A 57052-nucleotide genomic window follows, 5' to 3' on the forward strand; every position below is an offset into this window, starting at 1 on the left:
CTACGCCACGGCGATGTCGATCGTGCTCGGGGTCCTCGTCTTCGTCGTCACCGTCGTCCAGTTCCGCCTGAACCGGCGCAACAGCTTCAGCATCGAGTGAGGGCCTGACATGAGCCGCAGAAACTCCATGGGCGTCGCCGCCCAGAACCGCCTCGTCAACGGGCTCGTCCTCGCGGTGCTCGTCCTCGGCGCCGTCGTGATGATCGCGCCCCTGCTGTGGATGTTCACGACCGCGATCAAGACGAAGGTCGAGGTGTTCGCGCTGCCGCCCGTGCTGTGGCCCGAGGTGCCGCAGTGGGACACGTTCACGCGCATGTGGTCCGAGGCCCCGATCCTGTCGGGGTTCCGGAACAGCATCGTCGTGGCCGGCACCGTCACGGTCGTCGGGTCGATCACGTCCTCGCTCGCGGCGTTCGCGCTCGCGAAGCTCCGGCTGCCGTTCAAGAACGCGATCTTCCTCGGGCTGCTCTCCGGCCTGATGATCCCGTTCCCGACGATCATGATCCCGCAGTTCGTGATGTTCGCGAAGATCGGCTGGGTCGACACCCTGCTGCCGCTGATCGTCCCGCTCCTGTTCGGGAACATCATCATGATCTTCTTCCTGCGGCAGTACCTCGAGTCCGTCCCGGACTCCGTCGTCGAGGCCGCGAAGATCGACGGCGCGAGCTACCTGCAGATCTTCCGCGTGATGATCCTGCCGATGATCCGGCCCGCGATCGCCGCCCAGTTCATCCTCTGGTTCATGGCGATCTGGAACGACTACCTCGCGCCGATCCTGTACCTGAACACCGAGTCGAAGCAGACCCTGCAGGTCGTCATCGCGAACCTCAACGTCGAGTTCGCGACGCAGCGCGACTACCCGCTCATCATGGGCGCGTCGTTCGTGGCCCTGCTGCCGATCCTCGTCGTGTTCCTGGTCTTCCAGCGGCAGATCATCGAGTCCGTCGCACTCACCGGCACGAAGGGCTGAGCATGACGACCCTCGACCCGGCCGACCCGAGCGGCTGGGGACCCCGGCACGCCCACGACCCGACCGCGGTCCGCGACGACGACGGCGTGTACTACCTGTTCTCGACCGACGCGTTCTCCGGCGGACCGCCCCGCGCCGGGGTCCAGGTGCGCCGCTCGACCGACCTCGCGACGTGGGAGTTCGCCGGCTACGCGCTCGAGGGCGTCCCGGCCGACGGCGCGGCGTGGTCGGGTGCGAGCGGGCTGTGGGCGCCCGACGTGGTGCGGGTGCCGGTCGCGGCGCGCGACGACGGGCGCGACGACGGGCGCGACGGGCGTGCGCCGACGACGACCGAGTGGCGCATGTACTGGTCGGCGTCGACGTTCGGCTCGCGGACCTCCGCGATCGGGCTCGCGGTGGCGTCGCACCCGCTCGGGCCGTGGGAGGACCGCGGGCTCGTCGTGACGAGCCGGCACGAGACGCCGGGGCCCAACGCGATCGACGCGAACGCCGTCGTCGACGACGACGGGAACCACTGGCTCGTGTACGGGTCGTTCTTCGGTGGCATCCACGTCCTCGCGCTGGACGCCCGCACCGGCCTGGCCGCCCGCCCCGGTGACGTGGGCACGTGCGTCGCGCGCCGGCCCGCGAGCGTCGAGGGTGCCGTCGAGGGGGCGTTCGTGGTCCCGCGGCCCGGCGGCGGCCACGCGCTGCTCGTGTCCTACGACTCGCTGTTCTCGACCTACCACGTGCGCGCGGCGGTCGGGGAGCACGTCACAGGCCCGTTCCACGACGTCGCGGGCCACGAGCTGACCGACACCGCGACCGACCCGGCGCTCGTCGGCACCACGGTCCTCGCGAGCCACCGGTTCGGCGGCGGGCGCACCTGGCTCGCCCCCGGGCACGGCGCGGTGCTGACCGACGGCCGCGACCAGCTCTACGTGCACCACGTCCGCGACGGCGACGACCCGACGCAGCACGAGGTGCAGGTGCGCCGGCTCGTCTGGACGCACGGGCGCTGGCCGGTGGTCTCGCCGCAGCCGTGGGCCGGCGTCCGCGAGGAGCGCGCACCCGGTGGTGGCCCCGTGGCACCCGACGGGCTCGGCGTGCTCGTCGGCCGCTGGGACGTCGTCACGTTCGACGGCGCGACCACCGGCGTGACCGCCTCGCGCGAGCTCACGGTCACGGCCGCGGACCTCGTGCACGTGCGCGACCACGGCGAGGGGCGGTTCACGTGGGTCCGCGGCGCGCAGTCGTTCGACGGCGTCGCGTTCGCGTCGTGGGACGCTGTGCGGGAGCGCACCGCGTGGTCGGTCACCGGGCTCGACAGCCGCGGCACGGCGAGCTTCGGCACCCGGCTGCCGGACGCGCCGGGGAGGGACGGGCGATGACCGAGGCAGCCGGCTGGGCCGGGCGCGTCATGGTGTTCCTGCGCGTCGCCGCGCACGTCGTGGCCGTGAACCTGCTCGTCGTGGTCGGCGCGCTGGCGGGGCTCGTCCTCGCGGGGCTGTTCCCCGCCCTCGCGTCCGGCGGGCAGCTGCTGGCCCGGGCCGTCGCGGGCGACCCCTCCGAGCACCTCGGGCGCGACTTCTGGTCGGCGTACCGCTCGGGCTTCCGCCGGCACGCGCTGCTCGGCGTCCCGTTCTGGGTCGTGGGAGCGCTGCTGGCCGTCGACCTCGCGGTGGTCCGGAGCGCCGAGGGGCCGGCCGCGGGCGCGATGCTCGCGGGGCTGACGCTCGTCGGCACGTGGTCGGCGGTCGCGCTCGCGCACCTGTTCCCGGTCACTCGCCGGTCCGCCGACGGGCCGCTCGCGACCTGGCGGTACGTCGCCCTCTCGCCGCTGCTCTCGCCGCTCACGGGCCTCGCGGTCCTCGTGACGCTCGCCGCGCTCGCCGTCGTGGCGACGCAGCTCACCGTCCTCGTGCCGCTCGCCGGGCTCAGCCTGCCGCTGCTGCTGTCCGGCTGGCTCGTCGACCACCGGCTCGACGCGCTCGACGCACTCGACGCCGACCCGGCCACGCCTGGGACCCGCTCGCTCGGCTGAGCCCGGCGCTCCCGGCCCGGGACCGACCGGCCCGAGACCCGTCCGAGACCGGCCAGCGACCGGCACGGGACCGGCCGGCGCCCGGCCCGGCCCGGGACGGGGACGGCACCGCCACGGCCCACGGACCACGGCCCGCGGGCGGTAGGGTCGCGGTCGGTCGACAGGAGGACCCCATGCGCGCCGGCATCCCCAGCCCCGATCTGACCTGGTCGTCGTTCTCGGTCGGACCCCTCACCATCCACACGTACGCGCTGTGCCTGCTCGCGGGCATCGCCGCCGCAGCGTGGCTCACGTCGCGGCGGCTCACGGCGCGCGGCGGCCACCCGGACGCGGTCCTCGACATCGCGATCTGGGCCGTCCCGTTCGGGATCCTCGGGGCCCGCATCTACCACGTGCTCACGCACTGGGGCGACTACTTCGGCGCCGGTCAGGACCCCGTGCGGGTGCTGTTCGTGTGGGAGGGCGGCATCGCGATCCTCGGGTCGCTCATCGGCGGGGCCGTCGGTGCGTGGATCGGCTGCCGCCGGGCCGGCATCCGGTTCTGGTCGTTCGCGGACGCGCTCGCCCCGGCGATGCTGCTCGCGCAGGCGATCGGGCGCCTCGGCAACTGGTTCAACCACGAGCTCTTCGGGCGTGCGACGACGCTGCCCTGGGGGCTGGAGATTCCGTCGTCGAACGGCGCCTACCCCGACGGCCTGCCCGACGGGACGCTGTTCCACCCCCTCTTCCTCTACGAGCTCCTCTGGAACCTGCTCGGCATCGCGGTCGTGCTCGTGCTCGAGAGGCGCTTCCGGCTGCGCTGGGGCCGGGCGTTCGGCCTCTACCTCGTCTGGTACGGCGCCGCGCGGGTCTGGCTCGAGACGCTCCGGATCGACCCCACGAGCATCACGCCGCTCGGCCTGCCCGCCAACGTCTGGGGCGCGCTCGTCGCCGTCGCACTCGGCGTGGCGATCATCGTCGTGCAGGGCCGGCGCCACCCCGAGCCCGAGACGTCGGTGCACGTGCCGGGCCGCGAGCCCGCCGCACCGCAGGACACCGCCGCACCGCAGGCCGTGCCCGCACTGCCGGACAGCGCCGCACCGCGGGGCACCTCCGACGGGCAGGGCACCTCCGACGGGCAGGGACCGGCCGACGGCGCACCCCCCGGGGTGGACGGCGCCCCGGCAGGGCCCGGCGACGCGCGCACCGGGGCCGACGAGGCCCGCTGACCGTGGGCGCGGTCGCGTGCGGTGCGCCTCAGGCGACGACCGACCGCCCGAGCACCGGGGTCACCGGTGTGGAGCCCGCGACCCCGAGCGTCGACTCGCGAGCGACGATCTCGTAGTCGGCGACGACCTGCTCGAACGGGCGGGAGCGCGGGGTGTCCGCGATCCGTGCGATGAGCAGGTCGACCGAGGTCCGGGCGATCTGCTCGCGTCCGGGCGCGACCGTCGAGAGGGTCGGCGACGAGTAGGCCGCGTCGTCGATGTCGTCGAAACCGATCACCGCGATCTGCTCGGGCACCGCGACGCGCCGGGCGTGCAGCGCGTGCAGGGCACCGAGCGCGAGCGCGTCGTTGAGCGCGAAGACCGCGTCGATCTCGACCCCCGAGTCGAGCAGGCGGTGCATGGCCTCCGCGCCCGTCGCGCGGTGCCAGAGGCCGGCCTCGCCCACGAGCGCCGGGTCGAGCGGGACCCCCGCGTCGGCCAGCGCCTCCTCGTACCCCTGGACGCGCAGCGCCGCGGAGCCCATCGACTCCCCCTCGTGCGCGCCGATCACGGCGATCCGGCGGCGGCCGAGGTCGAGGAGGTGCTGCGTCGCGGCGCGCGCCGCCTCGACGTTGTTCATCGTCACGTGGTCCGCGGGCCCGCCGAAGATGCGCTCGCCCAGGAGCACCATCGGGAAGTCGACCTCGAAGGACGCGCGGTCCTCCGGGCCGAGGCTCAGCGGCGAGAAGATCAGGCCGTCGGTGAGGTGGCGGCGCTGGCCCGAGAGCACCTCGAGCTCACGCTCGCGCACGGAGTTCGTCTGCTCGATGAGCACGGTGAGCCCGCGCGCGTCGGCGGCCTGGATCACGGAGTCGGCGAGCTCCGCGAAGTACGGCAGGCTCAGCTCGGGGACCGCGAGCCCGATCATCCCGGTGCGGCCCTGGCGCAGGTTCCGGGCCGAGATGTTGACCTGGTAGCCGAGCTCCTCGATCGCCTGCTCGACGCGCGCGCGCGTCGCCGGGCGGATGTACTGGTACCCGTTGACGACGTTCGAGACCGTCTTGATCGACACGCCCGCCCGTTCGGCGACGTCGTGCATCGTCGCCGTGCCGTTCCGCGTGCCACCCCGCTTCGACCCGTTCACGGCGCCCATCCTTGCACCGGTACCCACACCCGCATGGCGCCCTCGTCCCGGTTGGCCCAGCGGTGGTACGGCACCGCCCGCAGCCGCAGGGGCGCGAGCGGGGCGTCGGGGTCGCGCAGGTCGGCGTCGACGAGGCCGCCCCCACCGGCCGGGACCTCACCCACGCCCACCACGACGAGCATCCCCGCGGCGGCCGGCACGTGCACGCCGTCGGCCTCGATCGTCACGGGGGCCCCGATCGACGGGTCGGGCGGGCCGAGGTCGAGCCGTGTGCCGTGCGCGAGCCGCACGTCCTCGAGCGCGACGCCCGCGGGGAGGTCCGCCTGCTCGAGGCAGAAGACGACGGGTCCGCGGCGCAGCGCCACGCAGCCGCGCACCGCGTCGACACGGGGGTGCGCACGCACCGCCACAGGGGGCATCGCGAGGTCGAGCTCGATGCGGCGGGCACCGGGCGCAACACGCACGTAGCCCCCGGAGGCGTGCACGGCGGCGACGTCGACCGCGTGCTCGGCACCGTCGACCCGCAGCACCGCGCCACCCGGCAGCACCCACCCCGGGACGCGCAGCGCGAGCTCCCCGCCGAGCCCGCCGCCGAGGACGTCGACCGTCACCCTGCCGTCCCACGGGTAGCCGGTCGTGACCTGCAGCCGGGCGCCGTCGCCGTCGCCGTCGCCCTCGCCGTCGCCCTCGCCCTCGCCCTCGCCCGGCAGCGTGATCGTGCCCTCGGCGTAGAGGTGCAGCTGCACGCCACGCTCGTCGCGCGTCGCGACGTACGCGTGCAGCGACGCGACGAGACGCGCGAGGTTCGGCGGGCAGCACGCGCACGCGAACCACGGCAGCCGGGTCGACGCCGAGTACTCGCTCGACCCGTCGTGCCCCGTGCGGACCTGCAGCGGGTTGGAGTAGAAGAAGTGCCGGCCGTCGACCGACGTCGACGCCGCGACCGCGTTGTGCAGCGCGCGCTCCATCTCGTCGGCGTAGCGGCCCTCGCCCGTGAGCAGCAGCATGCGCCACGCCCACTGCACGCTGGCGATCGCGGCGCACGTCTCGGCGTACGCACGGTCGGGCGGCAGCTCGTACGCGTCCCCGAACGACTCGTCCTTGTGCCGGGCGCCGAGCCCGCCGGTGACGTACGCCTTGGTGTCCTGCGCGCTGTCCCAGAGCCGCACGAGCGCGCCGAGCAGCTCCTGGTCGCCGGTCTCCGCGACGAGGTCCGCGACCCCCGCGGCGAGGTACAGCTGGCGGACGGCGTGCCCGGTGGCCTCGGTGACAGCGCGCACCGGCGCGTGGTCCTGGTGGTACGCGGGCTCGAACGGTCCCGAGCCGAGCAGCCCGCTCCCCCGGGCGTCGACCATGCGCTGCGCCAGGTCGAGGTACGCGCGCTCGCCGGTGAGCCGGTAGAGCTCGACGAGCGCGGTCTCGACCTCGGGGTGCCCGCAGTACCCGTCGACGCCCCCCGGCCCGAACCGGCGCACGGCGTGGTCGGCGAAGCGGCGGGCGACGTCGAGCAGGTCGGTGCGCCCGGTCGTGCGCGTGCGGGCCACGGCCGCCTGGACGAGGTGCCCGAGCACGTAGAGCTCGTGCCCCCAGCGCAGGTCGGTCCAGCGCCGGTCGGTCCGGCGAGGGTCCCCGCCCGCCGGGGGCCCGGGGTGCGCGGCGCTGCCTGCCCGGGGCTCCTGGACGTGCGAGTCGAGGTAGCCGTCCTCGTCCTGCGCGGCGGCGAGCAGCTCGACGACGTCGCGCGTGAACCCTTCCCAGTCCTGCGCGTCGGGCCGGCGCCCGGCCTCCCACGCGATCGCCTCGAGCGACTTGTGCACGTCGGAGTCGGCGAAGCTGAAGCCGCGGTACGGGCCGTCGTGGCTCCCCACGACGCGCCGGAGGTTGTCGAGCGCACCGGACGTCTCGAGGTTCTCCACGAGGTGCGGAAGGGTCGCCGCGCGGTTCAGCGCCTGCCAGCGACCGAGCTCGCCCTCCTCGGACAGCCGGGTCGCGGCGAACGGGAGCGGCTGGAGCCGGACGTGGGGTGACGCGCCGGTCGCCGTGGGTCCGGCGGCGAGGCCCGGTCCGGCGCCGAGCGTGGGCCCGGCGGTCGGCGTCGGCCCCGCGCCCACGGCCGGCCCCGCGCCCGGCGCGGGCTCGACCGGGGGTGCTCCGGTCCTCGGGCGGCCCGGCGGGGCGGACGGCTGCGTCGCTGTCATGCGCGCCATGCTACAACGATGTAGAGCGGCATCGACGTGCAGGAACACGTCAGGCCCGGCGCGATGCCGGGCCTGACGGGGACTACAGCCGCCGCAGCGGCGACGTCACTTCTTGTTGCGGCGCTGGTGGCGCGTCTTGCGCAGAAGCTTGCGGTGCTTCTTCTTGGCCATCCGCTTGCGGCGCTTCTTGATGACGGAGCCCATGGGTCCTCACTTGCTTCCGGTGGGAGCGCATCGCGTCCCAGGTGGTCGTCCGATCGACGCGCGGCACGGTCGATGCTCATGAAGCCGAAACGCCCACGCACGGGAAAGTCCTCGCCTACCTTACGCGATCCGCGAGGCACGCGGCGACGAGCCCGCGTCCCGCGCCGGCCGACGGGCACCCGCAGCCTCCGCGCAGGGTCAGGACGTCAGGCGGTCCTGGTCGAGCGCCGCCGTGCGCAGGTAGTGGTCGAGCGCGTCCTGCGGGACCCGGAACGAGCGCCCGACGCGGACCGCCGGCATCTCGCCCGAGTGCAGGAGCCGGTACACGGTCATCTTCGACACGCGCATCACGTCGGCGACCTCCGCGACGGTCAGGAACCGCACGCGCGCTGGCTGGTCGCTCGACATCGCTCTTCTCGCTGTTCTCGTCGACGACGCGGGGACGTCGCCAGCACCGGCAGGGGACCGCCGACGGCCCGTGCGGGTCGCTGGCTCACCCTAGGCCGTCGTGCGCCCCGTGTGAAAGGGGAGGCGGGAGTGAAAAGTGGTGCCCGGGCTCAGTCGTGGTCGGGGTCGAGCCCGAGCAGCGGGAACACCGCCGTGCGGGTCGCCCGCACCGCCCGGTCCACGTCGTCCGACGGGTCGTAGCCCGCCGCCCACGGCCGGAACCGCGCGTCCTGGCCGTCCGTCATGCTGCCCGGGCCGCGCCTGCCGTACCGCGCCTCGACCTCGACCTGCCACGCCTCCGGGATGCGCGTCGTGGCCGGCACGGGGTGGTGCGACGCGATGCCGATGACGTTCGCCCACGCGCGCGGCACGACGTCGACCACCGCGTAGCCGCCGCCGCCGAGCGCGATCCACCGCCCGCCCGTGAGCTCGTGCGCCAGCTCGTGCAGCCGCTCGGCCGCGACCCGCTCCGCGTCGATGCTGACGTCGAGGTTCGTGATCGGGTCCTCGACGTGCGCGTCGCACCCGTGCTGGGTCACGAGGACCTCCGGCTCGAACGCGCGCACGACCGCGGGGACGATGCCGTCGATGGCCCGCAGCCAGCCGGCGTCGCTCGTGCGTGCGGGGAGCGCGACGTTGACGACGCTGCCCTGCGCGCCCGGCCCGCCGACCTCGCGCGGGTGCCCCGTGCCCGGGAACAGCGTGAAGCCGCTCTCGTGCACCGAGACGGTGAGCACCCGGGGGTCGTCCCAGAACACCTTCTGGACGCCGTCGCCGTGGTGCGCGTCGATGTCCACGTACGCGACCCGCTGGGCGCCCGCCGCGAGCAGCTGCCGGATCGCCACCGCGGCGTCGTTGTAGATGCAGAAGCCCGACGCCGCGCCCGGCATCGCGTGGTGCATGCCGCCGGTCAGGTTCACCGCGTGCAGCGCGCGACCCTCCCAGACCGCCAGCACCGCGTCGACGCTGCCCCCGACGATCCGCGCGGCGGCGTCGTGCATCCCGCGGAACACCGGGTCGTCGGTCGTGCCGAGGCCGCGCAGCGGGTCGCCCCGCCCGCCGTCCGACGCCGCGCGCACGGCGGTCACGTAGTCGTGCTCGTGGACGGTCTCCAGCACCTCGTCGCCCACCGGATCCGCCCCCACGACGCAGACGCCGGCGCCGTCACCGAGCAGCCCGAGCTCGTCCGCGAGCCGCATCGTGAGGTCCAGGCGCAGCGGGTTCATCGGGTGACCCTCCCCGAAGTCGTACGCCAGCAGCTCGGGGGACCACACGACCCGCACGTCCGCCATGCCCCCACGCTAGCCGTCCGGTGGCCGGGGGTCTCCCGGGCTCGACGCGCGCGGGCGGGCGACTGTCCGGATACTCGCAGCATGACGACGACCGAGACCGCCTCCCCCGGGCTGCGCCGGGCCGTGACGGGTCCGCTGCTGTTCCTCTTCATCCTGGGCGACGTCCTCGGCGCCGGGATCTACGCGCTCGTCGGGGAGATGGCCGGCACCGCGGGCGGCTTCGTGTGGCTCGCGTTCACGCTCGCGCTGGCCATGGCGCTGCTCACCGCGTTCTCCTACGCCGAGCTCGTGACCAAGTACCCGCGGGCGGGCGGCTCGGCGGTGTTCGCCGAGCGCGCGTACGGGAAGCCGTGGCTGTCGTTCCTCGTCGGGTTCGCGATGCTCGCGGCCGGCGTCGTCAGCGCGGCCGGGCTGTCGCTCGCGTTCGCCGGCGACTACCTCGCCGAGTTCCTCGACGTCCCGGCGGTGCCCGCCGCGATCGTCTTCCTGCTGCTCGTCGCGGCCCTCAACGCCCGCGGGATCAAGGAGTCGCTCGGGGCGAACGTCGTCATGACGGCGGTCGAGCTGAGCGGGCTGCTGCTCGTCGTGGTGCTCGGCGCGGTCCTGCTCGGGCGCGGCGAGGCGGACCTGAGCCGGATCACCGAAGCCCCCGAGGGCTCGGGCGCCGCCGCCGCGGTGCTGGGGAGCGCGCTCATCGCCTTCTACTCGTTCGTCGGCTTCGAGACCTCGGCCAACCTCGCCGAGGAGGTCCGCGACGTCTCGCGCGTGTACCCGAAGGCGCTGTTCGGCGCCCTGGCCACGGCGGGCGTCGTCTACGTGCTCGTCGGGCTCGTGGCACCCGCGGTCGTCGCCCCCGCCGAGCTCGCGGAGTCGAGCGGTCCGCTGCTCGAGGTCGTGCGCGCCGCGGGCGGCGTCCCCCCGACGCTGTTCGCCGTGATCGCGCTGGTCGCGGTCGCCAACGGGGCGCTGCTCACGATGATCATGGCGAGCCGCCTCGCGTTCGGGATGGCCGAGCAGGGCCTGCTGCCCTCGCCCCTCGCCCGGCTCCTGCCGGGGCGCCGGACCCCCGGCGTCGCGATCGTCGTGACGACCGTGGTCGCGATCCTGCTCGCGGTGACCGGCGAGCTCGTCGACCTCGCCTCGACCGTCGTGCTGCTCCTGCTCTTCGTGTTCCTCTCGACGAACGTCGCGGTCCTCGTGCTGCGCCGCGACGCGGTCGACCACCCGCACTTCCGCACACCCGTCGTCATCCCGGTGCTCGCGATCGTCTCGTGCCTCGTGCTGCTGACCCAGCAGGAGCTGCGGCACTGGCTGCTCGCGCTCGGGCTGCTCGCGGTCGGGCTGGTCCTGCACCTCGTGACCCGCGGGTCGTCGCACAGGTCCGCCTCCGCCGTGGAGCCGGCCGCGCGCCCCTGAGTCCCGCCCGGGGCCCGGCGTGCCTCATCGGGCACGCCGGAGTCGCGTCATGACGGCCGGGGACGCCTCTCTCCTCTGCTGACGGCACAGGGCGCAACGCCGCGTCCGGACCCGCCGTCACCGGGGGACGCCATGAACAGGCAGGAAACGGGGCCGACGACCTGGACGGGGCCTGCGCTCACGCCGCGGGAGCAGGCCGTGCTCGCCGAGCTGACCGAGGAGGTGACCGTCGAGGAGATCGCCGCGCGCCTGTGGGTGTCGCGCAACACCGTGAAGTCGCAGCTGCGCAGCGTCTACCGCAAGCTCGGCGTCTCGACGCGAGCGGAGGCGGTCGCCCGGGCACGGGACCTGCGGCTGCTCTGACGGCCTCCCGGCGTCAGCGCTCGCCGTCCCAGCCCTCGGGGTAGATGCTGCGGTCCTCCGCGCGGCGGTTGCGGCTCGGGAACCACCCGGCCGGGTACAGCTTGGGCAGGATCTTGGCGACCGCGAGCGCGCCGTACATGACGGTGTTGATCGTGACGAACGCCGCGAGGACCCGCAGCGGGCCCGACTGCAGCACCGATCCGCCCACGAGGTCCTGGGCGGCGACGACCGCCGACGCGTGCGCGAGCACCGTCAGGCCACCGTCACGTTCAGGGGCGCGGGCATGGGCGCGGGCGCGGGTGCGACGGTCGCGCTCACCCGCGGGTCGGGCACGGGCGCGCCGGCCGGGGCGGCGTGTTGGACGTGCTTCCAGCCCGCCTCGCGCCCGAGGGAGATGTCGAGGACGCCCTTGACGTAGACGAGGTCGAGGAACGCGTCGAACAGGAGCTCGGGGACCATGAGGACCGCGAGCAGCCGCGCCCGCCACCCGCCCTTCCAGACGGTCACGACGCGCTCGACGGCGAACAGCACGCCGAGGCCCATCCAGAACGGGAACCAGATCCAGCCGTCGCTCGAGAGCAGCATGAGCGCCATGAGCCCGAAGTAGCAGAACAGGGCGATGACGCCGTAGCCGATGCCGAGCTGCTGGGCCCAGTACCGGAACGTCTTGGGTGTCGTCCCGTACGCGCCGAGGTTCTCCAGCGCACCGCGCTGCCAGCGCAGCCGCTGCGCCCACAGGGTGCGCCACGACGGCATGACCTCGGTGACGACGGTGCACTGCTCGGGCGAGATCATGAGCGCACCGAGCGACTTGAGCGCGAGGGTGAGCTCGTTGTCCTCGGTGAGCGCCGCGGTGTCGTACACGTCGCCGCGCCGGCCGGGGAGCGCGCCGCCGCGGCTCTCCGCGACGGTGCGCAGCGCGAGCGGACGGAACAGCGACGCCGTCCCGGTCAGCACGAGGACGCGGCCGCGCCGCCGGCGCATCTCCCGGCCGTAGCGGATGTACTCGTTGCGCTGGAGCTGCCCGAGCATGCCGGAGCCCTCCTGGCCGTAGAACAGCCCGCCGACCGCGAGCAGCGCGCGGTCGCTCGTCAGGCGCGCGACGGCGACCTCGAGGAACCCGTCGTCGAGGCTCGTGTCGGCGTCCATGATCATGACGACGTCGTTGTCGCCCTGCCCGGGCAGCACCTGGCGCAGCGCCTGGTTGAGCGCCCCGGCCTTCTTCTTCGTGTTGCCGACCGACTCGATGACCTCGACGCCCGCGCGGCGCGCGATCTCGACCGTGCCGTCGGTGCAGTTGTCAGCGACGACGACGATCCGCTCGGGGCGGTGGGACTGCGTGAGGAGCGAGGCGATGGTCGCGGGCAGCGACGCCTCCTCGTTGTGCGCCGGGATCAGCACGGTGACGGTGACGGGCCCGGCCCACACGCCGCGCGTGCGCGCCATGACGAGCTTCGGCGCGAGGGGGTCGGTGCGGACGTCGGCGGAGCGGCGCGAGCGGTTCGCGATCCGCCGCTCGAGCAGCGCGACGCCGGCGGCGACGAGCACGGCGAACGCGACGGCGGCGACGAGCACGCGAACCGTCGGCACCTCGGTGGCGTAGACGACGCGCCAGAAGCCCAGGAGCGTCGCCTCGGCCGGGCGGTGGTCCTCGAGCGGGACCCCGGCGCCGACCGTGACCCAGAGCAGCGCGGCGGCGGACAGGGCGATCGTGAGGACGACGAGGCCGATGACGCGCTGGAGCCACGGGACGTCCGCGGGCGTGGCCGACGCGTCGTCGGGCCGGGCGGCCGGCGCGGGGAGGCCGTCGGGGAGGCGACCCGCCGTGACCGCTGCGACCGCCGCGCGGGCGTCGGGCCCGGTGCCGCAGTGGGCGCCGGGCGCGGGGTTGGCGTCGCCGCGGGGCGCGGGGCGCGCGTCGACCGCGGGGACGCGGAGGTCGACCCGGGGCGCGGCGTGCAGCACGTGCGCGCCGCGTGGCCGCGTCCGTGGTGCGTCGACCGGGTGGTCGACGACGCTCACGCCGCCCTGCTCGTCCATGATCACCGTCCGTCGCCGTGCCTGCCCCGCCCTGGGGCTGCTCCTCTCATCGGCAGGGGCACCGGTTATCTTGAACATTCAACCAAGTCATCGGGTGATGTGACTGCCGCCCCCGCCCGGCGGACGTCGTCGCGCGCGGCAATCACCGCCGGGCGTGCCAGAGTGGTGCCCGTCAGAGGTCCCGGCGTGCGCCAGAGACCGCGAGGTCGCGCCGCAGGTGCAGGAGGTGGGATGGCTCGGGGCCTCCCGGCAGCGTTCTGGTCCGGTCGCGAGATGGTCGACCGGCTGGCCCGTCAGTCCCCCGCGCGCCTCGCGATCGGCGTCTTCGCCTCCGTCGTCGCCGTCTTCGCGGGCCTGCTCTCGGCGCCGTGGGCCACCGCCTCGGGCGAGCGCGCGTCGTTCGTCGACGCGCTGTTCACCGCGACCTCGGCGGTGTGCGTGACCGGCCTCGTCGTCGTCCCGACCGGCACCTACTGGTCGACCGCGGGGCTCGTGACCATCCTCGTCGGCATCCAGATCGGCGCCCTCGGGGTCATGACGCTCGCGTCGATCCTCGGCCTCGCGGTGTCCCGCCGGATCGGGCTCACCCAGCGCCTGCTCGTGACCTCCGAGACGAAGACCACCCGCCTGGGCGAAGTCGGCTCGCTGCTCCGGACCGTCATCGTCACCTCGCTCGCGCTCGAGGGCGCGATCGCGGTGATCCTCGTGCCGCGGTTCCTCATGCTCGGCGAGAGCCTCGGGGACGCCATCTGGTACGGCGTCTTCTACGCGATCTCGGCGTTCAACAACGCGGGCTTCATCCCGACCGCCGAGGGCCTCGAGCCCTTCATCTCCGACTGGTGGGTGCTCCTGCCGATCATCGTCGGCGTCTTCGTCGGCTCCCTCGGCTTCCCCGTGCTGCTCAACATCGGCAGCCGCTGGCGGCGCCCGAGCACGTGGAACCTGCACTCCAAGCTGACGCTCACCACGAGCGCCGGCCTCGTCGTCGTCGGGTCCGTGCTCGTCGCGGCGTTCGAGTGGACCAACCCGGACACGTTCAAGCCGCTCGACTGGCCCGGGACCATCCTCGCGTCGCTGTTCGCGGGGGTCATGCCCCGGTCCGGCGGGTTCTCGACCGTCGACATCGGCGAGATGCACGAGGGCACCTGGCTGCTCAACGACGCGCTCATGTTCGTCGGCGGCGGCTCGGCCTCGACCGCGGGCGGCATCAAGGTCACGACGCTCGCGGTCATGCTCCTCGCGATCGTCGCCGAGGGGCGCGGCGACCGGGACGTCGAGGCGTACGGCCGGCGCATCCCGCGCGAGGCGCTGCAGGTCGCGATCGCGGTCTCGCTGGTCTCGGCGACGATCGTCCTCGTGGCGAGCCTGGTGCTCCTCGCGATCACCGGCCTCACGCTCGACCGGGTCCTGTTCGAGGTCATCTCGGCGTTCGCCACCGTGGGCCTGAGCACCGGCATCACCCCGGACCTGCCCGACGCCGGCAAGTACGTGCTCGTCGCACTCATGTTCATCGGCCGGACCGGCACGATGACGCTCGCCGCAGCCCTCGCGCTGCGGAGCCGTCGTCGGGTCATCCGGTACCCGGAAGAGAGGCCGATCATTGGTTGACGCACCGCAGCCCGGGGTTCGCTCCGCACCCGGCGGCAAGGAGCGCAAGCGCGACGCGGGCGTGCTCGTGATCGGCCTCGGCCGGTTCGGGTCCGCGATCGCCGCGACGCTCGAGCGCCTCGGGCAGGACGTGCTCGCCGTCGAGCGCGACCCCCAGCTCGTCGCGCAGTGGGCGGGCCGCGTCCCGCTCGTCGAGGCCGACTGCACCAACCCCGAGGCGCTCGAGCAGCTCGGCGCGCGCGACTTCCCCGTCGCCGTCGTCGGCGTCGGGTCCTACCTCGAGGCCTCGGTGCTCATCACCGGCAACCTCGTCGACCTCGGCACGCCGCAGATCTGGGCGAAGGCGATCAGCGCCGAGCACGCGCGCATCCTGCAGCGCATCGGGGCGCACCACGTCGTCCTCCCCGAGGCGGACGCCGGGTCCCGCGTCGCGCACCTCGTCTCCGGCAAGCTGCTCGACTACATCGAGGTCGAGGACGGGTTCACCGTCGTCAAGATGCGCCCGCCGCGCGAGACCCAGGGGTTCACGATCGCGCAGTCGAAGATCCGCGAGCGCTACGGCGTCACGGTCATCGGGGTCAAGAGCCCGGGCGTCGAGTTCGTGTACGCCGAGCCGGACACGCGGATCTCCGCGAACGACCTCATCATCGTCTCGGGCCACGCCGAGCTGCTCGAACGCTTCGCGTCGCGGCCCTGACCCGCGGCTCGCAGCAGCGCCCCCGGACCTCGGTCGAGGTCGGGGGCGCTGCCCGTCCGTGGGCTGCTCGTCCGGGCGCGCTGTCGGCCCGGGGGCCTGCGCGTCCACGGGCGTCCCGGACGGACGTCAAGAGCGCCAGACGACCGCGCTCTCGTCGAAGTCGCCGTACGAGCACCCGACGGCCTGCCCGTAGTCGTTGACGGCGGTGAGCACCTCGACGCGCCCCTGCTGGCTCAGCGGGACGACCCGCGTCGGGCCGGAGCCGTCACGCACGAAGCCCTGCTGCGTGGACCCGTCGAGCGCGAGCGAGCCGACAATGCGGCCGTACTTGTTCACGTCGACCGCACCGGCGATGGCCGTGCCCACCGGGTCGAGGGACTCGGCGCGGTCCGGGCGCGTCCAGCGCGCCGCGTGCATGCGACCGCTGCCCGACGCGTCGTAGGAGTACCCGACGACCTGGCCGTTGTCGTTGATGTCGTCCGCCAGCGCGCCCGCACCGGCCGCGAGCGGCGCGAGGCGGGTCATGCTGCCGTCGCGGTTCCAGCGCACCGCGACCTGCACGCCGTCCTCGAAGACGTAGCCGACGACCTGGCCGCGGTCGTTGAGCCCGTTGGCCCCGGCCGTCACGCCCGGCGCGGACAGCACCGTCACGACGCCGTCGCGGGTGCGGAGGAACGCGCGGGACGTCCCGCCCAGCTGGGAGGAGGTGCCGACGACGTCGCCGCGCTCGTTGATCGCCGTGACGAACACGTAGGTGTCCTCGGGGTCCACGGGCGTCAGCAGGACCGTCTCGGTGCCGTTCCAGACCGCCGTCTGCCCGTCGACGGCGCCGACGACGTGGCCACGGTTGTTGATGAGCGACGCGGACGTGAGGCCCCCGGGGAGGGGCTCGGTGCGACCGTTGCGGTGGAGCGACGTCCGGAGCACGATCGTGCCGCGCTCGTTGATGTCGGTCGCGCACTCCGCGACCCCGAGCTGCGTGGTGCGGCCCTTGGCGTAGGCCGACGCCGGCGCCGCCATCCCCGTGACCAGTACCGCGGCCGCGCACGCAGCGACGGTGACGGACATGAGAGTTCCACGCTTGTTCACTGATCTACCCCCTGAGACGACCCGTCCGGGGCCCGTCGTCGAGCCCTGCCGCGTTCCGGTGCCGCCGGTGTTCATGGTGCGTCACGGGTGTTTCGGACGCAACGGTCGAAGCCCCGGATACCCGACAGTTCACCCGCTCGCCGCACCCCCGGCGCACCGACGCGCGCCGGCGCGCACCGACGCCGCCGGACCACGCACGCGCACCGGGCCCCGGGTCGTGGATCGACCCGGGGCCCGGTGCGTCACCGCGGCGCCGGTGGCGGCACTCAGCCGCGCGGCCTCGGCTTCGCCTCGACCGTGAGCGTCGCCGCGCCCTCGGAGGGAGCGACGGTCGACGTGCCGCCGTAGCGTGCCGTCACGGTGTGCGTCCCCGCCGGGAGGTCGGCCGGCAGCGTGAACCGGGCGCGGCCCTTGTCGAGGGCGGCCTCGCCGACGACGCGGTCACCCACGAGCAGGGTGACCCTGCCCTGACCCGGCGTCGTCGAGCTCGGGCCGTCCTGTGCCCGGACGGTGACCGTGGCCTTCGACTCCTTGCCGGCCTTGACCTTCGCCGGCGCGAGCTGGACCGCCGTCGTCGACGGGACCTTCTCGCCGCCCGGCGCGAGCCGGATCACCGTGACCGAGTGCGCGGGCGCGTCGTAGGTGAACGCGTTGCCGAGCCGCTCCGAGGTGCGGGTGACCGGCACGACGTTCTCCGGGTCCGCCATGGTGTTCGTCGCGGTGAGCGACTCGGCCGTGAGCTCGGTGATCGTCCCGGTCTCGGCGACCGGTGCGCCCTCGACGGTGACGTCCGTGCGGATCGTCTCGGCGGAGGAGTTCACGAGCTTGACGATCGTGTCGCCGGTCTCGCGGTCGCGTGTGACGACCTGGTGGACGTCCTCGTCGCTCGTGGTGTCGGTGAACTCGGTGACGAGCTCGCCGTCGAGGTACGCCTTGACCGTGCGACCGGTGACCTCGATCTTGACGCGGTAGGTGCGGCCGGTCTCGATCGTCGTGGTGCTCCCGGTGACCTCGGTCGCGCCGCCGCCGGTGGCCTGCTGGATCGCCGAGCGGGTGTTGTTCCACCCGCCGAGGTTCCACCAGTAGTAGCTGCCGGTGTCCTGGACGCCGAACATCACGAGGAAGCCTTCGCTGCCGGAGATCTTCCGGGCGTCGACCTCGTACGTGTAGTTGCTCCAGCCGGCCGCGGGGCCGGTCGTGCGGGCGTCCTCGACGGCGCCGTCGGACTGCACGTACTCGCCGCCGGTCACCGCCCACTGCCCGCCCGTGGCGGTCCAGCCGTCGGCCGTGCCGTCCGCGAAGTCCTCCGCGAGGAGCACCTCGCCGGTGTCGTTCGAGGTGACCCGGACGTCGTCGTACGCCGCCTGGGTGCGCCACGTGGACAGGCCGACGCCGCCGGTGACGTCCGGCGCGGCCTCGCCGCCGGCGCCGGTCAGCGTGCTCGCGAGCACCTCGTCGCCCTGGTTCGTGGCGAAGAGCTTCTGCACGTAGTAGTTCGCGGATCCGTACGCCCGGGCGTTGTCGAACCAGATCGCGTCCGGCGCCCACTGCACGTAGTCCTGGTTGGCGAGCAGCGGCGCGTAGGACGCGAGCTCGATGACGTCGGAGTTGCGCTCGATGCCCGTCATGAAGGCGGCCTCGGCGAGCGCGTTGCCGAACGTGTTGCCGCGCGAGGCGTACTCGCCGATGAAGACCTTCGGGCCGGTGCGGTCGTAGTCGTCGTAGCGGTGCGTGTTCGCGAGGAACCAGTCCGGGGAGTTGTAGTAGTGCTCGTCGACGAGGTCGGCGCCCTGGTCGCGGGCGAAGTCCCAGAGCTCGTCGAACCAGGCGCCCGCGGACGTCTGACCCGAGTTCGAGATGATCTTGACGTCCGGGTACGCGGCGCGGATGGCCTCGTGGAACTGCGGGTAGTTCGTCAGGAACTCGCGCTGGACCTCCTCGTTGCCAAGGCCGATGTACTCGAGCCCGAACGGCTCGGGGTGGCCGAGCGACGCGCGGACGGCGCCCCACTCGGTCGTGACGTCGCCGTTGGCGAACTCGATGAGGTCGAGCGTGTCGTCGATCCACTCCTGCAGCGCGACGGGGTCCGTCAGCGGCGGCGGGCCACCGCAGCCGTTGACGCCGACCGAGACGACGGGCAGCGGCTCGGCGCCGAGGTCCTCGGCGAGCTGGAAGTACTCGAGGTAGCCGAGGCCGTACGACTGGTTGTAGCCCCAGAAGTTGTAGTTGGTCGGGCGCTCCTCGAGCGGGCCGATCGTCTCCTTCCAGCGGTACGTGCGCTTGCGGTCGTAGCTCGGCGCCTCGTACGGGTCGAACGTGCCGACGTTCGTGACGCAGCCGCCGGGGAACCGCACGAACTGCGGGTCCATCTCCTCGATCAGGAGAGCGAGGTCCTTGCGGAGGCCGTTCTCGCGGCCCTTGTACGTGTCGGTCGGGAACAGCGACACCATGTCGAGGCGGACGGTCCCGCTGCCGTCGGCCAGGACGACGAGGCGGCCCGAGGTCGTGGTGCCGGTCGCCGCGATCTGGCCGGTGACCTTGGTCCACTCGTCGCTCGCCGCGGTCACGGTGGTCTCGCCCAGGACCTGGGTGCCGTCCGCGGACTCGACGCGCACGGTCAGCGGGCGGTCGTGGTCGGCGGTGCGGCGCACGAACGCCGAGAAGCGGTACGTCGCGCCGGCCTCGACGAACACGCCCGTGTTGTACCCGAGGTTGCGGATGCCGACCCCTGCGCCGGCACCCGCTCCGTTCGAGTCGAGGTCGAGCCGCAGGTAGGTGCGGTTGTTCTCGTTGAGGCGCTCGTCGTCGTCCACGGCCTGGACGGTGCCCGTGGCGCCGCCGCGCTCGACCTCCTCCCACGACGTGAGCGGGGTGTAGGACGCGTTGTCCGCGGTCGAGTACTCGAACGACCGGTTCTGCACGAGCTCGGCGTAGAGCCCGCCGTCGGCCGCGCGGTTGATGTCCTCGTAGAAGATCCCGTACAGGTCGTCGCTCATGTCGACGGTCGGTCCCGACGCGTCGACCGCGATCGTCGCGTGCTCGGCGCGCACGCCCTCGAGCGTGAGCCGCACGGCCTCGTCACGCGGGCCGACGACGAGCGCGCCGCCGTCCGCGACCCCCGCGAAGCCGCCGCCCTCGCCGAGCACCTCGAGCACGAGGCGTGAGCCGCCGGCGTCGACGAACCGCAGGTCGGCGGGGTCCTGGCCGGGGTCCCCGAGCACGAGCGCCTCGTCGGCCACGACGACCGGACGGTCGCCCGCGGCGAGGTGGACCGCGCCCTCGGCGCCTTCGTCGACGGGGGTCACGGTGAGCGCGACCGTCGAGTCGGGCCGCGTGGACCCGAGCTCGAGCGCGCGTGCGTCGTCGTCGGTCGCGACCGTCAGGTGGCGGAGCTCGTCGCCCGGGCCGTGCAGGGTCACGTCGCCCGTCGGCACGAACGGCTGCCCCTCGGCGGCGTCGAGCGCGAACCAGTCGAACACCGCCTCGTGCGCGACGCCGGCCTGCGACGCGAGCGCGTAGACGCCGACCTGCGTGACGTCGAAGCCGACGGTGACCTCGGCCGCGGTCGCCCAGGCGCCGTCGGCCCAGTAGCTCGTGGTGATCGTGTCGCCCGTGCGCTGGAGCCGGAGCACCTCCGACGTCGAGCCCGGCCGGGCCGTGAACGTCGAGCCGTACGTGGCGGCGGTCTCGACGCCGTTCTCGATCACGACGGGCCCGCCCTCGGCGAACGAGACGTGCGCGAGGCCGGCGCGGACGTAGTTGTCCATGTCGCGCCACGCGATGAGGCCGGCGCCCTGGAAGTCGGCGGTGACGGGTGCGGTGACCTGCGTGACCGCGGTGAAGTCCCCGACGGGGACGTCGACGAGCACGACGTTGCGCGCCGTGTTCGTCGTCTGCCAGGTGTCCCCGGCGAGCGACGTGAGGGTGAGGTTGCCGGGGTTCGCGGTCAGGGACAGGTTGGCGGGCGTCTCGTTGACCACCGACCAGGCGTCGCCGAGGGTGGCGGCGTCGAACTCCTCGACCCAGGCACCCTCCGGGACGGTTCCGGGCGGTGGGGCGGCGGACGCGACGCCCGTCACGGACGGCAGGGCGACGAGCCCGAGCGTCCCGACGAGCCCGAGGGCGGCGACCCGCGCCGGGAGGCGCAGGCGTGCTGACGGAGCCGTCATGGGCTTCTCCTTTTCTACGACGTTGTAGAACGCGCGCGAGAAGGAGGCCCCTCCCCCCGCGGGACGTCACGACCCGGACGCGCCGGGTCGCCGGTGCGCGGCCGGCCCTCCAGGGGCCGGCCTCGGGACGGGCTACACCCGGCGCCGGACCAGCAGCAGCCGTTGGACCACGACGAACACCAGCAGCAGCGCGCCGATCACGATGCGCGTCCACCACGAGCTGAGCGTGCCCTCGAACGTGATGATCGTCTGGATCAGGCCCAGCACCAGCACGCCCAGCACCGAGCCGATCACGAAGCCGCTGCCGCCCGTGAGCAGCGTGCCGCCGATGACGACCGCGGCGATCGCGTCGAGCTCCATCCCGACGCCCGTGAGCGAGTAGCCCGAGCGCGAGAAGACCGTGAACAGGAAGCCGGCGATCCCGGCGCAGGTCCCGCTGATCACGTAGATCAGCACCTTGGTCCGGGCGACCGGCAGGCCCATCAGCACCGCCGACTGCTCGCCGCCGCCGATCGCGTAGACCGTGCGGCCGAACCGCGTGTAGTGCAGCACGACGAACGCGACCGCCACGACGACCAGCGCGACGATGCCGCTCGGCGTGAGCGTCCACGACTCGCCGATCGGGATGCGCGTGCTGGACAGCCACACGATCGTCTCGTCGGTGATCGGGATCGACGACAGGCTCACCACGTACGCGAGCCCGCGCGCCAGGAACATCGCGGCAAGCGTCGCGATGAACGGCTGGATCTCGAACACGTGGACCATCACGCCCACGACGAGCCCCAGCACCGAGCCGATGAGGATCACCAGCGGGATCACGACGGCCGCGGGCCAGCCACCCTGGAACAGCGACGCGGCGGTGATCCCGGACAGCGCGACGACCGCGCCGACCGACAGGTCGATGCCGCCCGCGATGATGACGAACGTCATCCCGACCGCGAGCACCACGAGGTAGGAGTTGTTGATCAGCAGGTTCGAGATGACGCGGCCCGAGAGGAAGTTCTCGTAGCGGCTCGCGCCGAGCGCGAACATGCCGAGCAGCACGACGAGCGTGCCGACGACCGGCACGTAACGGCGGTCGAGGCGCAGCGCCGAGGCGACGCGGGTCAGGGCGTCGCGCGCGCCCGCGGCGCCAACCCCGGCGCCGGTGGGCTGGGTGCCGCCGGCCGGGCTCGGGGCGGGTTCGAGCTGGTGGACTGCCATCAGGCACCGACCTTCGCGGGGACGGGCGCGACGACGGCGGGGCGTCGGCGCGCGGCGAGCTTGGCCCGGACGACCGGGGACTGCAGGAGGCACACCGCGATCACCACGACGGCCTTGAACAGCGGCGTGACCGACGGCGGGACGCCGAGGATCGTCACGGTCAGCGTCAGGGTGACGATCACGAGCACCCCGACGAGCGTGCCCGAGAGCGAGAACTTGCCACCGGCGAGCGACGTGCCGCCGATGACGACCGCGAGGATCGCGTCGAGCTCGATGAACAGGCCCGCGTTGTTCGCGTCGGCCGCCATGACGTTCGAGCTGATCATGAGGCCCGCGATGCCCGCGAACGTCGCGGCGAGCGCGTACGCCGTCCAGATCAGGGTCCGTGCGTGCACGCCCGCGAGGCGCGAGGCCGCCGGGTTGATGCCGACCGACTCGAGCAGCATCCCGAGGGCCGTCCGGCGCGTCAGCACGGCGACCGCGACGAAGACGATCCCGGCGACCCACACCGAGACCGGCAGCCCGAACCAGAAGCCCGAGCCGATCGTCTTGAACGGCGGCGAGTTCACCGTCGTGATCTGGCCGCCCGTGATGAGCATCGCGATGCCGCGGCCCGCGGTCATGAGCACGAGCGTCGCGATGATCGGCTGGATCCCGACCACCGACACGAGGAACCCGTTCCACACCCCGAGCACGAGCGACAGCGCGACCGCGATCCCGACCGCCGTGAGCACCGTGACCGGGCTCGCCGGGTCGGGCGACGACGCGATGTACGAGCACGCGACCGCCCCGGAGATCGCGACGACCGCACCGACCGAGAGGTCGATCCCGCGCGTCGCGATCACGAGCGTCATGCCGAGCGCGACGAGCAGCAGCGGCGAGCTGTTGCGCGCGATGTCGACGAGAGCACCGAACAGGTGCCCGTCCTGGACCCGCACGCTCAGGAAGCTGGCGGTCTTCACCGTGTTCGCGGCGAGCAGCGCGACCAGGGCCACGACCGGCCAGAAGACCCGGCTGCGCGTGAACGTCGTCAGTGCGTCCTTCATGACCGTCCTCCGCTGGCGATGAGCTCGACGACCTGGTCGAGCTCGACCTCGTCGCCGGTGACCTCGGCGATCTTCACGCGGTCCCGCAGAACCGCGATGCGGTGGCTCAGGCGCAGGACCTCCTCGAGCTCGGCCGAGATGAACACGACCGCCATGCCGTCCGCCGCGAGCTCGGCGACGAGCCGCTGGATCTCGGCCTTGGCGCCGACGTCGATCCCGCGCGTCGGCTCGTCGAGCACGAGCAGCCGCGGGGCCGTCGCGAGCCAGCGCGCGAGCAGCACCTTCTGCTGGTTGCCGCCCGAGAGGTTGCGCAGCAGCGCGTCGGGGTCCGCGGGGCGGATGCCGAGCGCCTCGACGTACGTCGTGACGACCTCGTCGGCCCGCTTCGCCGAGATCCGCCGGGCCCACCCGCGCTCGGCCTGGAGCCCGAGCATGATGTTCTCCCGGACGGTCAGGTCGCCGATGACGCCCTCGCCCTTGCGGTCCTCCGACGAGAACGCGATCTTGTGGCCGAGCGCGGTCCGCGGCGTGCGGAGCCGGGTCGGGGACCCCTGGACCTGCACCGTGCCGGCGTCGGCGCGGTCGGCGCCCGCGAGCAGCCGGGCGAGCTCGGTGCGGCCGGAGCCCAGCAGGCCCGCGAGCCCGACGACCTCGCCCGCGTAGACGTCGAGGTCGAACGGCTCGATGGCCCCGCGCCGGCCCAGGCCGATCGCCTGCAGGTACGGCGTGGTGTCGGCGCGCGCGGCGACCGAGCGCTTGGGGGCCTCCTCGAGCTGCTCGAGGACCTCCATCGAGGTGCCGATCATCCTCGACACGAGCTCGAGGCGCGGCAGCTCGGCGGTCGCGTACTCCCCGACGAGCCGGCCGTTGCGCAGGATCGTCATGCGGTCGCTGATCTCGTAGACCTGCTCGAGGAAGTGGCTGACGAACAGGATCGCGACGCCGCGGGCGCGCAGCGTGCGCATGACCGCGAACAGCTGGCGGACCTCGTCGGCGTCGAGGCTCGACGTGGGCTCGTCGAGGATGAGGACCTTCGCGTCGACGACCATGGCGCGCGAGATCGCGACGAGCTGCTGCACCGCGATGGAGTGCGACGACAGGAGCGACGACGGGTCGATCGCGAGGTCGAGGCGGGCCAGGTGCTCGGCGGCCGCACGGCGGGTGGCCCGCCAGTCGATCGCGCCGAGCCGGCGGGGCTCGTGACCGAGCATGACGTTCTCCGCGACCGTGAGGTTGTCGCAGAGGTTGACCTCCTGGTACACCGTGCTGATCCCGGCGGCCTGGGCCGCGGCGGGGCCGGCGAACGTGTGCGGCGCACCGTCGACGACGATGCTGCCGGAGTCGATCGCGTAGACGCCCGTGAGGGCCTTGATCAGGGTCGACTTGCCGGCGCCGTTCTCGCCCATGAGGGCGTGCACCTCACCGGGGCGGAGCGTGAAGTCGACGTCCTGGAGCGCCTTGACGCCGGGGAACTCGATGGAGATGCCGCGCATCTCGACGACGGGGGTGGGGTGGCTCACGGGAGGACCTTCCGGCAGGACGACGCTGTGCGGGTGTCGCTCAGGGGCTCGGGCGGGCGGGCCCGGGGCGAGCACCGTGCACCGCAGCGGCGGGGGCACCACCACGGTGCACGGTGGTCACGTCCGTCCCGCCGCCGCCCTGCACGGGGTGCAGCGCGGCGGCGGCGGACCGGACGAGGTCGCGGTCAGTACTCGCGGGTGGGCAGGGCCTCCTTGGCCTGCTCCTGCGTGAAGGTCGTCTCCTCGGTGATGATCCGCTTCTCGGGCGTCTCGCCGGCCATCACCTGGTCGATGATCTCGGCGAGCTGCGGGCCGAGCAGCGGGGAGCACTCGACGATGAAGTTGAACTTCCCGTCGGCGAGCGCCTGCATGCCGTCCTTGACCGCGTCGATCGTGACGATCTTGATGTCGACGCCCGGGACCTTCCCCGCCGCCTCGATGGCCTCCATGGCACCGAGACCCATGTCGTCGTTGTGCGCGAAGACGAGGTCGATGTCGGGGTTCGCCTGGAGGAAGCCCTCCATCACGGTCTTGCCCTCGGAGCGCGTGAAGTTGCCGGTCTGCGAGGCGATGACCTTGAGGTTGTCGTGCCCCTCGATCACCGACGCGAAGCCCTCCTTGCGGTCGTTCGCCGGGGCGGAGCCCGTGGTCCCCTGGAGCTCGACGATGTTGACCTCCTCGTCGCCGAACTCGTCGACGACCCACTGGCCGGCCTTCTCGCCCTCGACGATGAAGTCGGACCCGAGGAAGCTCACGTACAGGGACTCGTCCTCGGAGTCGACGGCGCGGTCGGTCAGCACGACCGGGATCCCCTCGCGCTTGGCCTCCTCGAGCACGTCGTCCCAGCCGGACTCGACGACCGGGGAGAACGCGATGACGTCGACACCCTGCGCGATGTAGGACCGGATCGCCTGGATCTGGTTCTCCTGCTTCTGCTGCGCGTCGGAGAACTTGAGGTCGAACCCGTTCTCCTTGGTCAGGGACTCCTGGATCGACTTCGTGTTGGCAGCGCGCCAGCCGCTCTCCGCACCGACCTGGGCGAACCCGACGGTGGTGACGTCGCCGCCGCTGGAGTCGCCGGTCGCGTCGGTCTCGCCGCCTGCGTCCGTGTCCCCGCCGCCGCACGCAGTGAGACCGAGCGCGAGCACCGCGACGCCGGCAAACGCACCCGCGAGGCGGTGCCGAGCGTTCTTCCTGCTGACCATGCTTCTCCTCCTTGAGCAGCAACGCCGGGTCGTCTTCGACCCGTTGTACCCGATGTTAGCGCTCACATGCGGGATGACAAGTCCCTCCGGATCACGTCTTGGTAACGCCGCACGAGACGAACGTCCCGGGAGCGTCCGTAGGATCAGCCGCGACGGGGGTCGGCAGGGACGAGAGGACCGGCATGCACGACGGAGCGCACGTCTGGCGGACGCCCACCACGACCGGCGCGCGGAGCGGCACGCCGACCGCCGCCGCCCGGCCCGCACGGCCCGCACCGGCCGCGGACGCCGCGGCCCGCACGCCGCACCCCGGCCCCACGAGACGCACGGTGCTCCTCGCCGGGCTCGCAGGCCTGGCCGTGCCGCTCGCCGCGTGCACGCCCGGCTCCCCCGACGCCGCGGCCACGACGACGCCCTCGCCCACCGGGACCCCGGCCGCGTCGTCGGCGCAGGGCGCCCCCGCGGTCGACACCGCCGCCGTGCAGGCCGCGCTCGCCGCGCTCGAGACCGAGTCCGGGCTGACCCTGGGGGTCGCCGCGATCGACACCGGGACCGGCGCCGTCGTCGGGCACCGGGCCGACGAGCGCGTGCTGCTCTGCTCGACCGCGAAGGTGCTCGTCGTGGCCGCCGCCCTCGCGCTGCGCGCCGAGCGCCCCGCGCTGCTGGGTGAGCCCGTCCCGATCCCGGCCGGTCAGGTGGTCGACCACTCCCCCGTGACGGCCGGGCACGAGGGCGGCGAGCTGCCCGTCGCGGTGCTGTGCGACGCGGCGATCACCCAGAGCGACAACACCGCCGCCAACGCGCTCATGACCCTCGTCGGCGGCCCGGCGGGCGCGACCGCGTACGTGCGCACGCTCGGCGACGAGGTCACGCGCCTCGACCGCCTCGAGCCCGAGCTCAACCAGGGCGCGCCCGGAGACGAGCGCGACACCTCGACGCCCGCCCAGGTCGCCGCCGACCTGCGGCTCCTCGCGGTCGAGGAGGGCCTGCCGCCCGAGAGCCGCGACCCGCTCGTCGGCTGGATGCGCGGGAGCACCACGGGTGACGACCGGATCCGTGCCGGCGCCCCCGAGGGGTGGACCGTCGGGGACAAGACCGGGACCGGCCCGAACGGCGAGGTGCACGACGTCGGGGTGCTCTGGCCGCCGTCGGGCGCACCCCTCGTGCTCGCGGTCTACACCTCGCCGGCCGTGGCCGGCACCGGCTCGGTCGAGGCGAGCGCGGCGGTGATCGCGCGCGTCGCGGCCCTCGTGACCGAGGCGTTCGCAGCCGCCTGAGCACCCGGGCGCGGACGCACGGAGGGCCCCCGTGCGCACGGTGCACGGGGGCCCTCCGTCGACCGCCTGCCCGGCGGCCCGCCTGCGTCAGCTGCGCGCGGTGCTCGCGCGGCGCTTGTTGTAGATGTCGAACGCGACGGCCAGCAGCAGCACGAGGCCCTTGATCATCTGCTGGACCGACTGGTCGATGCCCATGAGCTGCATGCCGTTGCTCATGACGCCCATGATCAGACCACCGACCATCGCGCCGGTGACCTTGCCGACACCACCGGTCGTCGACGCACCACCGATGAAGCACGCGGCGATCGCGTCGAGCTCGAACATGTTGCCGGCCGCGGGCTGCGCGCCGTTCGAGCGCGAGGAGTACACGACGCCGGCGATCGCCGAGAGCAGACCCATGTTCACGAAGATCCAGAAGTTGACCTTCTTGACCTTGACGCCCGAGAGCTGCGCGGCGTGCAGGTTGCCGCCGATCGAGTAGACGTGCCGGCCGAACACCGTGCGGTTCGTGATCACCGAGTACACGAGCACGAGCACGCCCAGGATGATCAGCACGATCGGCAGGCCGCGGCTGCGCGAGAGCTGGTAGGCGAACGCCATGACGACCGCGCCGATCGCCGCGATGCGGAGCACGAACAGCGGGAACGCCTCGACGGCCTGCTTGTAGCGCAGCCGGGCGACGCGCGAGCGGAACGCGCTCACCGCGTAGCCGACCACGGCGAGCGCGGCGATGACCAGCGTGAAGACGTCGAAGCCCTGACCGCCGAGGAAGCCGTTGAGGAACCCGCCGGCGACCTTCTGGTACTCCGAGGGGAACGGCGAGAGCGAGATGTTCTGCAGCACCTGGAGCGTCATGCCGCGGAACAGGAGCATGCCCGCGAGGGTCACGATGAACGCGGGGATCCCGACGTACGCGACCCAGAAGCCCTGCCAGGCGCCGACGAGGAGGCCGACCGCGATCGCGGCGAGGATGCCGACCCACCACGGCTGGCCGCTCTTGATCACCAGGACCGCGGACACGGCACCCGTGAGCGCGACGACCGAGCCGACCGACAGGTCGATGTGCCCGGCGATGATGACGATGACCATGCCGATCGCGAGGATCAGGATGTAGGAGTACTGCAGCACGATGTTCGTGATGTTGATCGGGCTGAGCAGGACGCCGTCGGTGAGGATCGCGAACAGGCCGACGATCGCGACGAACGCGATGTAGATGCCGCTCTGGCGCAGGTTGCGCGTGAAGATCTCCCTGAAGGCCGATACCGCAGTCATCGGACTGTCTCCCTTTCCTTGGTCATGAGCTCCATGAGGCCTTCCTGCGTCGCGTCCTCGCGCGTGAGCACGCCGGTGATGCGACCGGCGGACAGCGTGAAGATGCGGTCGCAGATCCCAAGCAGCTCAGGGAGCTCGGAGGAGATGACGACGACCGCCTTCCCCGCGTCGGCGAGCCCGTTGATGATGGTGTAGATCTCGTACTTGGCGCCGACGTCGATCCCGCGCGTCGGCTCGTCGAGGATGAGCACCTGCGGATCGGTGAAGATCCACTTGCTCAGCACGACCTTCTGCTGGTTGCCGCCCGAGAGCTTGCCCGTGAGGGCCATGACCGTCGGCGCCTTGATGTTCATGCTCGCCCGGTACTCCTCGGCGACCTTGATCTCCTCGTTGCCGTTGATCCAGCCGAGCTTCGAGAGCCCCGCGAGGTTGGCCGCACTGACGTTCGAGCGGATGTCCTCGATGAGGTTGAGGCCGTACTTCTTGCGGTCCTCGGTCGCGTACGCCAGGCCGTGGTCGATGGCCTCGGAGACTGTCCGGGTCTGGATCTCCTTGCCGTGCAGGAAGACCTTGCCGGAGATGTCGCGGCCGTAGCTGCGCCCGAACAGGCTCATCGCGAGCTCGGTGCGCCCCGCGCCCATGAGCCCCGCGATGCCGACGATCTCGCCGGCGCGCACGTCGAGGTTCGCGTGGTCGACGACGACGCGGTCGACCTGCGTGGGGTGGTAGACCGTCCAGTCCTCGACCCGCAGGACCTCGGGGCCGATCGTGGGCGTGTGCTCGGGGTACCGGTGGTCGAGGTCGCGGCCGACCATCGCCTTGATGATGCGCTCCTGCGTGACCGCGTCGGCCCTCATGTCGAGGGTCTCGATCGTGCGGCCGTCGCGGATGATCGTCGTGGAGTCGGCGATCTCGGCGATCTCGTTGAGCTTGTGGGAGATCATGATCGACGTGATGCCCTGCTCCTGCAGCTGACGCAGCAGGCCCAGCAGGTGCGCCGAGTCGGAGTCGTTGAGCGCCGCGGTCGGCTCGTCGAGGATCAGCAGCTTGACGCGCTTCGACAGCGCCTTGGCGATCTCGACGAGCTGCTGCTTGCCGACGCCGAGCTGGCCGACGGGCGTCACCGGGTTCTCGTCCAGGCCGACGCGCGCGAGGAGCTCGGCCGCCTCGTGGTTCGTGCGGTTCCAGTCGATGAGCCCGCGACCCTGGCGCTCGTTGCCGAGGAAGATGTTCTCCGCGACCGACAGGAACGGCACGAGCGCGAGCTCCTGGTGGATGATCACGATCCCGCGGTCCTCGGAGTCGTTGATCGAGCCGAACTCGACCGTCTCGCCCTCGAAGCGGATCTCGCCGTCGTACGTGCCACTGGGGTAGACCCCCGAGAGCACCTTCATCAGCGTCGACTTCCCGGCACCGTTCTCGCCGCAGATCGCGTGGATCTCACCGCGCCGGACGGCGAGCGAGACGTCCTGCAGCGCCTTGACCCCGGGGAAGGTCTTGGTGATGGAGTGCATTTCCAGGATGTTCTGGGTGGTCATGCTCGACCGTCCTACTAGGTGCGGTGTGGGGGTCCGCAGCCCTGCCGGGCAGCACGGTGTGCTGCCCGGCGGGCTGGGTACCGGTGCGCCGTGGGGCGCGGTGGTCGATCGGGTCAGGTCACGCCTGGCCGGACGCGACCTGCTCCTCGGTCCAGTAGCCCGTGTCGATCAGGAGCGACTGGATGTTGTCGGCGTAGACGATGTCCGACTCGAGCAGGAACGACGGGACGATCTTGACGCCGTTGTGGTACGACTTCGTGTCGTTCGCCTCGGCCTCGCCGCCGGCGAGGATGTCCTCGGACGCCGCGACGGCCTGGGCCGCGAGCTTGCGGGTGTCCTTGAAGATCGTCGCGAACTGCACGCCGTCACGGATGAGCTTGACGGAGGCGATCTCGGCGTCCTGGCCGGTGACGATCGGCATCGCCGAGTCGCCGCTGCCGTAGCCGGCGTTCTGCAGCGCCGTGATGATGCCGCGCGAGATGCCGTCGTACGGCGAGAGCACGCCGTCGACCTTCTGGCCGCCGGAGTACGAGCCCGTGAGCAGGTCCTCCATGCGCTTCTGGGCCGTCTCCTGGAGCCAGCGCAGCGTCGCCGCCTGCTCGATGGTCGTCTGGCCCGAGGGCACGACGACCTTGCCGGAGTCGATGAACGGCTTGAGCGTGTCGTACGCGCCGTCCCAGAAGAAGTGCGCGTTGTTGTCGTCCAGCGAGCCGGCGAACAGCTCGACGTTGAACGGGCCGGTCGCGGTGCCCTCGGCGCCGTCGGCCGTCAGCAGGCCGAGGCCCACGAGGAGCGACGTGGCCTGCTGGACGCCGACCTTGTAGTTGTCGAACGTGACGTAGTGGTCGACGTTCTCGGTGTCGCGGATCAGGCGGTCGTACGCGATGACCGGGATCCCGGCGTCGGCGGCGGCCTGGAGCTGGCTCGAGAGCGCGGTGCCGTCGATGGACGCGACGATGAGCAGGTCGACGCCCTTGGTGATCATCTGGTCGAGCTGCTGCGACTGGGTCGGGATGTCGTCACCGGCGTACTGCAGGTCGACCGTGTAGCCGGCCTCCTCGAGGCCCTCCTTGACGGCGTTGCCGTCGGCGATCCAGCGCTCGGACGTCTCGGTCGGCATGGCCACGCCGACGGACTTCTGGCCGTCGTCGTTGCCGGCCGCGCCGGTCTCGTCGGACGTGCTGCCGGCGCCCTCGCCTGCGCATGCCGCCAGGCTGAGCACGAGAGCAGCACCAACTGCTGCGAACTTGAACCTCTTCATGACCATCTCCTCCTCGAGAGGGTGCTGCGGTGTGGTGGTCCGCGCTCCGGGGCGACTGCGCCCCGGGCCGGGAGCTCACCGGCGGCGCTGGGGACGCCACCGTGTGCACGGGGAAGCGTGCCGGACCAGTGTCCTGACGTTGGATTCAAGAAGTCAAGGCAGGGACCGGGCGATCGAGTTGCAAGTTGATAACGGGACCGGGTGAGTTTCCGCAGGCCAGGAGCGCTCCCACGGATGTCCGTACCTCCCGGGGCGCGCCGGCACCCCGGTCCTCACCCGAGGACCGGGGTGCCATTGCATTCACATGTCGAACGAAAGGCAGAACCTCAGATCGTCTGGGCGAGCCGGTAGTACGCGGCGTTCCACCGGACCTGCTCGCGGAAGCCGCGACGCGTCGTGTCCTGGTCGATGACCAGCAGCTCCGTGCGTGCGATCTCCGCGAAGTCCTCGAACGCCTCGACCCCGACCGCCGTCGTGAGCACCGTGTGGTGCGCCGCGCCGGCCGTGAGCCACGACTCGGCGGACGTCGAGAAGTCCGGCTGCGGGCGCCACACGGCGCGCGCGACGGGCAGGTTCGGCAGCGCCGCGTCGGGAGCGATCACGTCGACCGCGTTGGCCGTGAGCCGGAAGCGGTCGCGCATGTCCGAGAGCGCCACCACGACGCCCGGGCCCGGGTCGGTGTCGAAGACCAGGCGGACCGGGTCCTCCTTGCCGCCGATGCCGAGCGGGTGCACCTCGAGCGACGGCTTCGACGTCGTGAGGGTCGGGCAGATCTCGAGCATGTGCGCGCCCAGGATCTTCTCGTCGCCCGGCGTCAGGTCGTACGTGTAGTCCTCCATGAGCGACGCGCCACCGGGCAGCCCGGCGCCCATCACCTTGGCGGCCCGCACGAGCACGGCCGTCTTCCAGTCGCCCTCCGCGCCGAACCCGAAGCCCTGCGCCATGAGCCGCTGGACCGCGAGGCCCGGGAGCTGGCGCAGCCCGCCGAGGTCCTCGAAGTTGGTCGTGAACGCCGTCGCGCCCAGGTCCCCGAGCAGCTGCAGCAGCGCGAGCTCCTGGCGCGCGCCGTAGCGCAGCGACTCGTGGCGCTCACCGCCGCGGCGCAGCTCCGGCGCGACGTCGTACAGGTCCTCGTACTCCGCCACCAGGGGGTCGATCGCGTCCTCGGCGACCGCGTCGGCCGCTGCGACCAGGTCGTTGACGCCCCATGTGTTCACCGAGACGCCGAACCGGAGCTCGGCCTCCGTCTTGTCGCCCTCGGTCACCGCGACGTTGCGCATGTTGTCGCCGAAGCGGGCGAGCGTGAGCTCGTGCGTCGCGGCCCACGCCGCCGACGCCCGCACCCACGTGCCGATGCGGCGCTGGACGACCGGGTTGCTCACGTGCCCGACGACGGTCTTGCGGGCGACGCCCAGGCGCGACTGGATGTACCCGAACTCGCGGTCGCCGTGCGCGGCCTGGTTGAGGTTCATGAAGTCGAAGTCGATCGTGTCCCAGGGCAGCTCGACGTTCGCCTGCGTGTGCAGGTGCAGCAGCGGCGTGCGCAGCGCGTCGAGGCCGGCGATCCACATCTTCGCGGGCGAGAACGTGTGCATCCACGCGATCACGCCGATGACCCGGTCGTCCGCGTTCGCGTCGAGCGCGGCCCGGCGGATCGACGCCGAGTCCTTGAGCACCGGCTTCCACACGATGCTGACCGGGACGTCCGACGAGTCGTCGAGCTGGCGTGCGATCGCCTGCGACTGCTCCGCGACCTGGCGCAGCGTCTCCTCGCCGTACAGGTCCTGGCTCCCCGTGAGGAACCAGACCTCACGGTCCGCGTACGGCTTCGTCATCGCGTGCTCTCCTGCTCTGTGGGCGTGACCGGCAACGCTGCCGGTTCGTCGGTCGCTGCGGGCGTGCGCCCGTAGACGTTCTGGTACCGGGCGTACAGCGAGTCGATGTCCGCCTGTCCGATCGGCAGCGGTGTGCCGAGCTGGAGGGAGATGTGCACGGTGCGTGCGACCTCCTCGACCATGACGGCGGCCTTGACCGCGGCCTTGGCGTCCGTGCCGATCGTGAAGGGGCCGTGGTTGCGCATGAGCACGGCGGGGCTGCGCGAGCCCCGCAGCGTCTCGACGATGCCCCGGCCGATCGAGTCGTCGCCGATGAGCGCGAACGGGCCGACCGGGACGTCCCCGCCGAACTCGTCGGCCATCATCGTCAGCACGCACGGCACGGGCTCGGCGCGCGCGGCCCAGGCCGTCGCGTACGTCGAGTGGGTGTGCACGACGCCGCCCACCTCGGGCATGTGCCGGTAGACGTACGCGTGCGCGGCGGTGTCCGACGAGGGCGCCCGCGTGCCGTCGACGAGGTTCCCGTCGAGGTCGCAGACCACCATGGACTCCGGCGTCAGCTCGTCGTACGTGACCCCGCTCGGCTTGATGACGAACAGGTCGTCCACCCCCGGTCCGGCGGGGTCGACGACGACGCGCTGCGAGACGTTGCCGGCCGTCCACACCACCAGGCCCCAGCGCGGGAGCTCGGCGTGCAGCGTCGAGACCACCTCACGCGTGCGCGCGACGACGTCGCGCACCTCCTGCGGGTAGCCGTCCAGCGTCCGGGTCATGCCGGTCCTCCTGCGTCGTGTCGTCCTGCTGCGCGGGCGGGTCGGTCCTGGTGGCCGGTCGCCTCGACCGCCGCGCGCTCGATCGCCAGGCCGGCGACGTACCGCTCGAGGAACGTCGCGTAGCCGGCGACGTCGACCGGGTCGGGCTCGACGACGTCGGCCGCCGCGTCGCCGAAGATCCGCGTGTCGAGGAAGGCGCCGAGGTCCAGCTCGTCGGCGGCGCCGAGGTACGCCGCGAGCACCGCGATGCCCCACGGGCCCCCCTCGCTCGCCGTCCGCGCGACCGTGACGGGGGCGCCGACGGCGGCGGCGAGCAGCCTCTGCGCAACGCCCGCGGTGCGGAACATGCCGCCGTGCGCGAAGAGCGTGCTGAGGGCGACGCCCTCCGACTCGAGCACCCGCATGCCCAGGCTCAGCGTCCCGAACGCGCCGTACACCTGGGTCCGCACGAAGTTGGCGAGCGTCAGCCGGCTGCCCGGCGTGCGCACGACGAGCGGACGCCCCTCGGCGAGACCGGTGATCGGCTCGCCCGAGAGGTAGTTGTAGGCGAGCAGACCGCCGCCGTCGGCCTCACCCTCGAGCGCCTCGCGGAGCAGCGCGCCGAAGACGTCGTCCGGCGCCGCCGGCGAGCCGAGGACGGTCGCGAACCTGCCGAACACCTCGGCCCACGCCCCGAGCTCGCTCGCGCCGTTGTTGCAGTGCACCATCGCGACGAGGTCCCCCGCGGGCGTCGTCACGAGGTCGAGCTCGTCGTGGACCCGCGCGAGCGGCCGCTCGAGGACGACCATGGCGAAGATGCTCGTGCCCACGCTGACGTTGCCGGTGCGCGGTGCGACGGCGTTGGTCGCGACCATGCCGGTGCCCGCGTCACCCTCGGGCGGGCACAGCGGCAGGCCGGGCTGCAGGCTCCCGGTCGGGTCGAGCAGCGCGGCGCCCTCGGCGGTGAGCCGGCCGGCCTCCTGGCCGGCGACGAGCACCTCGGGGAGCAGCTCGGCGAGCCGCAGGCCGGGGCGACGGTCACCGACGCGCTCGTCGAACAGCCCGAGCAGGCGCGCGTCGTACGTGCGGGTCGTCGCGTCGACCGGGAACATGCCCGACGCGTCGCCGACGCCCAGCACGTGCCGGCCCGTGAGCGCGCGGTGCACGTAGCCCGCGAGCGTCGTGACGGACGCGACGGCGGGGACGTGCGGCTCGTCGTCCAGGACCGCCTGGTAGAGGTGGGCGACCGACCAGCGGAGCGGGATGTTGTGGCCGAACAGCTCGGTGAGCTCGGTCGCGGCGCGCTCGGTGGTCGTGTTGCGCCACGTGCGGAACGGGGTGAGCAGCTCGCCGTCGGCGTCGAACGCGAGGTAGCCGTGCATCATCGCGGACACGCCGAGCGCACCGAACGTGGTCGGCCGCACGCCGTGCCGCTGCTCCGCGTCGGCGAGCAGGGCGGCGTAGCACTCCTGCAGGCCGGTCCAGACGGCGTCGAGCGAGTACGTCCACACGCGGTCGACGTACTGGTTCTCCCAGTCGTGGCTCCCGCTGGCGAGCACCGTGCCGTCCTGGGCGACGAGGCACGCCTTGATGCGGGTGGAGCCGAGCTCGATGCCGAGGGCGGTCGCGCCCTGCGTGATCGCGGCGCGCGGGTCGGGGGCGAGCTGGGGATCGACGGCCATGTCGCTCCGGTCCGTGACGGGGTGGGCACCCGGCGGCTGCGGGCGGCGCGCCGGTCGGGGGAGCCGTCGGCAAGACGCCGCGGCACGACAATGTTAACGCTCACATCGTGGCTGTCAAGCGGCGTGCAGCGGCGGGCGGGCGCCCCGATCAGCCCACCGGCGCGGCGGGCGCGACCGAGCTCGCGCGCACCACGAGCGTCGCCGGGATGGCCGGGCGCACGACCCCCGAGCCCGCGAGCGCGTCGCTCAGCACGTCGATCGCGAGGCGCCCGAGCGCCGCGAAGTCCTGCCGGACCGTCGTGAGCGGCGGGATGAAGTACGCCGAGCCCGCGACGTCGTCGAAGCCGACGACCGCGACGTCCTGCGGGACGCGGAGCCCGGACTCCCAGAACGCGCGCAGCAGGCCCAGCGCGAGCTGGTCGTTCGCCGCGAAGACCGCGCTCGGGGCCCCCTCGCGCGCGAGCCGCAGCCCGACGGCGTAACCGCGCTCGGCCGTCCAGTCGCCCTCGATGTGCTCGGGCGTCGCGAGCCCCAGCGCCGCGCACTCCGCGCGCCAGCCCGCGAGCCGGTCCCGTGCGTCGAACCAGTCCTGCGGCCCCGCGAGGTGCACGATCTCGCGGTGACCCGCCTCGGCGAGGTGCCGGGTCGCCTGGCGCGCGCCGTCGAGCTGCTCGACCGTCACGGTCCGGATCGTCGAGCCGGCGGGCTGCGCCGAGCTCGTGATCATCACGACCGGGACCGGCGCGTCGAACGACGCGACCGCCTCGGTGACCTCGACCTGCGGGGCGATGATCGCGATGCCCTCGACGCCCTGCCCCATGAAGTGCTCGAGCGCCCGGTGCATCGTCGCGGCGTCGAACACGCTGATCGTCGCGACGCTCACGAAGTAGCCGGCGTCGCGCGCGGCCTCCTCGAGCGCGACCAGCGTGCTCGTCGGGCCGTACAGCACCGACCCCGTCGTCACGACACCGATCGTGCCCGAGCGCCGGGTCACCAGCGCCCGCGCGGCGCTGTTGCGGCGGTAGCCGAGCGTCGCGATCGCGTCGAGCACGCGCTCCCGCGTCTCCGCGCGCACGCTCGGGTGGTCGTTGAGGACCCGGGAGACGGTCTGGTGCGAGACGCCCGCGAGCTGGGCGACGTCGCTCATCGCGGGCGGGCGCGGCACACCCACACCGGCGGTCACGGCCGTGCCTACTTCGCCGACTCGGCGGCGAGCTCGCGCGAGCGGTCCCGCGCGGCCTCCGCGGCCGCGAGGATCCCCGCCCGCACCCCGTGGGCGTCGAGCGCGCGCACCCCCGCGACGGTCGTCCCGCCGGGCGACGAGACCCGCTCCCGCAGCACCACCGGGTGCTCGCCGCTCTGCCGCGCGAGGGCCGCGGCCCCCTCGATCGTCGCGACCGCGAGCCGCGACGCGAGCTCCCGCGTGAGCCCGAGCAGCACGCCGGCCTCCGCGAGCGCGTCGATCACGTAGAACGCGTAGGCGGGGCCCGAGCCCGAGATCGCCGTGACGGCGTCGAGGTCCTTCTCGGCGACCCGGACCACGAGCCCGGTCGCGCCGAGGATCCGCTCGACGAGCGCGAGGTGCTCGCCGGTCGCGTGGGTGCCCGGGGCGATCGCGCTCGCGCCGTGGCCGATGACCGCGGGCGTGTTCGGCATGACGCGGACGACCGGCGTGCCCTCGGGCAGCCGCTGCTCGTAGAACGCGACGGGCAGGCCCGCGGCGACGGTCACGACGAGGGTCCCCGGCCGCACCGAGCCGGCGACCTCCTCGAGCACCGCCCCGACGACGTTCGGCTTGAGCGCGACGACGACGACCTCGGCGTGCCGGACCGTGTCCGGGTTCGTGTCGGACGCGTTGACCCCGTACCGCTGCGCGAGCTCGGTCGCGCGGGAGGCGTACTGCTCCGTCACGTCGACGTCGTCCGCGGACCAGCCCGCGGACAGGAGGGCCGAGACCACCGTCTCGCCCATCACCCCGCCGCCGAGCACCGCGACGCGGACGTTCTCCTGAGTGGTCACGGCGCCAGACTACCGACGGGGCCCGCCCTGCCCGGTCAGGGTGTCCGCCGCCGGAGCGTCGTGGCCCCCACCACCACCGCCGCGAGGATGAAGCCGGTCAGGACGAGCACGTCGCCCCGCACGTCGGCGAGCCCGCCGCCGGCCGCGAGCACCTGCAGCGCGTCGACCCCGTACGTCAGCGGCAGCACCCGCGAGATCGCCTCCAGCACGGCCGGCAGCTGGTCGGTCGGCAGCAGGATGCCGCACACGATGATCTGCGGGAACACGATCGCCGGCATGAGCTGCACCGCCTGGAACTCGGTCCGGGCGAGCGCCGAGGCCGCGAGGCCCAGGGTCGAGCCGAGGACCGCGTTGAGCACCGCGACGACCCCGACGGCCCACACCGGCCCGGCGACGTCCATGCCCAGCAGCCCGACCGCGACCCCGGTCAGCACGAGCGCCTGCACCACGGCGGCGAGCCCGAACGCGAGCGCGTACCCGGCGACGACGTCGCCCCGGCCGATCGGCGTCGCCATGAGCCGCTCGAGCGTGCCCGTCGTGCGCTCCCGCAGCGTCGCCACGCTCGTGACCAGGAACATCACGATCATCGGGAACAGGCCGAGCAGCAGCGGGCCGAACTGGTCCAGCACGGGCGTGCCGTCGTAGATCCACGCGACGAGGCCCAGCAGCACGCACGGCAGCGCGAGCATGATCGCGAGCGTGCGGTGGTCGTGCCGGAGCTGCGACAGCACGCGTGCGGCCGTCGCGAGCGTGAGGCGCGCGCTCACCGGGCGGCCGCCGCGTCGCGCTCCACCAGAGTGAGGAACGCGTGCTCGACGTCCGGCGCCCCCGTGCGGGCGAGGAGCTCCGCGAGGTCCGTGTCCGCGACGAGCCGCCCCTCGCGCAGCAGCAGGAGCCGGTCGCAGCGCGTCGCCTCGTCCATCACGTGGCTCGACACGAGCAGCGTCGTCCCCGCGTCGCGCAGCCGGCGGAACAGGTCCCACAGGTCCCGCCGCAGCACCGGGTCGAGGCCGACGGTCGGCTCGTCGAGCACGAGCAGGTCCGGGCTGCCCAGCAGGGCCGCGGCGAGCGACACGCGCGCGAGCTCGCCGCCCGAGAGCCCGCCCGTGCGCCGGCGCGCGTGCCGCGTGAGGTCCACGTCGTCGAGCACGCGCGCGACGTCGTCCGGCGGGGCGCCGACGACCGCCGCGAAGTAGCGCAGGTTCTCGGTGACCGAGAGGTCGGTGTAGACGCTCGGCGACTGCGTGACGTACCCGACGCGGTGCCGCAGCGCCGGGGACCCGGCGGGCAGCCCGAGGACCTCGACGACTCCCCCGGCGACCTCCTGCACGCCGACGACCGCGCGCATGAGGGTGCTCTTGCCGCTCCCGCTCGGCCCGAGCAGCCCGACGACCTGCCCCACCGGGACCGTCACGTCGAGGCCGGGCAGGACGACCGTGCCGTGCCGGCCCCCGCGCACGACGCGCAGGCCGGCCGCGCGCACCGCGGGCGCCCCGGGCGCCGGCCCCGCGTGCCGCCCGCTCCGCTCACGCGCACCGCCCGTGACCCCGTCCGACGCCCGCGTCCCCCGGTCGTGGCTGCCCATGCGCCCACCCTGGCCCTGGGCCGCACGGCGGTCAACGGCCCCGGCTCCCGCCCCGCACGGACGCCTCCGAGGCGCGGACCCGGGTGAACCCTGGGCCCAGGAGCCCGCCGTTGCTCCGGACGCGTGACACGGGGGGCGGACGCGACACGTGGCGTTCACACACCGGCGCTATGGTCCGACCACATCTCGCTCGACAGTCGTCCGTCCGGTGCAGTCGCCGGGCGGGCGACTTTGCCGCGCCCGGGACCGACCCCCGACGCGTGGCGGCGACAGTCGAAAGGAACCCTCGTGAGGACCAAGCTCGTGATCGCCGGCGCCGCCGTGCTCGTGGTTGCCGTGGGGGCCGCCGGGTTCCTCCTGCTCGACGGGGGGCCCGACGAGACGATCGCGACCGTCACCGCGGTCGAGTCCGGCGACACGCTGCGCGTGCGGCTCGACGGGAAGGAGCGCGTGCTCCACCTGACGAACCTCGCGGCGCCGGAGGGCGACGAGTGCCTCGCGAGCGAGGCGACCGCGCAGCTCGCGGGGTACGCCGGCGTCGACTCCGAGCTGCGGCTCGAGATCGAGGGGACCCCCGCGACCGAGGGCGACCTGACCGCCGCGGCGTTCCTGTCCGACGGCCGCCTGCTCAGCGAGGCCATGGCCGCCGACGGCCTCGGCTACCTGGTGATCGAGGAGACCGGGCGTGCCTACGAGTGGGTCGTGCGCGCCGCGCAGGAGGAGGCCCGGTTCAACGACGCCGGCCTGTTCTCGACCGAGGTCGACTGCACCATCCCCGGCCAGGTGTTCTCGGTCTCGGACCGTGTCGAGGCCGCGACGCTCGTGCTCGAGGACGAGGCCGGCGCCCAGGTCCTCGCCGCGCAGCGCTCCGAGCTCGACGCGCTCATCGAGGAGGCGCACGCGCTCGTCGACCTCATGGGCACCGAGCAGGGTGGCGCCGTGTGGGACGTCCTGCGCGCGAGCGACCGCATCGGGTACGCCGCGCAGGCCCAGACCGCCGTCGCGACGCTCGAGCTCGCGCGCGGCGAGGTCGAGCTCGTGCTCAACCAGGAGTCGCAGACCCCGGCCGGCGTCGCGACCGGCTCGCGGGGCTGACCGCTCGGGCGGTCGGGCGCTCCGGCGCTCGGGCGCTCGGGCGCTCGGGGCGGACCGCTCCGGCGCTCGGGGCTGACCGCTCCGGCGCTCGGGGCTGACCGCTCGGGCGGTCGGGCTCACCGCTCGGACGCTCGGGGCTGACCGCTCCGGTGCCCGGCCGGCCGCTCAGGCGGTCGCGGGCACGAGCAGCCCGTCGAGGACGAGCCCGCGGACGCTCGGCAGCACGTCGGAGGCCAGGTCGCCCTCGCCGACGCCGAGGAGCGACGCGAGCGCCCCGACGATCTGACCGACCGTGAGCTCGCCGTCGCACGCCCCGACGAGCCCGGCCAGGGCCGTGCCCGCACGGACCGTCCGGCCGAGCGCGCCGCCCTGGCGGAGCAGCACGACGCTCGGGTCGGCGTGCCCCGGCGTGAGGTAGCGCTCCTCCGTGACGTCGGGCGCGACGACCAGGTGCTCGCGCGCGAGGGCGTCGTCGTCGCGCCGCGAGAGCCACGCGTGCGCGGCGAGGGAGTCGGCGATCGCCGGGCCGAGCGGCTGACGGACCCCGCCCGTGACCTCCTCGAGCCGGCGCAGCGTCGCGGGGCCGTCGAGCGGGCGGCGCAGCGTCACGATCCCGAAGCCGACGGCCTCGACGTCACGCGACGCGAAGTCGTCGAGCCACGCCCCGTACCGCTGCGCCCACGCCGCGGGGTCCCGGTCCGGCGTCGTGCCGCCGTCGCGGATCCACGTCTCGGCGTACTCGGCGGGATCCTGGAGCTCGCGCTGGACGACCCAGCCGTCGAGCCCCGACCCGTCGACCCACTCCCCCACCCGCTCGTGCCACTCCTCGCCGCGGCGCACCTCCCAGTTGCCGAGCAGCTGGGCGACCCCGCCGGGCGCGAGCACCGCGCCGACCCCGGTGACCAGCTCACGCACGATCGCGTCGCCGGAACGCCCTCCGTCGCGGTACTCGTAGAGCGGGACGTCGCCCGCCGCACCCGCCTCGGGTGCGCGGGGTGTGATGACGAACGGCGGGTTCGACACGACGAGGTCGAAGCGCGGCTCGTCCGGGCCGCTCACGGGGTCGAGCATCGAGCCGGCACGCAGGTCGAACCGCTCGCGTGCGACACCCGCGAGGTCCGCGTTGAAGCGTGCGAACGCGAGCGCGCGCCGCGAGATGTCCGTCCCCACGACCGCCCGCGAGTGCCGGGCCGCGTGCAGCGCCTGGATGCCGCAGCCCGTGCCGAGGTCCAGCGTGCGGGCGCGCGGGCCCCGCACGGTGACCTGCGCGAGCGTCGTCGACGCCCCACCGACGCCCAGGACGTGGTCCGTGCGCAGCGCGCGGCCGGTCGCGAGCTCGCCGAGGTCGGAGGCGACCCACCAGTCGACGGTGCCCGCGCCGGCGCCGGTCCCGGAGACGCGCCGGGCAGCACCGGCGTCAGGACCGGCCCCGGCCCCAGGATCCACCGCCGCGCCGTCGACCAGCCCGTCCGCCGCCTCGTACGGGCGCAGGTCCACCCGCGCCCGGACCGCGTCGTCCGGCCCCTCGCCCGCCACCTCGACGAGACCGAGCGCTCGCGCACCCGCGACACCGAGCCGCCCGAGGGCGCGCTCGAGGTCGGCGCGCGGCACGTCGACGCCCAGCACGAACGCCCGCACGAGCGCCGCCCGCGGGTCCGCGGTGCCGGCCGTCGCACGCAGCGCCGGGACGGCCTCCTCCCGGTGCAGCGCCGCGGCGGCGAGCGGGCCGAGCAGGTCCTCGACGCCCTCGACCGTGTAGCCGGCGCCGGCGAGGTCCCCGCGCAGCGCGTCGAGCAGCGCCGGGTCGGTCTGCGGGGTGTCGGTGGGTGGGGTGGGGGTGGTCACCGGACCATCCTGCCGTGCGGCCCGCAGCCGGCGTCCGCGCCCCCTGCGGGGCATCGCGGCAGCCAGGCGCTAGGTTGCGCCCATGATCGGGAGCACGGGTGTCGTCACGGCCGCCACCGACGCCGGGATGCTGGCCCTGTGGTGCCCCTCCGCGTTCGCCGCCGTCGACGGCTACCGCGCGTGGGAGACGCACGTGCACGAGCGGCTGCCCGCCGCGATCGCCGCCGGGGAGCTGGTGCCCCTGAACATCGGCCACGACGGCGCCTACGGCGTGCGCGTCGCCGTCGCACCGGACGGGCTGTCGGAGCGCGAGGGCCGGTACGCCTTCGTGACGAGCGATCCGTACCTGCTGGTCGTCGTCGGTGACGAGGCCTGCCTGAGCGGCGTCGAGGGCGTCGGCGACCCTGCGTACGCGGACGCGCGCATCCCGCTGGCGCCGGGTCGGTACGCCGCACGCGTCACCGTCGTCGACTGGGACCGTGACCCGGGGTCGACAGGGCCGGACGGCACCCCGACCGCGCAGGCGCTCCCCGACTACGTGGTGGTCCTCGCGCCGGAGGACGGCACCGAGGCATACCGCACGGCGGAGCTCACCTTCGATCCCGTCGGCTGACCGCCTCAGCCCGGCATCTCGAGCTCGAGCTCGACGACGATCGGCAGGTGGTCGCTGGCCCGGCGTGCGGCGTCGTCGTCGGGCACCCGGGCACCGCGCGGGACGAGCTCGGGGCTCGCGAGCACGGCGTCGATCCGGCGCCGCGGGCGCACCGCGCTGAACGTGCGGGCGGGTTCGCCCGGAGCCCCCCCGGGGGCACGGCCGGCCGCACCCCCGAGCGCACGGCCCCCCGCGTTGCCGGTGCCCGGGCCCGCGCCCGGGTCTGGGGCGCCGCCGGTGCCCGGCCCCGCGCCCGCGTCGTGGTCCGCCGCCGCGACGTGCGCGTCCTGCAGCAGCGCCCCGAGCCGGCCCCACGTCTCCCCGCCGGGCTGCTCGTTGAGGTCGCCCACCACGACGCACGGGCCGGGCGTCGCCTCGACCTCCGCGAGGATGCGGCTCAGGTGGCGCGCGCGCTCGAGCCGGTCGAGCGAGAGGTGCACCGAGACGACCCGCACCCCGTCCACGGTCGCGAGCGCGTAGCCGCGGCGCGTCCAGGCCGTGCGGCGCTCGCGCGGGCCGAACCACGGCAGGCGCACCGCTCGTGCGTCCTCGACCCGGCCCGCGCGCGGGGACACGAGCAGCGCGGTGGTGCGCGCACCGCCGTGGCCGACGGCGACCCGCAGCCCCGCGTCGCGCGCGAACCGCCGCAGCCGCCACCGCCCGAGCGGACCGCGCGGCGGTTCCTGGACACCGACCACGTCGGGGTCCGCGGCCCGCACGACCGACGCTGCCGCGGCGGCGTCGAGCTTGAGGCCCTTGAGGTTGTAGGTCATGACGCGCAGCACCGGCATGGCGCCCATCTCACCGTCTCCGCGCCGTGCACGCCCGCCGAGACACGGCGTCGGCCCGCACCGCGCGCACCCGTCGCCGGTCCGCGGCCCGCACCGCACGCCCGCGAACGCCCGAGGGGACCCGCCGGCCCCGGCGGATCCCCTCGGGCGTGTGCGGCGCGGTCACCCCGCGCGGTCCCGGACGTCAGCGCACGAGCTGCGTCTCGTGCTCGAGCCGACCCTCCTGGTCGACGCGCGCCGCGCGCATCCGCGAGGCGATGACCGCGCCGAACGCGATGGCCGTCGCGGCGAGCGCGATCGCGAGCCGCAGCGCGTGGTTCGCGTCGTCGCCGACGCTGATCGCGACGATCGCCGGGGCGATCAGCAGGGCCACGAGGTTCATGACCTTGATGAGCGGGTTGATCGCCGGGCCCGCGGTGTCCTTGAACGGGTCGCCCACGGTGTCGCCGATGACGACGGCGGCGTGCGCGTCGGAGTTCTTGCCGCCGTAGTGCCCGTCCTCGACGATCTTCTTCGCGTTGTCCCACGCGCCGCCCGAGTTCGCCAGGAACACGGCCATGAGCACGCCCGCTCCGATCGCGCCGCCGAGGAACCCGGCGAGCGGGCCGACGCCCAGACCGAAGCCCACGGCGATCGGCGCGAACGCCGCGAGCAGACCCGGCGTCGCGAGCTCCCGCAGCGAGTCGCGCGTGCAGATGTCGACGACCTTGCCGTACTCGGGCCGGACCTCGCCGGTCATGATCCCGGGGTTCTCCCGGAACTGGCGGCGCACCTCGAACACGATCGCGCCGGCCGCGCGGGTCACCGCGTCGATCGCGAGGCCCGAGAAGAGGAAGACGGTCGCGCCGCCGAGGATCACCCCGACGAGCGTGATGGGCGAGATGATCGAGTAGCTGAGCATCGCCGCGACGATGTCGCTGTCGACGGCCGCCTCCCCGACGTCCCGCAGCGCGGTGGCCACGGCGTCGGCGTACGAGCCGAACAGCGCCGTCGCCGCGAGCACGGCCGTCGCGATCGCGATGCCCTTGGTCACGGCCTTCGTGGTGTTCCCGACGGCGTCGAGGTCGGTGAGGATCTGCGCGCCCTCCTCGGTCACGTCGCCCGACATCTCCGCGATGCCCTGCGCGTTGTCGCTGACCGGGCCGAACGTGTCCATCGCGACGATGACGCCGACGGTCGTGAGCAGCCCGCAGCCCGCGAGCGCGATGAGGAACAGGGCGAGCGACACCGAGCCGCCGGCGAGCAGGAACACGCCGCAGATCGCGGCCGCGATGATGCCCGCGGTGTAGACGGCCGACTCGAAGCCGACGCCGATGCCCGAGAGGACGACGGTCGCGGCACCGGTGAGCGAGGTGCGCGCGACGTGCAGCGTGGGCTTCGACGTCGTGCCGGTGAAGTAGCCGGTGACCCACAGGATGATCCCGGCGAGGACGACGCCGATAGCGACGGCCAGCGACGCGACGAGCCGCGGGTCGCCGCCGTGGGTCTCGAGGCCCGCGGTGCCGCCGGTGAGCTCGGCGAACGTCGACGGCAGGTACACGAACGCCGCGACGGCCGCGAGCAGCACGCCGACGAGCGCCGCGGTGTAGAAGCCGCGGTTGATCGCCGCGAGCCCGCTCTCGCTGCCGCGCACCTTGGTGATGACGACGCCGAGCACCGCCACGAGCGCGCCGATCGCGGTCACGATGAGCGGGAGCACGAGGCCCTGCTCGCCGAACGCGGCCTTGCCGAGGATCAGCGCCGCGACGAGCGTCACCGCGTACGACTCGAACAGGTCCGCGGCCATGCCGGCGCAGTCCCCGACGTTGTCGCCCACGTTGTCCGCGATGGTCGCGGCGTTGCGCGGGTCGTCCTCCGGGATGCCCTGCTCGACCTTGCCGACGAGGTCGGCCCCGACGTCGGCCGCCTTCGTGAAGATGCCGCCGCCGACGCGCATAAACATCGCGAGCAGCGCGGCCCCGAAGCCGAAGCCCTCGAGCACCGAGGGCGCCTCGCCGCGGTAGATCAGCACCACGGACGCGGCGCCCAGCAGGCCGAGCCCGACGACGCACATGCCGACGACGCCGCCGGTCCGGAACGCGATGCGTGCCCCCTCGGCCCGCCCGCCCGGCAGCGACGCCGCAGCGGCGACCCGCAGGTTCGCGCGCGTCGCCAGCCACATCCCCAGGAACCCGATCGCGGCCGAGAAGCCGGCGCCCACGAGGAAGAAGATCGACCGACCGACCTTGATGCCCATGTCCCCCGGCAGCAGGAACAGCAGCAGGAACACGACGAGCGCGAACGCCCCGAGCGTCTTGAACTGCCGCGCCAGGTACGCCGACGCGCCCTCCTGCACGGCTCGCGCGATGTCCTGCATCTTCGCGGTGCCCTCGCCCGCGGCGAGCACCTGACGTCTGAGCACGACCGCGTAGAGCAGCGCGGCGACGGCGATCGCGGCGATGACACTGACGATGGTGAGGCTCGTGGGTCCGAGCGTGATCATGCAACCTCCTCGGGCACCGGCGCGGCCCCCCTGAACCACGCCCGTCCGGATCGGCCCCGTTGCCGTCGGACGCGCCGAAGTCTAGTCAGATGCGGAGGAACGGTCTCGACAGGGTGGGTGTCGGCAACGCCTCTGCGACACTCCGACGCCCGGGCGGTGGTCGGGGTGCCGCGGAGGCCTGCGGTCGTGGTGCACCGGGAACAGGCCGGCGCGTCGAGGCCGGACCTCACCGGATCGGGCGGCGGCACGGGACGTGGGTGCGGACGGCCGGACCAACGATCGGGACCGCCCGGTCGTCATGAGGGGCAGGTGGACGGCCTCGTCCCCCGACCGACGACGACGGAGGCGCAGTGGCGGACTGGGAGCACGTGCTCGACGCGCTGGTGCGCGAGCGCGGCGCGGCGCTCGTGCGGTACGCCGCGCTGCTGACCGGGGGCGCCGCTGAGGCCGAGGACCTCGTGCAGGAGGCGCTCGTCCGGGCGTTCAGCCAGGGCCGCCCGTTGCGCGAGGCGCACGCGGCGGAGGCGTACGTCCGCCGGGCGATCCTCACCGTCTTCCTCGACGGGTACCGGCGCCGCCGGCGGTGGAGCGGCGTGCGGCACCTGCTCGTGCGCGCCGAGACGACCGACGGCCCCGAGGACGCGTCAGCCGTGCGGGCGGACGTGCACGTGGCTCTCGCGAGCCTGCGCCCCCGGCTGCGGGCGTGCGTGGTGCTCCGCTACTACGACGACCTGACCGTCCCCGAGATCGCCCGCCGCCTCGGGCTGTCCGACGGCACCGTGAAGCGGTACCTGTCCGACGCGATCGAGGCGCTCGAGCGGGTGCTCGGGCCGCTGCCCGTCGCCCGCACCCTCGACGTGACCCTGCTGCCGACCGGGAGGACCCGATGAGCACCGACCTGTCCCACGCCCTGCACGACGCCGTCGACGCCCCCCGGGCGGCTGACCGGGCTCCGCTCGACACGGCCGGCCTCACCGCACGCATCCGGCGCCGGCGGGCGGTGCGGGCCGGTGTGCGCGGGACCGTCGGGCTGGGAGCAGCCGGCGCCGTCGCGCTCGGGGCTGCCGCGCTGGCCCGCAGCGACGCCGCCGGCCTCCCCGCTGCCGTCCCGGGGGCGGAGCCCGGAGCGTGCGGGTCGTCCGCCGGCTCGCTCGGCAGCACGGACGGGGACGTCTCGATCGAGGTGGTCGGTGCGGGGGTCGGCGTGCTCACCGCGTCGACCTGGCAGCGCGAGTCGCGTGCACCGCTGGGCTCGCTGCAGGGCCGTGAGCTGGCAGTCTCGTTCGCGACCGTCCAGTACGCGGGCCCCGGTGTGACCGTCGAGCTCGTCCGGGCGCTCGACGGACCACCCCACCTCGCGGTCGTGCACGACGGCACCGTGGTCTCGGTCCCCGGGCCGGCGCGACGCACGCCGGCTCAGGAGGCCGTGGACTCCCTGGCGGTGCTCGACCCCAGCGGCCTCCGTGCCGGGGAGCTCGACCCGACGGGCGCCCCCGGAGAGGTCGTGGTCGACCTCACGACGTGCGGTACGGATGGCGAGCCGCTGCCGCCCGGGCACTACGACGTGTACGCCTGGACCGACGCCGTGGCTCCGGGCGGACGTGTCGTCGACGGCCCCTGGGACCTCGAGCTGCTCGAGCCCGTGACCACCCCGGTCCCGCTCCCCGCGGGGTTCCCGGTCGACGTCCCGCTCGTGCACGGCGAGCTCGTCGAGGCGCTCACGCTCGACGGGACGACCGCGAGCGGCTGGCTCGTGACCGTCGGGGTCGCCGGGACGGACGGTCGCCAGCGCGCGGTGCGGGCGCTGGCGGACGCCGGCTACACCGTGGCATCCGCCGAGCTGGTGGACGGCGGGCGCACCCCGCAGTCGGGCGTCACGACCCTGGTCGACGAGCAGCACGTCGTCGAGCTCTCCGAGACGGTGGGCACGCGCCACGACCGTGAGCTCACGTACCGCATCCGGGACCGATGAGGCCACGAGCGGCGGGGACAGCCCGGCCGAGGAGTCCAGCGCCGTGACCGGCGCCCGGGCACCTCGCGCCCGAGGACGTACTCCCGGAGCGCCTGGGAGCGCCTGCGGCAGCAGGTACCCGAGGTCGCTCGCGTCGTCGGTGTCGGTCGTCAGCTCCAGCAGCACCCGCGCGCCCTGGCACGCGCTCGCGGATCCACCGAGGTGAGGACCGTGCACCCGTCGCCGGTCGGGTGGCTGTGCGGGTCAGGCCGCGAGCGCCGCGTCGACCGTCTCGTGGATCGTGAAGACCTGGGTCAGCGCCGTGATGCGGAAGACCTTGAGCAGCCGCTCGGAGTCGATCACGAGCTGCAGGCGACCGCCGTGGCCGCGCACCTTCTTGAGCACGCCCACCAGGACGCCGAGTCCCGTGGAGTCCATGAAGCGCACCGGGGTCAGGTCGACGACCAGGTCGGTGCGCCCCTCGTCGATGAGGCTCGCGAGCCGCTCGCGCAGGACCGACGCGGTGTACACGTCGATCTCCCCGGAGACCTCGACCACGGTCACGTCACCCACCGCCCGGCTGACAACTCCGACGTCCATGCCCCACCCCGTTTCGTCGGTTCGGCGTCATTCAAACAGAACCATGACGTGCGCGGGGACTCCGCGCCCGTGTCGTCCCGGTACGCCACCCCGTGGGGCAGCACCTCGTCGCCCTGCGGGGTGGCGCCGGGCGCCGCGCCGTCACCCGGCAGGTCGACGCGGCCGCCCCGCCGCTCGACGTCAGGGTGCGGTGCCGGCCACCGCTCGCGCGCGGGCGTCCGCCAGCGCGCGCCGGTACGAGTCGGTGGTCCCGTCGGGCCGGACCTCCTGCAGGACGTGGTCGCGCACGCCGAGCCCGCGCAGCGTCGAGCCGAGGCGGTCGACGTCCTGCGGGCCGAGCACCGTCGGGTCGACCGTCGTGCGGACCTGCACGTCGACGCCCGAGTCGAGCACGAGGCGCAGCGACGCGAACGCCGGGTCCGCGCTCCGCCCGACGCGCGTGATCGCCGGGTACAGCGACGCGGGCGCCTTGATGTCGAGGCCCACCCAGTCGACGAGCGGCAGCACCTCCTCGAGCCGGCGCGGGTAGGCGCCCGACGTGTGCAGCCCGACGAGGTAGCCGGCACCGCGCACCTCCCGCATCGCCGCCGCGAGCGCGTGCTGACGCGTCGGCTCCCCGCCGGAGAACACGACGCCGTCGAGCAGACCGTGCCGGCGCGCGAGCAGGTCCCGGACCCGCGCCCACGGGACCGTGCCCGGGGTGCGCGCGTCGATCAGGGACGGGTTGTGGCAGTACGTGCACTCCCACGGGCAGCCCTGCAGGAACAGCGTCGCGACGAGCCGGCCCGGCCAGTCGCACGTCGACAGCGCGGTGAGGCCGGCGATCTCCAGCGTGTCCGGTGCACCGCTCACGCGCGGACCGGCTCGCGGAACGGCGTGCGCTCGGCGTGCTCGCCCTTCTTGCCGATGTTGAACGAGCTCACGGGCCGGTGGTAGCCCATGACGCGCGTCCACACCTCGCAGACGACCGGGTCGTCGCCGGGCCGCTCGTCCGAGCAGCGCTCGCACGTGGGGTGCTCGCCCGCGAGGTAGCCGTGGTGCGGGCAGATCGAGAACGTCGGCGTGACCGTGATGTACGGGAGGCGGTACGTCGACAGCGACCGGCGCACGAGCTCACGGCACGCGCCCGCGGTGCTCAGACGCTCGGACATGTACAGGTGCAGCACGGTGCCGCCCGTGTACCTGCGCTGCAGCTCCTCCTGGCGCTCGAGCGCCTCGAACGGGTCGTCGGTGAAGCCGACCGGGAGCTGCGACGAGTTCGTGTAGTACGGGTTGGCGTCGGTACCGGCCTGGACGATGTCCGCGAACCGCTTGCGGTCCTCCTTCGCGAACCGGTACGTCGCGCCCTCCGCCGGCGTCGCCTCGAGGTTGTACAGGTGGCCGGTCGCCTCCTGGAACTCGACCATGCGCACCCGGACGTGGTCGAGCAGCCGGACCGCGAGCGCGTGGCCGTCGTCCGTCGTGACGTCCTCGAGGTCCGACGTGAAGTTCCGGACCATCTCGTTGATCCCGTTGACGCCGATCGTCGAGAAGTGGTTGTCGAGCGTGCCCAGGTAGCGCTTCGTGTACGGGAACAGGCCCTCGTCGATGTACGTCTGGACGACCGTTCGCTTGACCTCGAGGGAGTCCCGGGCCAGGTCGAGCAGGCGGTCGAGCTCGCGCAGCAGCACCGCCTCGTCACCGCGGTAGAGGTAGCCCAGGCGCGCGCAGTTGACCGTCACGACGCCGATCGAGCCCGTCTGCTCGGCAGAGCCGAACAGCCCGTTGCCGCGCTTGAGCAGCTCGCGCAGGTCGAGCTGGAGCCGGCAGCACATCGAGCGCACGTCGCCGGGCTTCATGTCGGAGCGGATGAAGTTCTGGAAGTACGGGAGGCCGTACTTCGCCGTCATCGCGAACAGCAGCTCGGCGTTCTCGGACTCCCACGGGAAGTCCTCGGTGATGTTGTACGTCGGGATCGGGAACGTGAAGACCCGGCCGCTCGCGTCGCCGTCGGTCATGACCTCGATGTACGCACGGTTGATCAGGTCCATCTCGACCTGCAGGTCGCCGTACGTGAAGTCGACCGGCTCGTCGGCGACGAACGGCACCTGCGCGCGCAGGTCCTCGGGGCACGTCCAGTCGAACGTCAGGTTCGTGAACGGCGTCTGCGTGCCCCAGCGCGACGGCACGTTGAGGTTGTAGACCAGCTCCTGGATGCCCTGCTTGACCTGCGCGTACGTGAGCGCGTCGAGCCGGACGTACGGCGCCATGTACGTGTCGAACGAGCTGAACGCCTGCGCGCCCGCCCACTCGTTCTGCATGGTGCCGAGGAAGTTGACGATCTGCCCGATCGCCGAGCTGAAGTGCCGTGGTGCACGGGCCTCGACCTTGCCGGGGACGCCGCCCAGCCCCTCCTGCAGGAGCGTGCGCAGCGACCAGCCCGCGCAGTAGCCCGAGAACATGTCGAGGTCGTGGATGTGCAGGTCACCCTCGCGGTGCGCCTGGCCGATCTCCGGGTCGTACACGTGGCTCAGCCAGTAGTTCGCGACGACCTTGCCCGCGGTGTTGAGGATCATCCCGCCCAGCGAGTAGCCCTGGTTGGCGTTGGCGTTGACGCGCCAGTCGCTGCGGTCGAGGTACTCGTCGATCGACGGGCCGACCTCGACGACGGGGTGGTGCTCCATGGGGGTTCCTTCCGGCGCGCCGTGCGGGCGGTGCGGGGTCGTGACGGGGCGGGTGGGGTCGTGCGGTCCTCGGGCCTGCCGCTGCGCGCGCCCGGGTATGTCTCCACCAGATGTGGTGGTCCGCGCGGCACTCGGCAACAAGATGTGGCATTTCTATGCCCGGGGGCTCCAGGCGCCCGGGGACCTAGGTCCCGGCGACGGGGTGCGGTCGCGTCCCGGACCCGCGCGGGCCCCGCGGGTCACCCGGGGAGACCGGCGTGTCGCTCCCGGTGCGCCGGTGCGCCTGTGCGCCGGGAGTGCCGACGTCGCTCTGCCGGCACGCCGGGGCGCCGCGAGGCCCGGCCGTCGCGGGTTCGGCGCCTGCGCGGCACGGGCGGGCTCGCCGCCGGGTCACCCGCGCGGCACGAGCGACCTCGCCGCCGGGTCACCCGCGCGGCACGAGCGACCTCGCCGCCGGGCCACCCGCGCACCCGGGCAACGTCGGCCCGAGCACCGCCGTCGCCGTGCGTGCCTCAGGCGCCGCTCGCTGTCAGCGCGTGAGCGCGAAGCCGACCGTGTCGCCGGGACGCAGCTGCGCCGCGACGGAGAGGCCCGACGAGCACACCACGGCGAGCACCGGGTACCCGCCGGTCACCGGGTGGTCCGGGCCGAAGACCACCGGCTGCCCGTCGGGCGGGACTTGCACCGCGCCCACCACGAGACCCTCCGACGGCAGCTCGCCGCGGTCGGCGCGCAGCAGCACCGGGCCGGACAGCCGGAGCGCCACCCGGTCGCTCGACGGCGTCACACGGAAGTCCCCGCGGGTGAGCACCTCGAGCGCGTCCGCGGCGAACCAGTCGCGGCGCGGGCCGGGCAGCACCGGCAGGACCGCGCGCCCCGACCCTGCCGGTCCCGGCGGCACGGCGTCCGGCTCGGGGAAGCCGCGGGTGTCCCGGCCGACCGGCAGCAGGTCGCCGGCGGCGAGCGGCGCCGGACCGAGCCCCGAGAGCCGGTCGGCGGACCGCGAACCGAGCACAGGAGGGACGTCGACCCCGCCGCGCACCGCCACGTACGTCCGGAGCCCGCGCTCGGCGGTGCCCAGGCGGAGCCGCGAACCCGCCGGCAGCCGGACCGCCGCACCGTAGCCGGCCGGCGCGTCGTCGACCCACGCCGGCCCCTGCGCTCCCGTCAGCGCGACGACCGTCGTCTGCAGCGCGTGCAGCTCCAGGCCGCCGAGCACGACCTCGAGCGCGGCCGCCCCGGGGTGGTTGCCGACCAGCCGGTTGCCGAGCCGCAGCGCCGCCGGGTCCGCGGCGCCCGACCGTCCGACGCCGACCGCGGCGAGGCCCGGGCGGCCCGCGTCCTCCACGAGCGTGAGGACCCCCGGAGCCAGCACCTCGATCACGGTGCACCTCGCGAGGGACCCGCGTCCGGACGGGAGGGGTTGGCACGCGGGGCGTAAGGGGCGTCGCCACCGGGGGCGTCGGGGACGTCCGATGCGTCGCCACCGAGGGCGTCCCGGGCGTCCGAGGCGTCGCCACCGGGGGCGCCCCGACCCGGGGTACCACCACCCGGAGCATCCAGGTCCACGAACCGCACGCGCGTGCCGGGGAGGAGCAGCGCCGGCTGGGCGCGCCCCGGGTCGAACAGGACCGCGTCGGACCGCCCGAGCAGCCGCCACCCCCCAGGTGTCGCGGCCGGGTACACCGCCGTGTACTCCCCCGCGAGCGCGACCGACCCCGGGGGCACCCGCTCGCGCGGGCTCGACCGTCGCGGGACGTGCAGCGCCGGGTCGACGCCCGTCAGGTAGGCGAACCCCGGCATGAAGCCACCGAACGCGACGACGTGGTCGCGCCCGGTGTGCCGTGCGACGACCTCCGCGCGGGTGAGGCCCGTCAGCCCGGCGACCTCGTCGAGGTCCGGCCCGTCGTAGTGCACGCCCAGGTGGACGACGCCCTCGCTCGGCGGGGCGTCGCGCGTCGACCCGCCGCCCTGCACCGCCCGACGCCAGGCCGCGCGCACGTGCTCCTCGACGTCACCTGCGGACGTGCCGGCGGCGAACCGGACGAGCACCGTGCGGGCTGCGGGCACGAGGTCCTCGGTCCCCGGCGGCGGGTCGGCGCGCAGCGCCGCGTCGAGCACGCGCACCTCGTCGAGACCCGCGACGTCGAGCAGGAACGCGCGTTCGCCGTACGGCAGGACGCGCATCCCGTCGGCGGACGGGGTCGCGGCACCGGTGTCGGCGTTCGCCGCCCCGGAGCCCGCGGCGACGGCGGCGCGAGGACCGGCGCCCGCGTGACGGGAGCCCGCGGTGCCGTCGTCCACCGCGACCGCGCGGGCGTCCGTGCGCGCGTCCGTTCCCGCGTCTGCGTCCGTTGCCGCGCTCGCGTCAGCTCCCGCGTCCGTGCCCGTGCCCGTGCCCGTACCCGAGCCGGCGCCCGGACCCGCGTCTGTGCCCGGGAGGCTCACGCGGTGAACGACCGGAGCTCGACGCCCGACAGCCCGAGCCCCGCGCGCACCGAGCGCAGCAGCGCGAGCGCTCCGGGGGTGTCCGAGTGCACGCAGAGCGACTCGGCGGCGACCTCGACCGTCGATCCGTCCACGGCCACGACGACGCCCTCGCGCGCGAGCCGGACCGCACGTGCGGCGGCGAGCGCCGGGTCGGTCACCACGGCGCCGGGCTGCGCGCGGGGCACCAGCGTCCCCTGCGGCGTGTAGCCGCGGTCCGCGAACGCCTCGGCGACGACGCGCAGCCCCGCCTCGCGGGCACAGTCGAGCAGCCGGGACCCGGGCAGGCACAGGACCGCCAGGCCGGGGTCGAACCGCACGACCGCGTCGACGACCGCACGCGCCTGCGCCTCGTCGTGCACCACGGTGTTGTACAGCGCGCCGTGCGGCTTGACGAACGCGACGGCTCCCCCGGCCGACCGCGCGACCGCCGCGAGCGCGCCCAGCTGGTACGTCGTCTCCGCCCGGAGGACGTCGGCCGGCACGTCGAGCGCGCGCCGCCCGAAGCCCACGAGGTCCCGGTACCCGACGTGCGCCCCGATCGCGACGCCCCGCTCGACGGCCCCCGCGCACGTGGCGGCCATGATCTGCGGGTCACCGGCATGGAACCCGCACGCGACGTTCGCGCTCGTGACGAGATCCAGCAGCGCGGCGTCGAGCCCGGGCTCCCCGAGCCGCCACACGGCGTACCCCTCGCCGAGGTCGCAGTTCAGGTCGATGTGCACGCGTCCATCCTGGCGCGCGACGGGGCGGGCGGGCCAGGGCACCGTCGCGCCCGCGGCCGAGAGGGGCCGGCGACGTACGGGTCGGCGCGGGTCGGCGCGGGTCGGCGCGGCGCGGGTCGGCGCGGCGCGGGCCGGCGCCGAGCGGGCCGGCTCTGGCGACGTCCGGATCGGTGCCGTGCGGGTGGGCCATCGCCGTGCGGACGGGCCGGCGACGTGCAGGCGTGCCCGCGCCGTCCGCGCGGGCCGGCGCCGAGCGGGCCGGTCGCCACCGTGCGGGTCGATCTCGTGGACCGTCGCGGGGCGGGGCCCGGTGCGAGGATGGCCGACGTGCTGGGATCCGACGGGCTGCTCGACGTGCTGCTCTCGGGCGGGCGCCGTGACGACCGCCTCACGCACGTCCGGCACCTGCCCGCGCGCGAGGGCGTCCGGGCGGACTGGCCGTCGTGGGCCGACCCGGACCTCGTCGCCGGGTACCGCGCGCTGGGCGTCGAGCGGCCCTGGCGCCACCAGGTGGAGGCGGCGGACGCCGCATGGTCCGGCCGGCACACCGTGCTCGCGACGTCGACGGGCTCGGGCAAGTCGCTCGCGTTCTGGCTGCCGTCGCTGACGGCTGTCCGCTCCGACCGCGCGGCCGGGCTGCTCGACCCGGGGCGCATCGAGACGGTCACGCGGCGCGGTGCGGTGCTCTACCTGTGCCCGACGAAGGCGCTCGCGCACGACCAGCTCGGCGGCCTCGACCGCCTGGTGACAGCGGCCCGCACCCGCGACATCCGTGTCGCCACCTGCGACGGGGACACCGGCTTCGACGAGCGCCGCTGGGTGCAGGAGCACGCGGACGTCGTGCTCACGAACCCCGACTTCCTGCACTTCGCGCTGCTGCCGAACCACCGGCGGTGGTCCCGGCTGCTGGGGTCGCTGCGCTACGTCGTGGTCGACGAGTGCCACGCGTTCCGCGGGGTGTTCGGCGCGCACGTCGCCGCGATCCTGCGCCGGCTGCGACGGCTCGCGGCGCACTACGCGCCGACGCCCGCCGGCCGGAGGGCCGACGGGCCCGTGCTCGCCGGTCCGGGCGGGCCGATCTTCCTGCTCGCGTCCGCCACGACCGCCGACCCCGCCGCGAGCGCCGCCCGGCTGCTCGGCGTCGGGCCCGACGCCATCGCGACCGTCACGGAGGACACGTCCCCGGCCGGTCGCAAGACGTTCGTGCTCTGGCAGCCGCCCGAGCTGCCCGGCGCGAGCGGCCCGTGGGCCGACCTCGTCCCCGACGAGGACCCGTGGGCGACGCCGCTTCCGCACCCCGAGCCGGTCGACCCGGTGATCGCGAGGGGCGCCGACCGGGACGCGGAGGACGACCCGGACGCGGATCCCGGTTCCCTCATCGCCGCCTCGCCGGTCGCCGGCCTGCCCACGCAGGACCCCGACCCGGGCGGTGCGGCGGCGCTCGCCCCGCACGAGGGCTCCGGCCCTCGCGGCACAGGGGAGAACGTCGTCACCGACCCGTCGGACCGGCCGCGTCGCTCGGTCACCGCCGAGACGGCCGACCTGCTCGCGGACCTGACGGCGTCGGGCGCCCGCACGCTCGCGTTCACGCGGTCCCGGCGCGCCGCGGAGTCCGTCGCGACCGTGACCCGGAACCACCTGAGCCAGATCGACGAACGGCTCGCCGGCACGGTCGCGGCCTACCGCGGCGGGTACCTGCCCGAGGAGCGCCGCGCTCTCGAGGGCGCGATCCGCGACGGCCGGCTGCGGGCGCTGGCCACGACGAACGCGCTCGAGCTGGGCGTCGACATCACGGGTCTCGACGCGGTGCTCATCGCGGGCTGGCCGGGCACGCGCGTGTCGCTGTGGCAGCAGGCCGGCCGCGCGGGCCGGGCCGGCGCCGACGGGCTCGTCGCACTGATCGCCCGCGAGGACCCGCTCGACACGTTCCTCGTGCACCACCCGGAGGCCGTGTTCGACACCCCGGTCGAGGCCACCGTCTTCGACCCTGCGAACCCCTACGTGCTCGCACCGCACCTGTGTGCGGCGGCCGCCGAGCTGCCGCTGCGCGAGGACGAGCTCGCACTCTTCGGGCCGAACACCCGCGGGCTCCTCGACGTCCTGGTCCAGCGGGGTGCGCTGCGGCGCCGCACGGCCGGGTGGTTCTGGACGCATGCCGAGGCGGCGGCGCGACTGACCGACCTGCGCGGGACCGGTGGCGACCCCGTGCGCGTCGTCGAGGCCGGCACGGGGCGGATGCTCGGCACGGTCGACGCGGCGGCAGCCGACGCGTCCGTGCACCCGGGAGCCGTGTACGTGCACCAGGGCGCGACGTTCGTGGTCTCCGAGCTCCACCTGGCCGACGCGGTCGCGCTCGTCGAGCGCCGCGACGTCGACTACGGCACGTGGTCGCGCTGGGCGACGACGACCGAGATCCGCTCGGTGCTGCGCGAACGCAGCTGGGGACCGGTGACCTGGGGCTTCGGGGCCGTCGACGTCACGAGCCAGGTGCTCAGCTACCAGCGCAAGCGCATCCCCGACCTCCAGGTGCTCGGCACGGAGCTCCTCGAGCTGCCCGAGCGCACGCTCCAGACGACGGCCGTGTGGTGGACGGCGCCCGTCGAGGTGCTCGAAGCCGCGGGCGTCACGGTCGAGCTCGCACCGGGTGCCCTGCACGCCGCCGAGCACGCGTCGATTGGCCTCCTTCCGCTGCTCGCGACGTGCGACCGGTGGGACCTCG

At 73.9% G+C, this 57052-nt stretch carries 47 protein-coding genes (2 of these 47 cut by a window edge); 15 read left to right on the forward strand and 32 right to left on the reverse strand.

Going from position 1 to position 57052, the window contains the following annotated elements; genetic code table 11:
• The 5 genes from ACWFNE_RS05855 to lgt form a co-directional block, all read left to right on the forward strand.
• Window positions 1-100 carry the final stretch of a carbohydrate ABC transporter permease gene (locus tag ACWFNE_RS05855; RefSeq protein ID WP_452121490.1) on the forward strand. Its footprint begins 878 nt before the window's first position, so the window shows 100 of its 978 coding nt (coding positions 879-978); its start codon lies beyond the left edge, outside the window; its stop codon occupies window positions 98-100.
• Between the two features lie 9 nt (window positions 101-109).
• Complete coding sequence (locus tag ACWFNE_RS05860; RefSeq protein WP_452121491.1) at window positions 110-970, forward strand: carbohydrate ABC transporter permease; 861 nt, start codon at window positions 110-112, stop codon at window positions 968-970.
• A 2-nt stretch (window positions 971-972) separates the two neighbouring features.
• The gene (locus ACWFNE_RS05865) at window positions 973-2340 is read left to right on the forward strand and encodes an arabinan endo-1,5-alpha-L-arabinosidase (RefSeq protein ID WP_452121492.1); all 1368 of its coding nucleotides are present in this window, start codon (window positions 973-975) and stop codon (window positions 2338-2340) included.
• Window positions 2337-2993: a YesL family protein gene (locus tag ACWFNE_RS05870; RefSeq protein ID WP_452121493.1), complete on the forward strand. Its 657-nt coding sequence runs from the start codon at window positions 2337-2339 to the stop codon at window positions 2991-2993. Before ACWFNE_RS05865 ends, ACWFNE_RS05870 begins: the two co-directional genes overlap by 4 nt.
• Before the next feature lie 173 nt (window positions 2994-3166).
• Complete coding sequence (lgt, locus tag ACWFNE_RS05875) at window positions 3167-4201, forward strand: prolipoprotein diacylglyceryl transferase (protein WP_452121494.1); 1035 nt, start codon at window positions 3167-3169, stop codon at window positions 4199-4201.
• Window positions 4202-4229: 28 nt separating this feature from the next.
• On the opposite strand, the gene ACWFNE_RS05880 is transcribed toward lgt, so the two are convergent.
• From ACWFNE_RS05880 to ACWFNE_RS05900, 5 genes are all read right to left on the reverse strand, one after another.
• A complete protein-coding gene (locus tag ACWFNE_RS05880) occupies window positions 4230-5279 on the reverse strand; it encodes a LacI family DNA-binding transcriptional regulator (protein WP_452121572.1) in 1050 nt (349 codons plus the stop codon).
• Between the two features lie 41 nt (window positions 5280-5320).
• Window positions 5321-7522, reverse strand: a complete 2202-nt coding sequence (locus tag ACWFNE_RS05885; protein ID WP_452121495.1) for a beta-L-arabinofuranosidase domain-containing protein — start codon at window positions 7520-7522, stop codon at window positions 5321-5323.
• Between the two features lie 105 nt (window positions 7523-7627).
• Window positions 7628-7726 (reverse strand): 30S ribosomal protein bS22, encoded by a 99-nt coding sequence (locus ACWFNE_RS05890; protein ID WP_003792170.1) that lies wholly within the window; start codon window positions 7724-7726, stop codon window positions 7628-7630.
• 198 nt (window positions 7727-7924) lie between these two features.
• Window positions 7925-8134 (reverse strand): helix-turn-helix domain-containing protein, encoded by a 210-nt coding sequence (locus ACWFNE_RS05895; RefSeq protein ID WP_412870906.1) that lies wholly within the window; start codon window positions 8132-8134, stop codon window positions 7925-7927.
• Window positions 8135-8283: 149 nt separating this feature from the next.
• The gene (locus tag ACWFNE_RS05900; RefSeq protein ID WP_452121496.1) at window positions 8284-9465 is read right to left on the reverse strand and encodes an acetoin utilization protein AcuC; all 1182 of its coding nucleotides are present in this window, start codon (window positions 9463-9465) and stop codon (window positions 8284-8286) included.
• Window positions 9466-9546: 81 nt separating this feature from the next.
• On the opposite strand from ACWFNE_RS05900, the gene ACWFNE_RS05905 reads away from it, so the two are divergent.
• Both ACWFNE_RS05905 and ACWFNE_RS05910 read left to right on the forward strand, forming a co-directional pair.
• Window positions 9547-10881 carry an APC family permease gene (locus ACWFNE_RS05905; RefSeq protein ID WP_452121497.1) on the forward strand — a complete coding sequence of 445 codons (1335 nt, stop codon included), beginning with the start codon at window positions 9547-9549 and terminating at the stop codon, window positions 10879-10881.
• Window positions 10882-11013: 132 nt separating this feature from the next.
• A complete protein-coding gene (locus ACWFNE_RS05910; RefSeq protein ID WP_452121498.1) occupies window positions 11014-11244 on the forward strand; it encodes a response regulator transcription factor in 231 nt (76 codons plus the stop codon).
• Window positions 11245-11257: 13 nt separating this feature from the next.
• Here ACWFNE_RS05910 and ACWFNE_RS05915 read toward each other — a convergent pair whose 3' ends face one another.
• Both ACWFNE_RS05915 and ACWFNE_RS05920 read right to left on the reverse strand, forming a co-directional pair.
• Window positions 11258-11494, reverse strand: a complete 237-nt coding sequence (locus ACWFNE_RS05915) for a hypothetical protein (protein WP_452121499.1) — start codon at window positions 11492-11494, stop codon at window positions 11258-11260.
• A 2-nt stretch (window positions 11495-11496) separates the two neighbouring features.
• On the reverse strand, window positions 11497-13284 hold the full coding sequence (locus tag ACWFNE_RS05920; RefSeq protein WP_452121500.1) for a glycosyltransferase: 1788 nt from the start codon (window positions 13282-13284) through the stop codon (window positions 11497-11499).
• 231 nt (window positions 13285-13515) lie between these two features.
• On the opposite strand from ACWFNE_RS05920, the gene ACWFNE_RS05925 reads away from it, so the two are divergent.
• Together ACWFNE_RS05925 and ACWFNE_RS05930 are read left to right on the forward strand one after the other, a co-directional pair.
• On the forward strand, window positions 13516-14892 hold the full coding sequence (locus ACWFNE_RS05925; RefSeq protein WP_452121501.1) for a TrkH family potassium uptake protein: 1377 nt from the start codon (window positions 13516-13518) through the stop codon (window positions 14890-14892).
• A complete protein-coding gene (locus ACWFNE_RS05930; protein WP_452121502.1) occupies window positions 14885-15589 on the forward strand; it encodes a potassium channel family protein in 705 nt (234 codons plus the stop codon). Before ACWFNE_RS05925 ends, ACWFNE_RS05930 begins: the two co-directional genes overlap by 8 nt.
• A 126-nt stretch (window positions 15590-15715) precedes the next feature.
• Here the strand turns inward: ACWFNE_RS05930 and ACWFNE_RS05935 are convergent, their stop codons facing one another.
• The 6 genes from ACWFNE_RS05935 to ACWFNE_RS05960 all read right to left on the reverse strand — a co-directional run bounded on the left by ACWFNE_RS05935 (window position 15716) and on the right by ACWFNE_RS05960 (window position 25821).
• Window positions 15716-16657: a hypothetical protein gene (locus ACWFNE_RS05935; RefSeq protein WP_452121503.1), complete on the reverse strand. Its 942-nt coding sequence runs from the start codon at window positions 16655-16657 to the stop codon at window positions 15716-15718.
• Window positions 16658-16944: 287 nt separating this feature from the next.
• Window positions 16945-20847 carry an alpha-L-arabinofuranosidase C-terminal domain-containing protein gene (locus tag ACWFNE_RS05940; RefSeq protein ID WP_452121504.1) on the reverse strand — a complete coding sequence of 1301 codons (3903 nt, stop codon included), beginning with the start codon at window positions 20845-20847 and terminating at the stop codon, window positions 16945-16947.
• A 132-nt stretch (window positions 20848-20979) separates the two neighbouring features.
• Window positions 20980-22050 carry a galactofuranose ABC transporter, permease protein YjfF gene (yjfF, locus tag ACWFNE_RS05945; protein ID WP_452121505.1) on the reverse strand — a complete coding sequence of 357 codons (1071 nt, stop codon included), beginning with the start codon at window positions 22048-22050 and terminating at the stop codon, window positions 20980-20982.
• Entirely contained in the window at window positions 22050-23096 is a 1047-nt protein-coding gene (locus ACWFNE_RS05950; RefSeq protein ID WP_452121506.1) for an ABC transporter permease, read from the reverse strand. Before ACWFNE_RS05950 ends, yjfF begins: the two co-directional genes overlap by 1 nt.
• Window positions 23093-24589 (reverse strand): sugar ABC transporter ATP-binding protein, encoded by a 1497-nt coding sequence (locus ACWFNE_RS05955; protein ID WP_452121573.1) that lies wholly within the window; start codon window positions 24587-24589, stop codon window positions 23093-23095. Before ACWFNE_RS05955 ends, ACWFNE_RS05950 begins: the two co-directional genes overlap by 4 nt.
• Window positions 24590-24801: 212 nt before the next feature.
• A complete protein-coding gene (locus ACWFNE_RS05960) occupies window positions 24802-25821 on the reverse strand; it encodes an ABC transporter substrate-binding protein (RefSeq protein WP_452121507.1) in 1020 nt (339 codons plus the stop codon).
• Window positions 25822-26003: 182 nt separating this feature from the next.
• On the opposite strand from ACWFNE_RS05960, the gene bla reads away from it, so the two are divergent.
• Complete coding sequence (gene bla / locus ACWFNE_RS05965; protein WP_452121508.1) at window positions 26004-27098, forward strand: class A beta-lactamase; 1095 nt, start codon at window positions 26004-26006, stop codon at window positions 27096-27098.
• An 87-nt stretch (window positions 27099-27185) separates the two neighbouring features.
• Here bla and mmsB read toward each other — a convergent pair whose 3' ends face one another.
• From mmsB to ACWFNE_RS06015, 10 genes are all read right to left on the reverse strand, one after another.
• Window positions 27186-28370: a multiple monosaccharide ABC transporter permease gene (gene mmsB, locus ACWFNE_RS05970; RefSeq protein WP_452121509.1), complete on the reverse strand. Its 1185-nt coding sequence runs from the start codon at window positions 28368-28370 to the stop codon at window positions 27186-27188.
• Complete coding sequence (gene mmsA, locus ACWFNE_RS05975) at window positions 28367-29908, reverse strand: multiple monosaccharide ABC transporter ATP-binding protein (RefSeq protein ID WP_452121510.1); 1542 nt, start codon at window positions 29906-29908, stop codon at window positions 28367-28369. The genes mmsB and mmsA overlap by 4 nt, the downstream gene beginning before the upstream one ends.
• 118 nt (window positions 29909-30026) lie before the next feature.
• Window positions 30027-31169, reverse strand: coding sequence for a multiple monosaccharide ABC transporter substrate-binding protein (gene chvE / locus ACWFNE_RS05980; RefSeq protein ID WP_452121511.1), 1143 nt, complete (start codon window positions 31167-31169; stop codon window positions 30027-30029).
• Window positions 31170-31495: 326 nt separating this feature from the next.
• Window positions 31496-33004: an L-arabinose isomerase gene (gene araA / locus ACWFNE_RS05985; RefSeq protein ID WP_452121512.1), complete on the reverse strand. Its 1509-nt coding sequence runs from the start codon at window positions 33002-33004 to the stop codon at window positions 31496-31498.
• Window positions 33001-33777 (reverse strand): L-ribulose-5-phosphate 4-epimerase, encoded by a 777-nt coding sequence (locus ACWFNE_RS05990; protein WP_452121513.1) that lies wholly within the window; start codon window positions 33775-33777, stop codon window positions 33001-33003. Before ACWFNE_RS05990 ends, araA begins: the two co-directional genes overlap by 4 nt.
• The gene (locus tag ACWFNE_RS05995; RefSeq protein ID WP_452121514.1) at window positions 33774-35438 is read right to left on the reverse strand and encodes a xylulokinase; all 1665 of its coding nucleotides are present in this window, start codon (window positions 35436-35438) and stop codon (window positions 33774-33776) included. Before ACWFNE_RS05995 ends, ACWFNE_RS05990 begins: the two co-directional genes overlap by 4 nt.
• A 148-nt stretch (window positions 35439-35586) precedes the next feature.
• Window positions 35587-36621, reverse strand: coding sequence for a LacI family DNA-binding transcriptional regulator (locus ACWFNE_RS06000; RefSeq protein WP_452121515.1), 1035 nt, complete (start codon window positions 36619-36621; stop codon window positions 35587-35589).
• Window positions 36622-36629: 8 nt separating this feature from the next.
• Window positions 36630-37457 carry a pyrroline-5-carboxylate reductase gene (gene proC, locus ACWFNE_RS06005; protein WP_452121516.1) on the reverse strand — a complete coding sequence of 276 codons (828 nt, stop codon included), beginning with the start codon at window positions 37455-37457 and terminating at the stop codon, window positions 36630-36632.
• A 35-nt stretch (window positions 37458-37492) separates the two neighbouring features.
• Window positions 37493-38224, reverse strand: a complete 732-nt coding sequence (locus tag ACWFNE_RS06010) for an ABC transporter permease (RefSeq protein ID WP_452121517.1) — start codon at window positions 38222-38224, stop codon at window positions 37493-37495.
• Window positions 38221-39042 carry an ABC transporter ATP-binding protein gene (locus ACWFNE_RS06015; RefSeq protein WP_452121518.1) on the reverse strand — a complete coding sequence of 274 codons (822 nt, stop codon included), beginning with the start codon at window positions 39040-39042 and terminating at the stop codon, window positions 38221-38223. The genes ACWFNE_RS06010 and ACWFNE_RS06015 overlap by 4 nt, the downstream gene beginning before the upstream one ends.
• A 288-nt stretch (window positions 39043-39330) precedes the next feature.
• Between ACWFNE_RS06015 and ACWFNE_RS06020 the strand changes: the two genes are divergently transcribed.
• Window positions 39331-40137, forward strand: coding sequence for a thermonuclease family protein (locus ACWFNE_RS06020; RefSeq protein WP_452121519.1), 807 nt, complete (start codon window positions 39331-39333; stop codon window positions 40135-40137).
• A gap of 165 nt (window positions 40138-40302) precedes the next feature.
• Here the strand turns inward: ACWFNE_RS06020 and ACWFNE_RS06025 are convergent, their stop codons facing one another.
• Window positions 40303-41982: a DUF7059 domain-containing protein gene (locus tag ACWFNE_RS06025; RefSeq protein WP_452121520.1), complete on the reverse strand. Its 1680-nt coding sequence runs from the start codon at window positions 41980-41982 to the stop codon at window positions 40303-40305.
• 82 nt (window positions 41983-42064) lie between these two features.
• Between ACWFNE_RS06025 and ACWFNE_RS06030 the strand changes: the two genes are divergently transcribed.
• Window positions 42065-42595: a hypothetical protein gene (locus ACWFNE_RS06030; protein WP_452121521.1), complete on the forward strand. Its 531-nt coding sequence runs from the start codon at window positions 42065-42067 to the stop codon at window positions 42593-42595.
• Window positions 42596-42600: 5 nt separating this feature from the next.
• On the opposite strand, the gene ACWFNE_RS06035 is transcribed toward ACWFNE_RS06030, so the two are convergent.
• Together ACWFNE_RS06035 and ACWFNE_RS06040 are read right to left on the reverse strand one after the other, a co-directional pair.
• Window positions 42601-43425 (reverse strand): endonuclease/exonuclease/phosphatase family protein, encoded by an 825-nt coding sequence (locus tag ACWFNE_RS06035; RefSeq protein WP_452121522.1) that lies wholly within the window; start codon window positions 43423-43425, stop codon window positions 42601-42603.
• 184 nt (window positions 43426-43609) lie between these two features.
• On the reverse strand, window positions 43610-45907 hold the full coding sequence (locus ACWFNE_RS06040) for a sodium-translocating pyrophosphatase (RefSeq protein ID WP_452121523.1): 2298 nt from the start codon (window positions 45905-45907) through the stop codon (window positions 43610-43612).
• A gap of 350 nt (window positions 45908-46257) precedes the next feature.
• Between ACWFNE_RS06040 and ACWFNE_RS06045 the strand changes: the two genes are divergently transcribed.
• Window positions 46258-46797: a sigma-70 family RNA polymerase sigma factor gene (locus tag ACWFNE_RS06045; RefSeq protein WP_452121524.1), complete on the forward strand. Its 540-nt coding sequence runs from the start codon at window positions 46258-46260 to the stop codon at window positions 46795-46797.
• Entirely contained in the window at window positions 46794-47879 is a 1086-nt protein-coding gene (locus tag ACWFNE_RS06050; RefSeq protein ID WP_452121525.1) for a hypothetical protein, read from the forward strand. Before ACWFNE_RS06045 ends, ACWFNE_RS06050 begins: the two co-directional genes overlap by 4 nt.
• Window positions 47880-48122: 243 nt before the next feature.
• Here the strand turns inward: ACWFNE_RS06050 and ACWFNE_RS06055 are convergent, their stop codons facing one another.
• The 6 genes from ACWFNE_RS06055 to ACWFNE_RS06080 form a co-directional block, all read right to left on the reverse strand.
• A complete protein-coding gene (locus tag ACWFNE_RS06055; RefSeq protein ID WP_034630011.1) occupies window positions 48123-48458 on the reverse strand; it encodes an STAS domain-containing protein in 336 nt (111 codons plus the stop codon).
• Window positions 48459-48638: 180 nt separating this feature from the next.
• Entirely contained in the window at window positions 48639-49310 is a 672-nt protein-coding gene (locus tag ACWFNE_RS06060) for an anaerobic ribonucleoside-triphosphate reductase activating protein (RefSeq protein ID WP_452121526.1), read from the reverse strand.
• Window positions 49307-51121 (reverse strand): ribonucleoside triphosphate reductase, encoded by a 1815-nt coding sequence (locus ACWFNE_RS06065; RefSeq protein WP_452121527.1) that lies wholly within the window; start codon window positions 51119-51121, stop codon window positions 49307-49309. The genes ACWFNE_RS06060 and ACWFNE_RS06065 overlap by 4 nt, the downstream gene beginning before the upstream one ends.
• 529 nt (window positions 51122-51650) lie before the next feature.
• Entirely contained in the window at window positions 51651-52505 is an 855-nt protein-coding gene (locus ACWFNE_RS06070) for a 5-oxoprolinase subunit C family protein (protein ID WP_452121528.1), read from the reverse strand.
• Window positions 52502-53425, reverse strand: coding sequence for a 5-oxoprolinase subunit B family protein (locus ACWFNE_RS06075; protein ID WP_452121529.1), 924 nt, complete (start codon window positions 53423-53425; stop codon window positions 52502-52504). The genes ACWFNE_RS06070 and ACWFNE_RS06075 overlap by 4 nt, the downstream gene beginning before the upstream one ends.
• A 140-nt stretch (window positions 53426-53565) precedes the next feature.
• Entirely contained in the window at window positions 53566-54333 is a 768-nt protein-coding gene (locus ACWFNE_RS06080; protein ID WP_452121530.1) for a LamB/YcsF family protein, read from the reverse strand.
• Between the two features lie 330 nt (window positions 54334-54663).
• On the opposite strand from ACWFNE_RS06080, the gene ACWFNE_RS06085 reads away from it, so the two are divergent.
• Window positions 54664-57052: the 5' portion of a DEAD/DEAH box helicase gene (locus tag ACWFNE_RS06085; protein ID WP_452121574.1), read on the forward strand. It continues 275 nt past the right edge of the window; only the first 2389 of its 2664 coding nucleotides appear in the window; it begins with the start codon at window positions 54664-54666; the stop codon falls past the right edge of the window.

Source organism: Cellulomonas sp. NPDC055163 (assembly GCF_053607065.1).

What these genes read in the sequence shown, in the direction of transcription:
- yjfF (WP_452121505.1), bottom strand. Translation starts at nt 22,050, where the DNA reads ATGGCAGTCCACCAGCTCGAACCCGCCCCGAGCCCGGCCGGCGGCACC.
- ACWFNE_RS05990 (WP_452121513.1), bottom strand. Translation starts at nt 33,777, where the DNA reads ATGACCCGGACGCTGGACGGCTACCCGCAGGAGGTGCGCGACGTCGTC.
- ACWFNE_RS05935 (WP_452121503.1), bottom strand. Translation starts at nt 16,657, where the DNA reads ATGTCCGTCACCGTCGCTGCGTGCGCGGCCGCGGTACTGGTCACGGGG.
- ACWFNE_RS05860 (WP_452121491.1), top strand. Translation starts at nt 110, where the DNA reads ATGAGCCGCAGAAACTCCATGGGCGTCGCCGCCCAGAACCGCCTCGTC.
- ACWFNE_RS05890 (WP_003792170.1), bottom strand. Translation starts at nt 7,726, where the DNA reads ATGGGCTCCGTCATCAAGAAGCGCCGCAAGCGGATGGCCAAGAAGAAG.
- mmsB (WP_452121509.1), bottom strand. Translation starts at nt 28,370, where the DNA reads ATGACTGCGGTATCGGCCTTCAGGGAGATCTTCACGCGCAACCTGCGC.
- ACWFNE_RS05910 (WP_452121498.1), top strand. Translation starts at nt 11,014, where the DNA reads ATGAACAGGCAGGAAACGGGGCCGACGACCTGGACGGGGCCTGCGCTC.
- ACWFNE_RS05960 (WP_452121507.1), bottom strand. Translation starts at nt 25,821, where the DNA reads ATGGTCAGCAGGAAGAACGCTCGGCACCGCCTCGCGGGTGCGTTTGCC.
- araA (WP_452121512.1), bottom strand. Translation starts at nt 33,004, where the DNA reads ATGACGAAGCCGTACGCGGACCGTGAGGTCTGGTTCCTCACGGGGAGC.
- ACWFNE_RS05880 (WP_452121572.1), bottom strand. Translation starts at nt 5,279, where the DNA reads ATGCACGACGTCGCCGAACGGGCGGGCGTGTCGATCAAGACGGTCTCG.
- ACWFNE_RS05865 (WP_452121492.1), top strand. Translation starts at nt 973, where the DNA reads ATGACGACCCTCGACCCGGCCGACCCGAGCGGCTGGGGACCCCGGCAC.
- ACWFNE_RS06055 (WP_034630011.1), bottom strand. Translation starts at nt 48,458, where the DNA reads ATGGACGTCGGAGTTGTCAGCCGGGCGGTGGGTGACGTGACCGTGGTC.
- ACWFNE_RS06035 (WP_452121522.1), bottom strand. Translation starts at nt 43,425, where the DNA reads ATGCCGGTGCTGCGCGTCATGACCTACAACCTCAAGGGCCTCAAGCTC.
- ACWFNE_RS05995 (WP_452121514.1), bottom strand. Translation starts at nt 35,438, where the DNA reads ATGGCCGTCGATCCCCAGCTCGCCCCCGACCCGCGCGCCGCGATCACG.
- mmsA (WP_452121510.1), bottom strand. Translation starts at nt 29,908, where the DNA reads ATGACCACCCAGAACATCCTGGAAATGCACTCCATCACCAAGACCTTC.
- ACWFNE_RS05920 (WP_452121500.1), bottom strand. Translation starts at nt 13,284, where the DNA reads ATGGACGAGCAGGGCGGCGTGAGCGTCGTCGACCACCCGGTCGACGCA.
- bla (WP_452121508.1), top strand. Translation starts at nt 26,004, where the DNA reads ATGCACGACGGAGCGCACGTCTGGCGGACGCCCACCACGACCGGCGCG.
- lgt (WP_452121494.1), top strand. Translation starts at nt 3,167, where the DNA reads ATGCGCGCCGGCATCCCCAGCCCCGATCTGACCTGGTCGTCGTTCTCG.
- ACWFNE_RS06015 (WP_452121518.1), bottom strand. Translation starts at nt 39,042, where the DNA reads ATGGGCAGCCACGACCGGGGGACGCGGGCGTCGGACGGGGTCACGGGC.
- ACWFNE_RS05950 (WP_452121506.1), bottom strand. Translation starts at nt 23,096, where the DNA reads ATGAAGGACGCACTGACGACGTTCACGCGCAGCCGGGTCTTCTGGCCG.
- ACWFNE_RS05870 (WP_452121493.1), top strand. Translation starts at nt 2,337, where the DNA reads ATGACCGAGGCAGCCGGCTGGGCCGGGCGCGTCATGGTGTTCCTGCGC.
- chvE (WP_452121511.1), bottom strand. Translation starts at nt 31,169, where the DNA reads ATGAAGAGGTTCAAGTTCGCAGCAGTTGGTGCTGCTCTCGTGCTCAGC.
- ACWFNE_RS06040 (WP_452121523.1), bottom strand. Translation starts at nt 45,907, where the DNA reads ATGATCACGCTCGGACCCACGAGCCTCACCATCGTCAGTGTCATCGCC.
- ACWFNE_RS05955 (WP_452121573.1), bottom strand. Translation starts at nt 24,589, where the DNA reads ATGCGCGGCATCTCCATCGAGTTCCCCGGCGTCAAGGCGCTCCAGGAC.
- ACWFNE_RS05940 (WP_452121504.1), bottom strand. Translation starts at nt 20,847, where the DNA reads ATGACGGCTCCGTCAGCACGCCTGCGCCTCCCGGCGCGGGTCGCCGCC.
- ACWFNE_RS06030 (WP_452121521.1), top strand. Translation starts at nt 42,065, where the DNA reads ATGATCGGGAGCACGGGTGTCGTCACGGCCGCCACCGACGCCGGGATG.
- ACWFNE_RS05905 (WP_452121497.1), top strand. Translation starts at nt 9,547, where the DNA reads ATGACGACGACCGAGACCGCCTCCCCCGGGCTGCGCCGGGCCGTGACG.
- ACWFNE_RS06065 (WP_452121527.1), bottom strand. Translation starts at nt 51,121, where the DNA reads ATGGAGCACCACCCCGTCGTCGAGGTCGGCCCGTCGATCGACGAGTAC.
- ACWFNE_RS05885 (WP_452121495.1), bottom strand. Translation starts at nt 7,522, where the DNA reads ATGACAGCGACGCAGCCGTCCGCCCCGCCGGGCCGCCCGAGGACCGGA.
- ACWFNE_RS05925 (WP_452121501.1), top strand. Translation starts at nt 13,516, where the DNA reads ATGGCTCGGGGCCTCCCGGCAGCGTTCTGGTCCGGTCGCGAGATGGTC.
- ACWFNE_RS05900 (WP_452121496.1), bottom strand. Translation starts at nt 9,465, where the DNA reads ATGGCGGACGTGCGGGTCGTGTGGTCCCCCGAGCTGCTGGCGTACGAC.
- ACWFNE_RS05895 (WP_412870906.1), bottom strand. Translation starts at nt 8,134, where the DNA reads ATGTCGAGCGACCAGCCAGCGCGCGTGCGGTTCCTGACCGTCGCGGAG.
- ACWFNE_RS06050 (WP_452121525.1), top strand. Translation starts at nt 46,794, where the DNA reads ATGAGCACCGACCTGTCCCACGCCCTGCACGACGCCGTCGACGCCCCC.